Genomic DNA, 43,418 nt, shown 5'->3' on the forward strand with positions numbered 1-43,418 from the left:
AAAAGACTTTTTAGCGAATGTTTCTCATGAATTAAAGACACCGATTACTTCTATTAAAGGTTTTTCAGAAACACTCTTAGACGGAGCGATGGATAATAAAAAATTCTGCGAACATTTCTTGCACATTATTTTAAAAGAAAGTGAGCGCATGCAAGGATTAATTGAAGATTTATTAGATTTGTCAAAGATCGAACAACAAGGATTTAAATTAAATATGGGAACCGTTGACATGAAGGGGCTGCTTGAAGATATTCATATGGTGCTTGATAATAAAGCAGGAGAAAAAGAAATCTCTTTACAAGTGAATGTATTAAAACGTGCTTCTGTTATTGGAGATCCAAGTCGTTTGAAACAAATCTTTATTAATTTAATGAATAACGCGATCGTATATACACCGGCTGGAGGCGTTGTTTCAGTAGAGCTAGCGGAAGATAAGTATAATGCTTATATAAAAGTATCGGATACTGGAATTGGTATTAGTAAAGAGGAAATTCCGCGTATTTTTGAACGCTTTTACCGAGTGGATAAAGCGAGAAGTAGAAATACTGGTGGTACAGGCCTCGGATTATCAATTGTAAAGCATTTAGTAGAGGCGCATCACGGTACAATTACAGTGGATAGTGAAGTTGGGGAAGGGACAACATTTACAGTTGTTTTACCAAAATCAGCAACTGAAAAATAGGATGAAGGATGTTTACAATATATTAACAATGGCTTAATTAAATATTAATAAAGCTCTGTTAATATAATACATGAAAACCCCTTCATCCAAGGAGTAATTTTGGACGAGAATAGTTAAGCTGTTCTCGTCACTTCCCTTTATGCCAATATAAGTCTGTTTTATATATGAAAGAAAATAACCGTTATTTTTCTTCTCTCTATTAGTCATGTTAATATAGAGAGAGGAAAGGAACGGTTTTTTTCTGTGAAAAAAATCATTTCAAATTTGTATGGGGAGGTTTCAATTTTGGAAAAAAAGGTCGTATTAGTAGATGGTAATAATATCGCGTATCGTGCTTTCTTTGCACTACCGCTTTTAAATAACGACAAAGGTATACATACGAACGCAATTTACGGTTTTACAATGATGTTAATGAGAATATTAGAGGAAGAAAAGCCAACTCATATGTTAGTGGCGTTTGATGCAGGCAAAACAACCTTCCGTCATAAAACGTATAGTGAGTATAAAGGAGGACGTCAAAAGACTCCACCTGAATTATCAGAGCAGTTCCCGTTTATTCGTGAGATGCTGGATGCATTCAACGTACCGCGTTATGAATTAGAAAATTATGAAGCGGATGATATTATGGGAACGCTAGCAAAAGAAGCGAGTGAACAAGGAGCAAGTGTAAAAGTTATTTCAGGAGATAAAGATTTACTTCAACTTGTTTCTGATAACACGCTTGTATGTATTCCGCGAAAAGGGATTACGGAAGTAGATGAATATACGAAAGAAGCTTTATTTGAAAAATATAGCTTATCACCAAAGCAAATTATCGATATGAAAGGTTTAATGGGAGACCAATCAGATAATATTCCGGGTGTACCAGGAGTTGGTGAAAAAACGGCGATTAAATTGTTAACACAGTTTGGAACGGTTGAAGAAGTGTATGAAAATCTAGATCAAGTAAGCGGGAAGAAATTAAAAGAAAAACTAGAAGAAAATAAAGAACAAGCTCTTATGAGTAAAGATCTTGCGACTATTATTACAGATGCACCGATTACAGTTCATGTGGATGATATGGCGTATAAAGGATATGAAGCAAGTGATGTGATTCCAATGTTCGAGAGTTTAGGATTTACATCTCTTTTAAATAAATTAGGCGTTACGCCAGAAGAAACAGCTCCAGCTGAATTAGATGATATTACATTTGATATTGTGGAAGAAGTTACAGAAGAAATGCTTCAGCAAGATAGTGCGCTTATCGTAGAAGTGCAAGAAGATAATTATCATAAGGCGGACATTCAAGGCTTTGGTATTCAAAATGAAAATGGTTGCTACTTTATTCAGAAGGATATTGCTCTTGCATCGGATGCATTTAAAGCATGGCTTGCAAATGGAGAAATGAGAAAGCATACATTTGATGCGAAGCGAGCAATCGTTGCACTGAAATGGAATGGGATAGATATGCAAGGGATTGACTTTGATCTATTAATCGCTGCTTATTTACTTGACCCGGCTGATACAGATAAAGATTTCCGTACTGTAGCGAAAATGAAAGAAACGCATGCTGTGAAATCAGATGAAGAAGTTTACGGAAAAGGTGCGAAGCGTGCTGTTCCAGAGTTAGAAGTAGTAGCGGAGCATGTGGCTCGTAAAGTGCATGTATTATATGATGTAAAGCAAACATTCGTTGAAGAGTTAAAGAAGAATGAGCAATATGAACTGTTTACAGAGTTAGAATTGCCACTTGCGCGTGTATTAGCTGATATGGAAGTAAAAGGTGTAAAAGTTGATACGGAGCGTCTTCGTAATATGGGAGAAGAACTCGCAGGTAGATTAAAGGAAATGGAACAGGAAATTTATAAGCTTGCGGGAACAGAATTTAATATTAATTCACCGAAGCAGCTTGGTGTAATTCTGTTTGAGAACTTAAACTTACCGATTATTAAAAAGACGAAAACAGGTTATTCTACGTCAGCTGATGTATTAGACAAGCTTATGGATCGCCATGAAATTATTCCAAACATTTTACATTATCGTCAATTAGGGAAGCTAAATTCAACTTATATTGAAGGTTTACTGAAAGTTGTACATGAAGATTCATCTAAAATTCATACTCGCTTTAATCAAGTGTTAACGCAAACAGGTCGATTAAGTTCAACGGATCCGAACTTGCAAAATATCCCGATTCGATTAGAAGAAGGAAGAAAGATTCGTCAGGCATTTGTTCCATCAGAAGAAGGTTGGATTATGTATGCGGCTGACTATTCACAAATCGAACTGCGTGTATTAGCTCATATTGCAAATGATAAAGGGCTAGTTGAAGCATTCCAGCATGACATGGATATTCACACGAAAACAGCTATGGATGTATTTGGCGTTGAAAAAGATGAAGTCACTTCAAATATGAGACGACAAGCGAAAGCTGTTAACTTCGGAATTGTGTATGGTATTAGTGATTATGGTCTTTCACAAAACTTAGGGATTACAAGAAAAGCAGCAGCGGAATTTATTGAAAAGTATTTAGAAAGTTTCCCTGGTGTACAAGAATATATGGAGGACATCGTAAAAGATGCGAAACAAAAAGGATATGTGGCTACATTATTAAATCGTCGCCGTTATATTCCAGAAATTACGAGTCGTAATTTCAATTTACGTAGCTTTGCTGAGCGTACAGCGATGAATACACCAATTCAAGGTACTGCAGCAGATATTATTAAAAAAGCGATGATTATTATGGCAGATCGTTTAGAAGAAGAAGGATTACAAGCGCGTCTTCTTCTGCAAGTACACGATGAATTAATATTTGAAGCACCAAAAGAAGAAATTGAAAAATTAGAGCAGCTTGTACCTGAAGTAATGGAGCATGCGATTGAACTCGCAGTTCCGCTGAAAGTTGATTATTCTTACGGTCCAACTTGGTACGACGCAAAATAAGGAAGTGATGAAATGCCTGAATTACCAGAGGTTGAAAACGTCAGACGGACACTTGAAAATCTTGTAACAGGAAAAACGATTGAAGATGTTATTGTTACTTATCCAAAAATAGTGAAACGACCGGATGATGCAGAAATCTTTAAAGAAATGCTAAAAGGCGAGAAGATTGAAAATATAAAGCGAAGAGGAAAGTTTTTGCTTCTATATGTAACAAATTATGTTATTGTTTCACATTTGCGTATGGAAGGTAAGTTTTTACTACATCAAGAGGATGAGCCGATTGATAAACATACGCACGTCCGTTTCTTATTTACAGATGGAACTGAATTACATTATAAAGATGTGAGAAAGTTTGGTACGATGCATCTCTTTAAGAAAGGTGAAGAGATGAACCAAATGCCTCTTGCTGACTTAGGGCCGGAGCCGTTTGATGCTGAATTGACACCACAGTATTTACAAGAAAGATTGCAAAAGACAAATCGTAAAATAAAAGTTGTGCTATTGGATCAGCGTCTTTTAGTAGGGCTTGGAAATATATATGTGGATGAAGTTTTATTCCGTTCTCAAATTCATCCGGAACGAGAAGCGTCGTCTTTGACAAAAGAAGAAATTGAGCGAATTTATGAGGCTACGGTTACAACGCTAGGAGAAGCAGTGAAGCGTGGCGGAAGTACAATTCGAACGTATATCAACTCACAAGGGCAAATTGGTTCGTTCCAAGAACTCCTAAATGTATACGGAAAAAAAGGAGAACCGTGTGTAACTTGCGGTACGATATTAGAAAAAACAGTTGTTGGCGGGCGAGGAACGCATTACTGCCCAATTTGTCAGCCAAGAATATAGAAAAGAGATAACATCGGATAGGCATTTGTCATATACATACAGCAGAGCTATGTATAAGGGAGGAGCTTACCGATGTACCTTTATTTATCTCTTATTTTATTAGCTTTTACATTAAGCTTAGATAGCTGTAGTGTAGGGCTAACATATGGTTTAAGAAGCGTAAGAATTCCACTAAGATCAATTATAATTATCGGAATGTGTTCAGCGGCTGTTATGCTTGTTTCAATGGGAATTGGACATATGATCGCGAAAGTATTTTCACCTGTTATCGCAACGCGTATCGGTGGGCTTGTTCTTATTGGAATAGGGATTTGGGTATTGTATCAATTTTTTCGAAGTGAGAAAAAAGAAGAACCGAAGCAAGAGGAGAAGGTCTGGAAATTAGAGATTGCCTCGCTAGGGCTAGTGATTCAAATTTTACGGAAACCGACTGTAGCAGATTTTGATAAATCAGGCACCATTTCTGCAGGAGAGGCATTGCTTCTTGGTATCGCTCTTTCTGTAGACTCATTTGGTGCCGGAATTGGTGCATCTTTATTAGGGTATGCACCCGCTATGATGGCGATATTAGTTGCAATTATGAGTTCTTTGTTTTTATTTATTGGAATGAAACTTGGAACGGTTTTATCGAATATGAAGTGGTTACAAAAATTTACATTCCTGCCTGGAGTATTACTCATCATTATTGGAATTTGGAAAATGTAAGTATGGGCGTGGAACATTAGTTTCGCGCCTTTTATTATGAGGAGGCTTATTATGACAGTAGTAATTGGATTAACAGGAGGCATTGCAAGTGGAAAAAGTACAGTATCTCAAATGTTTCGTGAACTGAGCATACCGGTTATTGATGCAGATATTATTGCACGAGAAGTTGTAGAGCAAGGAAAACCAGCATATAACAAAATAGTAGAAGTATTTGGAACGGAAGTGTTACAAGAAGATGGAGAACTAGATCGTCCAAAACTGGGAAGTGTCGTTTTCTATAATGAAGAAAAACGATTGCAGTTAAATAAAATTGTTCATCCTGCAGTGCGTGAGGAAATGAATAGGCAAAAGGAAATGTACATAAAAGAAGATATGCAAGCGGTTGTGTTAGATATTCCTCTCTTATTTGAAAGCAAATTAACAAGTCTTGTTGACCGCGTTTTAGTTGTAGCAGTTAGGCCGCATACGCAATTAGAGCGTTTAATGAAACGAAATAACTTTTCAGAAGAAGAAGCAACAGCTCGTATTCAATCTCAAATGCCGTTAGAAGAAAAAGTGAAAAATGCAGATGAAGTGATAAATAATGATGGCACAATTATGGGAACGAAAACACAATTGCAGGTAATTTTAAAGAAGTGGAACATTATTGACTAAAAAATTGTGAAATTAATGAAAATGCTTAGTGACATATCTCCTTTTTGTGTTATACTATTATTGGGATTGGAGATAAATAGTATAACGCATTCAAGGGGGATAACATATTATGACTCGTGTGGCAATTAATGGATTTGGACGTATTGGGAGAATGGTATTTCGTCAAGCAATAAAAGAAAGCGCATTCGAAATTGTAGCAATCAATGCAAGCTATCCATCTGAAACGTTAGCACACTTAATTAAATATGATACAGTTCATGGCAAGTTTGACGGAACAGTAGAAGCATTTGAAGATCACTTATTAGTTGATGGAAAAATGATTCGCCTTTTAAACAACCGCGATCCAAAGGAATTGCCTTGGACAGATTTAGGTGTTGAAGTTGTAATTGAAGCAACTGGTAAATTTAATTCAAAAGAAAAAGCAATTCTTCACGTTGAAGCTGGAGCGAAAAAAGTTATTTTAACAGCGCCTGGTAAAAATGAAGATGTAACAATTGTAGTTGGTGTGAACGAAGACCAATTAGATATTACAAAACATACTGTTATTTCAAATGCATCTTGTACAACAAACTGTTTAGCGCCTGTTGTGAAGGTGTTAGATGAGCAGTTTGGAATTGAAAACGGTTTAATGACGACAGTTCACGCTTATACAAATGACCAAAAAAATATTGATAACCCACATAAAGATTTAAGAAGAGCACGTGCTTGCGGACAATCAATCATTCCGACAACGACAGGTGCTGCGAAAGCGCTAGCAAAAGTTCTTCCGCACTTAAACGGAAAACTTCATGGTATGGCACTTCGTGTACCAACACCAAACGTGTCTCTTGTTGACTTAGTAGTAGATGTAAAACGCGATGTGACAGTTGAAGCTATTAACGATGCATTCAAAACTGTTGCAAACGGTGCTTTAAAAGGTATTGTAGAATTCAGCGAAGAGCCTTTAGTATCTATCGACTTTAATACAAATACACATTCAGCTATTATCGATGGTTTATCTACAATGGTAATGGGTGATCGTAAAGTGAAAGTACTTGCTTGGTATGATAACGAGTGGGGCTACTCTCGTCGTGTTGTAGATCTTGTAACGTTAGTTGTTGAAGAGTTAGCGAAACAAGAAAATGTGCAACACATTTAAGTGAATAAGGGAGGAGAGGGCAAGGCAATATTTGCCCTCTTTTTTTATTTTTTTCTGAAAAGGAAAAAAATTATATAAGTATATTTTAAAAAGTGGACATACCACGAAACGTTGTGATTACTGCATTTGTGAATCGTTTATTTTTTTTAGGGAAAAGTAAAGAGGAAAATATGACAGAAAATCGAAAAAACTGTTGTTGCAAAATGAAAATAAACAAAGTATACTAACACTCGTAAACTTAAGAGCTGAGGTACGTAGTCACTACTTAAAGGGTTAGGACCTCTCTGGACTAACTTTCCCCCGTGGTAGTGGAGCAAGCCAAATTGCAAATTAGTTTTCAATTCGAACAGTTAGAATAAATTTACAAGGGGGAACTGTAGAATGGATACTATGGATACGATGGGTCGTCACGTGATCGCTGAACTTTGGGATTGCGATTTCGACAAGCTTAATGACATGCCGTATATTGAACAATTATTTGTGGATGCAGCACTAAGAGCTGGTGCTGAAGTGCGTGAGGTTGCTTTCCATAAATTTGCACCACAAGGTGTAAGTGGAGTAGTAATTATCTCAGAATCACATTTAACAATTCATAGCTTTCCGGAGCACGGTTACGCAAGTATTGATGTTTATACTTGTGGGGATCGTATTGATCCAAATGTTGCTGCAGAATATATTGCAGAAGGTTTAAACGCGAAAACGCGTGAGAGCATCGAGCTTCCTCGAGGCACTGGTAGCTTCGAAATTAAGCAGAGAGAAACAAAAGCTCTTTAAAAAAGAACATAATTGATTTAAAATGTAAAGAGGTGTATAATGCACCTCTTTTTTAGTTTATAAAAAAGGAAAAATATAACGTACTCGTTAGTTGAATACATTGGACTCTTGCAAATGAGGTAGTGCCCTATATGCCATCTTATTTTTAAGTATGAGATGATAAAGTGATGCGCTGAAACTTAAAGTGGTAAGAGAGTTAGAATGAGTTATATAATATTGTATATATATTTTAGGTGAATTGAGTAGAGAAAAATAAAGAGTATAGTGTAAAGGAGTGAATGAATTGCGTTGTCCATCCTGTTCTCATAATGGTACAAGAGTGTTAGATTCGCGTCCGGTAGACGAGGGGCGCTCTATTCGAAGAAGAAGAGAGTGTGAAAGTTGTTTAAGTCGCTTTACGACCTTTGAAAGGGTAGAAGAGTCACCTCTTATCGTTGTTAAAAAAGAAGGCACACGAGAAGAGTTTAATAAAGAAAAGATTTTACGCGGTTTAATTAAAGCGTGTGAAAAAAGACCAGTATCTTTAAGACAATTAGAAGAAGTAACACAAAGCGTGGAACGTGAACTGCGTAATTTAGGTATATCAGAAGTGAAAAGTGATATGATTGGTGAAATTGTTATGGAAGAACTTCGCGATATTGATGATGTTGCTTATGTACGTTTTGCTTCTGTATATCGTCAATTTAAAGATTTAAATGTATTTATTGAAGAATTAAAAGATATACTGCAAAAAGAAAGAGAGTAGAAGTTGTATTTTATTCTCTTTACATACCGTAAGTAATAGGATAAGAGAGCTAGAAGCGAAAGCTAATAGCTCTTTTTCACTAAGAATTTATATAATGAAGATAGAAGGAATGAAGTAGAGGATAGATTGGATGAGAGAAAGGAAAAGCAAGAATGGAAAAACAGTCATGGATGGAGCTATTGCCGATTGATCGTTATAAAGTAAGTGCGAAAGGGCTACTGCATAATTACGACCGAAAAGTATTGACGATGTTGTATCAGCCGTTAATAGGTAGTAGAGCTTTTAGCTTATACATGACACTATGGGGGGAGCTAGAGCAAGATCGTGTATTTGGAAAAGAGAATACACATCATTCCCTTATGGTGACTATGCAAATGCAACTTCCTGAAATATATGAGGAACGAGTAAAGTTAGAGGCAATTGGGCTTTTGAAGGTATATATTAAGAAAGAAAAAGATATTCGAATGTTCATATATGAGTTGCAACCACCTTTATCTCCGAAGCAGTTTTTTGATGATATTGTTTTAAGTATCTTTTTATACAATCGATTGAGTCGGACAAAATATAATCAAGTAAAGCAATATTTCTTAGAAGAAGAATTTGATTTTGCTTCTTATGAAAATGTTACGCGCTCTTTCAATGATGTGTTTGGTTCGTTTAATCCAGGACAGCTTGAGCATGCGCAAGAAGACCTTCGTATTCCAAAAACGACAACTATGCCAAGTAACGAGAAGGGAGACGCTCCGAAAGTTTGGAATGATTTCTTTGATTTCTCTTTATTTGTAGATGGATTGTCCGCTCTTGTTCCTAAAAAGGCGATTACAGATCAAGTAAGAGACTGCGTTATAACACTTGCTTACGTGTATGGTGTAGATGTGTTATCGATGCAAAATATCGTTCTTGGTGCGGTGACGGAGATGCAAACAATTGATATGGAAAGGCTTAGAAAAGGAGCGCGCGATTGGTATCAATTTGAAAATGGTCAAGCATTACCGGTACTAAGTGAAAGAGTACAGCCTCATGCTGCACGTACGATGAAAGAGAAAGAGCCTTCATCACAAGAGGAGATGTTAATAAAGCAGCTAGAGGAAATCTCGCCAAAACAACTATTGAAAGAGATTTCTGGTGGTGCAGAGGCAACGAAAGCGGACTTGCAAATCGTTGAAGATGTCATGATTAATCAAAAATTGACACCAGGAGTTGTGAATGTACTTATTTATTACGTTATGCTACGCTCAGATATGAAACTTGCGAAAACGTATGTCGAGAAGATTGCTGGGCATTGGGCACGTAAAAAGGTCGGTACAGTAGCGGACGCGATGGCGTTAGCGAAAGAAGAGAACCGTCAATATCAAGAGTGGGCTGAGACGAAGAAAAAAGGCCGTACGGCGAAGAAAACGGTACGAAAAGAAATGGTGCCAGATTGGCTTAAGGAAGAAGAGCCGAAAGAACAAGAGAAAGAAACGGCGAAGAAAGATGTAAGTGTAGAAAAAGATGCATGTACGCTAGAAGATGAACGAAAACGATTAGAAGAAGTGTTAAAAAAATATAAGCGTGATTAATAGAAGAGAATGAACGCTCTTTGAGGTGAGAAAATGGAGCATATTCAAAATTCATTTACAAAATTAATGGAAAATGAAAACTTTAAAAATAGATATGAAGTATTAAAGGCAGAAGTAATGGCGCACCCGCGTGTGAAAGAATTTATAGACGAACATAAAGGTGAAGTAACGACTTCTATGATTGAGCGCAGTCTGGTGAAGTTATATGAATATATTGGACAAAGTGTAGGTTGCGTGGATTGTCCGGATTTAGGTGCATGTAAAAATATGCTGCAAGGATACGAGCCAAAGCTTGTTATTCAAGGGAAGATGATTGATATTCAATACGATCGTTGCGTTAGAAAAGTAGCATATGACGAGAGAAAGAAATATGAAAAACTCGTTCAAAGTGTATATATGCCAACGGATATTTTACAGGCAACTATGGAAAACTTAGACCCTTCTGACTTAAATGCACGTATCGATGCAATTGGCGCAGCGAATGAATTTTTAAGTACATATGAACCAGGTAAAAAAGCACAAGGTTTATATTTGTACGGTAAATTTGGTGTAGGAAAAACGTACCTTTTAGGAGCAATTGCGAACGAGCTTGCTCGAAAGAAAATAAGTTCGATGCTCGTATACTTCCCGGAATTTTTACGTGAAATTAAAAGTTCGATTCAAGATAATTCGATTGGCGAAAAGATTGATGCGGTTAAACGCGTGCAAGTTTTAATGTTAGATGATATCGGGGCAGAAGCGATGTCGAGCTTTGTGCGTGACGATGTGCTTGGTGCAATCTTGCAATTCCGTATGTTAGAAAACTTACCGACGTTCTTTACGTCTAATTTTGATTTTAAACAATTGGAACATCATTTAACGTATACACAACGTGGTGAGGCTGAAGAAATGAAGGCAGCACGTATTATGGAACGAATTAAATATTTAGCGAAACCAATTCCAATTGGTGGGAAAAACCGTCGTCATAAGTAAAAGAGCAAGCTGAGAAGCTTGCTCTTTTGTATTATAGTGATATTTTCTTTTCAAATATGAGATCGAAATATTCAGGTTGTCCAGAACTGCCAATCGTAGGGGCAACAATCTGTACGAACCTCCAGTCATCTTTAGCATGTTCTTGAATAATTTCTTGGTAGTCTTCAGCTAGTTTTGAGCGAGTGAGCCCCCAATGAAATTCGACTTTTACGAATTTATATTCAAACATTCATATACCTCACTTTAGTAATGAATAAAGTATACAATAAAAAAATTCATAGTAGCTTGTATCATTTTTTTCTCCCTCCCTTAATATATATAAAATTAGCAAGCCATATTGAGTGGATTTTCTAACGATAGGAAATGTAATTCTACTAAGAGTGAACTTCACGCGGGACGGACTCTTATAGGATTTGTAACGTATAGATACAGTCCTTTAGAGCAGGGATAAAAGGGGGGACAAAAGTGATTGAAATTTGCTTCGAAGAAAAAAATGATGCTATGCACGTATATAGACAATTGCTGAAAAGAGCGGAAGTATTATATAAGGAAACGAGTGTGTATTTACAGGAACAAAAAGTGGTGATTCACATACCAGTACGTGAATCAAATTATATTGAAAAGATCTTATTGCCGGTAATGGTGTATTTTATTGTGAATGTGAAACAAAATGAGTGGATTTATACGATCTTAAAAGAAAAGTTTTTTTATGAAGAACAAGAAGAGTGTCATCAAATATTGCACATGGCACATGAGATTTTAAAGGGAAGAAGAAAAGGTGTAGCTCAGGATTTAACGCGTAACGCATTTGAGTCATATATTAAGTCTTCTTTAAATAATTGGCTTTGTGATCCGCTCTCATTCTCGTTTTCATCATATATCCGTTTTCGTCTTCGTACATATAGGGAAATGGTGGCTAAACTTGCGGAAGTGGCAATTGATGAATATAAGATGGAGCAAGAATACCAAATGTTCATTGAGACGCTTCGGCAACAAGTAAGTAGCCGTAAATCACGCTTGTCCTGCGTGCATCTTATTTTTGATGAAAGCTTTATCTTTTATGATGATAAAGGTAGACGTTTAAAACAGGAGAAGTTGGTCCAATATATAGATGAGGAATTGTTAAAGCAAAATGATGTATATATTGATACGAAAGTAATTGCGCCGCTTCTTTCTATTTCGCCCAAAAAGATTTATTTATATACGAAAGAACAAGACCATAATATGATTATTACTTTGCGAAATGTGTTTCAAGAACGGGTCCAATTACATGGATTACATGATTTTGAGCGCAATGTGAAAAATTTAAAAAATAAAGGTAACGCCCTTGATTTTCTAAGTTTTTGAGCATATAATTACCTACATAAATGAAATATATCGAAATGTTATGATGAGGACATGAGTAGTTTTCTACGATTTTCAGAGAGGGAAGCCTTAGGGTGTGAGCTTCCTAGTACGGGATTATTACTTACCACCTCTAAACTTTAGCAGTGAACGGTTTTTCTAGTAATTGCTAACGGACAACACCGTTATGTTGAACTTGAGCAATTAACAATTATGTTAATTGGAACAAGGGTGGAACCACGAATTCAACACTCGTCCCTTTTTACGGGATGAGTGTTTTTTATTTTGAGAAAAAGAGGAGTGACCAGTGATGGCAGATGTAGTTAAAATTACTTTCCCTGATGGAGCTGTGAAGGAGTTTCCAAAAGGCGTAACAACTGAAGAAATCGCAGCTTCTATTAGCCCAGGCTTAAAGAAAAAAGCTGTAGCTGGAAAATTAAACGATGAGATGATCGATCTTGTTACACCAATCGAAGAAGATGGTGCAGTTTCTATTATTACATTAGATTCTGAAGATGGCTTATATATTTTACGCCATTCAACAGCCCACCTTTTAGCACAAGCGTTAAAACGTTTATATAAAGATGTTAAGCTTGAGCTTGGCATTGGTCCAGTAATTGAAAATGGCTTCTATTACGATATCGATATGGAAGAAGCAATTACAGTTGAAGACTTCAAGAAAATCGAAAAAGAAATGCAAAAAATCGTGAACGAAAACTTAGAAATCGTTCGTCATGAAGTACCACGTGCAGAAGCACTTCGTCGCTTTGAAGAAATTGGTGATGAGTTAAAATTAGATTTAATTAACGATCTTCCAGAGGATGCAGTTATTTCAATCTATGAGCAAGGCGAATTCTTCGACCTTTGCCGTGGTGTTCACCTTCCATCTACAGGGAAAATTAAAGTGTTTAAATTATTAAGCGTTGCAGGTGCTTACTGGCGCGGCGATAGCAATAATAAAATGTTACAACGTATTTACGGTACTGCATTCGTTAAGAAAGCAGAATTAGATGAGCACTTACGTATGCTTGAAGAAGCGAAAGAGCGCGATCACCGTAAATTAGGTAAAGAATTAAAACTATTTACTAATAGCCAAAAAGTAGGACAAGGTTTACCACTTTGGTTACCAAAGGGTGCAACAATTCGTCGTATTATCGAGCGTTACATCGTTGATAAAGAAGCAAGCTTAGGCTATGATCACGTATACACTCCAGTATTAGGAAGTAGAGAGTTATATGAAACTTCTGGTCACTGGAATCACTACCGTGATGGCATGTTCCCATCAATGGAAATGGATAATGAAGAATTAGTTCTTCGTCCAATGAACTGTCCTCACCATATGATGGTTTATAAAAATGATATTCACAGCTACCGTGAATTACCAATCCGTATTGCGGAACTTGGAACAATGCACCGTTATGAAATGTCAGGTGCGTTATCTGGGTTACAACGTGTACGCGGAATGACTTTAAACGATGCGCACATTTTCGTTCGTCCAGATCAAATTAAAGAAGAGTTAAAACGTGTTGTAAACTTAACTCTAGAAGTGTACAAAGATTTCGGTTTAGAGAACTACTCATTCCGTCTATCTTATCGTGATCCAGCAGATACTAAAAAGTATTATGCGGATGATGAGATGTGGGAAAAAGCACAAGGTATGTTAAAAGAAGCTATGGATGAAATGGGTCTTGATTACTATGAAGCTGAAGGTGAAGCAGCATTCTACGGTCCAAAACTTGATGTTCAAGTTCGTACTGCTCTTGGAAAAGACGAAACACTTTCAACTGTACAATTAGACTTCTTACTTCCAGAACGCTTTGAATTAACTTATGTTGGCGAAGACGGTAAGCAACATCGTCCAGTTGTAATTCACCGTGGTGTTGTATCAACTATGGAACGCTTCGTAGCCTTCTTAATTGAAGAATACAAAGGTGCATTCCCAACTTGGTTAGCTCCAGTTCAAGTACAAGTAATTCCAGTTTCTCCGCAAGTACATTTAGACTATGCGAAGAAAGTACAAGACGAATTGCGTCGTGCTGGTATCCGTGTTGAATTAGACACTCGTGAAGAGAAGATCGGTTACAAAATCCGTGAAGCACAAATGCAAAAAATTCCGTACATGCTTGTAGTAGGTGACAATGAAGTAACTGAAAACGGCGTAAACGTACGTAAATATGGTGAACAAAAATCAGAAACAATCGCATTAGATGCTTTTGTTGATATGATTAAAGTAGAAGGAAAACGATAAGAAAAAGCCGCGGTATACCGCGGCTTTTCTTTGTAATATAAAAGAGAAAAACTAGAAAAAATAACCATGTAACACTTATCATAAAAAAGTATTGCAAGTATGTTAGTTGTTTGTTACAATATTTCTTGTTGTTAGTAAAACACATCGCGTCTTCTTGACAGACGTCATGTCCTATGATAAACTCATCAAGGATAATAGAATATTGTTTTGTGGAACAAGTAGAAGCACCCGCTTCTCACCTGATGGACGCATTCGCAGTTAGCAGGTAAATGTATTTCTTACTTAAGATTTTACAAGTGTGGGTGTCGTATGCCCGCACTTTTTTTGTCGGGTTCTATGACTACAAAATATGTTCTGAGAAAACCTTGGAGGTGGCTTACTATTAGCAAGGATATGATGATTAACGAGCAAATTCGTGCACGTGAAGTACGTTTAGTTGGCGCAAATGGCGATCAACTTGGAATCAAGTCTCGTAATGACGCTTTAGACTTAGCTGCAAATCTTAATCTTGATTTAGTATTAGTTGCTCCAAATGCGAAACCGCCAGTATGCCGCATTATGGACTACGGTAAATTCCGCTTTGAGCAACAGAAGAAAGAAAAAGAGCAGCGCAAAAATCAAAAAGTAATTAGCATGAAAGAAGTTCGTTTAAGTCCAACAATTGATGAACACGACTTTAACACAAAACTTCGTAATGCTATCAAGTTTTTAGAGAAAGGCGACAAGGTTAAAGCGTCAATTCGCTTTAAAGGACGTGCCATTACTCATAAAGAAATCGGTCAACGTGTTTTAGATCGCTTCTCAGAAGCTTGTGCTGAAGTTAGTACAGTTGAATCTAAGCCTAAAATGGAAGGACGCAGTATGTTCTTAGTTTTAGCACCGAAAAACGATAAGTAATAGATAGAGGAGGAAATACCTATGCCTAAACAAAAAACTCATCGCGGCGCTGCAAAGCGTTTCAAAAAGACTGGATCAGGTAAACTGAAACGTTCTCACGCTTACACAAGCCATTTATTCGCTAACAAATCTACAAAAGCTAAACGTAAACTACGTAAAGCTGGTGTAGTAAGCGCTGGTGACTTCAAACGCATTCGTCAAATGCTTGACAACTTAAAATAAGTTCGGCTGATATATAGAACAATTAGGAGGTAATATTATGCCAAGAGTAAAAGGTGGTACAGTTACTCGTCAACGTCGTAAAAAAGTAATTAAATTAGCAAAAGGTTACTACGGTTCAAAAAATACATTATTCAAGGTTGCTAACCAACAGGTTATGAAATCTCTAATGTATGCATTCCGTGACCGCCGTCAAAAGAAACGTGACTTCCGTAAATTATGGATTACACGTATCAACGCAGCAGCTCGTATGAATGGTCTTTCTTACAGCCGCTTAATGCACGGTCTTAAAAATGCTGGCATCGAAGTTAACCGCAAGATGCTTGCTGACTTAGCTGTTCATGACGAAAAAGCTTTCGCTGAATTAGCAACAGTTGCAAAAAACAACATTAACTAATTAATTAGTTGAAACCTTAGAAGAATTTTCTTCTAAGGTTTTTTTGTTTGTGTTCAGAGAGAAGTTTGAAGTTCTAAAGATTAACGGATGTGTTGTTATCGATATGACAAAATCAACATAAAAACTATAGTGATATAGAAGAATATATATATGAAGTCAGGAGAATCCTCCTGGCTTTTTTTAATTATGCACGTTTGGAAAGAAGAGTATCTTTCCTAGCCGAAACGACACTGCTATAATGGAAAGATGATATGGAACTTTCATCAGATGAACAATTTAAGAGTGATGACTGAAACGTATTTGCAAATTAAGGACAAGCTATTTTATAAAGAGGTAGATAGCTGACTTATTCATAAGAACTGAAACATAATAATGAACTTTGAGATGAAACAACATTGTTGCGTAAAATGCGATGTTGGAGGAGGACAATAGAATGGACTTACTACAACTATTTAAATTACAAAAAGAATTAGATGACCGTATTGCAAAAGAACATGACTTACAACCGAAAAAATTGTTAAAAGAAAAAATGTTAGCTCTTCTTGTAGAAATTGGTGAACTTGCAAATGAAACACGTTGTTTTAAATATTGGAGCAACAAACCAGCTTCGGAACGTGAAGTAATATTAGAAGAATACGTAGATGGTTTGCATTTTATTTTATCAATCGGAATTGATTTAGGTATTGATAAAAACTTCTTATTCTATAAATGTGCACAAACGAATAAAACACAAGTGGAAATTTTCTTAGACACATATGCGAAAGTAATTCGTTTTACAGATCAACCATCTATTACAAACTATATTGAATTATTTACAAGCTATCTTCGACTTGGACAAGCACTTGAATTTGAGCAAGAAGAGATTGAAAAAGCATATTTAGATAAAAATGAGGTAAATCATCAGCGTCAAACACAAGGATACTAATTTAATTTTTGAATATTTCAATTTAATTATTGTATAATGAATTGACTGAAGAAAAAGGAGGGTGTTGGCAATGACAAAATTAGACGCGACATTGACAATGCTAAAAGAATTAACGGATGCACGTGGTATTGCTGGTAACGAACGTGAACCACGTGAAGTAATGAAGAAATATATCGAGCCGTTTGCGGACGAACTTTCTACTGATAATTTAGGGAGTTTAGTTGCGAAAAAAGTAGGGGAAGAAAACGGTCCGAAAATTATGGTTGCAGGTCATTTAGATGAAGTTGGATTTATGATTACACAAATCGATGACAAAGGTTTCCTTCGCTTCCAAACGGTTGGTGGCTGGTGGTCACAAGTTATGCTTGCACAGCGCGTGACGATTGTAACGCGTAAAGGAGATGTAACAGGTGTAATTGGTTCAAAACCACCGCACATTTTACCTCCAGAAGCTCGTAAAAAGCCAGTTGAAATTAAAGACATGTTCATCGATATCGGTGCTTCTAGCCAAGAAGAAGCGATGGAGTGGGGCGTACGACCAGGAGATCAAGTTGTACCGTACTTTGAATTCCAAGTGATGAAGAATGAAAAAATGTTACTTGCAAAAGCGTGGGATAACCGAATCGGTTGTGCAATTGCAATTGACGTATTAAAACAACTAAAAGATGAAAAGCATCCAAACGTTGTATACGGCGTTGGAACTGTACAAGAAGAAGTTGGTCTTCGTGGTGCAAAAACATCTGCGAATTATATTAAACCAGATATCGCGTTCGCAGTAGATGTTGGTATCGCTGGAGATACACCGGGTGTAACGTCAAAAGAAGCGCAAAGTAAAATGGGCGATGGACCACAAATCATTTTATATGATGCTTCTGTTATTGGACATACAGGTTTACGTGATTTCGTAGTTGATGTTGCTGATGAATTACAAATCCCGTATCAATATGATTCAGTAGCGGGCGGAGGAACGGATGCGGGTGCGATTCACATTGCTGTAAATGGTATTCCTTCTATGGCAATTACAATTGCAACGCGCTATATCCATTCTCATGCGGCAATGTTACATCGTGATGATTATGAAAATGCAGTGAAGTTAATTGTAGAAGTTATTAAACGTCTTGATAAAGAGGCTGTACATAACATTACATTTAATTAATAGAAAAAGCGAAGGAGATTCTCCTTCGCTTTTTTATGTTTTAAAAAGGCCGTTCTAATCCCGCTGCAGTATGAGCGCCTAAAATAATTAAACGAGTTAATTGCATCGCCATAAAATGCGGGGTATATATCATTCCTCTTTTAAGCCATGACATAATCATCCCTAGATGGGCACCAGTAACATAACTAATGAGAATATCGCGTGGAACCATTAGTTTTTCATCGTTAGGTTGTGAAATAGAGAGGCTTAATGTTAAATGCGTTTGAATTGCTTTCATCATCTTATACGTATAGTTTCCGGCAGCTTTATCACCAAGCATGACGTTATAGAAGTTAGTGTTTTCTGCAATATGTTCGAACAAGGCCAAAAAACTTGGATGTGGCGAATCAAATGTTAGTTGGAAATCTTCTTTATTTCTATTTCTCGGTTTAATTACTTCAGTTAGCTTTTCTAACATTTCTTCAATGCTTTTGTCTAGTAAGTCATATTTATCGTGGTAATGGCTATAAAATGTAGCGCGGTTTACAGGAGCGCGTTCTGCAATATGTTGAACAGTAACATTTTCAAAACCTTTTTCGCCTACTAAAGCGACAAAAGCATCCTGTATGAGTTGTCTCGTCCGTTTTACACGTGGATCATTTGTATTTTTAATAGACATTTTTATTTCCCCTCGTTTAATTTTCTGTACTTAAACAACATATTGGTATTATATTGTTGTTTAAACGACATTTCATACGTAAATTGTCGGTTGTAGATTCAAAATAATTATTTATAATTATAAACGATAGTCCTTCAGAAATCAGCACCGCTCGCAGGTAGATAAATTTCGATTTACGCTGCAGATGGTGTGATTTTTTTGTTAAAAGGTTAATATAATTAACAATTAAACAATCTAAACAATAAGGACATAAATAGTTTAGAAAAAAATTATATGCGATATAAGGAGAGGAATGCAATGAATCAGTTTCGAAGAATGGTAATTATCAACATTATCACATTAATTGTACTAGTTGGCGGCGGTATTGGCGGTTATTACTATTACAATCAAACGGAAAATTACTTAAAAACAGACAATGCAAAGATTGATGGAAAGGTAATTCCGGTTGCTTCACCAGTAGCAGGTAAACTAACTGACTGGAAAGCTGAAGTAGGAAAAAATTATAATGAGAACGATAAATTAGGTACTGTTACTGTAGCGGCAGCTAATGGAGAACAAACAGTAGATGTAACAATTCCACAAAATGCAACAGTTGTACAATCAAACGCAACAACAAATGCTTTCGTTGGAGCAGGTAGCCCGATTGCTTATGCATTTGATATGAACAATTTATGGGTAACAGCAAACATTGAAGAAACAGATGTTGATGATGTTCAAAAAGGTCAAGATGTAGATGTGTATGTAGATGCATACCCAGATACAACGTTAACAGGAAAAGTAGAACAAGTTGGCTTAACAACAGCGAATACATTCTCTATGTTGCCATCAAGCAACGCAACAGCGAACTATACGAAAGTAACACAAGTAGTACCAGTTAAAATTTCTTTAGATCATAGCAAATCAGTAAATATTGTTCCTGGCATGAATGTGACAGTTCGTATTCATAAGTAAGGGGGAGATGAGATGTCCTCAATTGTAATTGCAGGATATGCACTATTTTGTATAATCGTCTTCTTCCTTGTAAATCGTCTTTTACGAAAGAAAAAAACGAAAATGGGAGAAGAACAAGTCCCAGCCGTAAGTAAAATAGAAGTAAGTAAAGTTGAAACAGAAGAGAAAGAAATTGAACGAAAGCAAGAATCGGAAATTTCTAATGTAGTTGAGTTAGAAACAGGAAAGCAAGAAGAAGTAAAACAAGAAAAAGAAGTGCCGAAAAAACAAATGTCTATGCCTGTAGAGAATGTGAACGTAAAAGCAGTTGTAGCTGTATTAATTCTCGGCATGTTCGTTTCTATTTTAAACCAAACAATCATTAACGTTGCATTACCTCCGTTAATGAATGAATTTAATGTATCAACTTCAACAGCACAATGGTTAATTACAGGCTTCATGCTTGTAAATGGTATTTTAGTACCGATTAGTGCCTTTTTAGTTTCACGATTTACGTATCGTAAATTATTCGTAGCAGCAATGTTATTCTTCACGGTAGGATCTATCATTTGTGCTACTTCAGGAAACTTTACAATGATGATGACAGGTCGCGTAATTCAAGCAGTTGGTGCGGGTATTTTAATGCCGGTTGGTATGAATATCTTTATGACGTTATTCCCGCCTCATAAACGCGGAGCGGCGATGGGATTACTAGGTGTAGCGATGATTTTAGCGCCAGCTATCGGACCAACTGTAACAGGTTGGGTGATTGAAAACTATAGCTGGAACTTAATGTTCTATGCGATGTTTATTATTGGTTTAATTATTACGTTCCTATCTTTAAAATTCTTTACACTAGCTCAGCCAGTGTCTAAAACGAAATTAGATATATTCGGTGTGGTTAGTTCAAGTATTGGACTAGGAAGCTTATTGTACGGATTTAGTGAAGCTGGAAATAATAGTTGGACTAGTGCAGAAGTCATTATTTCACTTGTTATCGGTGTAATTGGTTTAGCGTTATTTATTTGGAGAGAGTTAACAACGGACAATAAAATGCTTGATTTACAAGTATTTAAATATCCAGTATTTACTTTTACTTTAGTAATTAACGCAATCGTTACGATGGCATTATTCGGAGGTATGTTATTGCTTCCAGTATATCTGCAAAACATTCGTGGCTTTACGCCAATTGAATCTGGTTTACTACTTCTTCCAGGATCATTAATTATGGGGATCATGGGACCAGTAGCGGGTAAATTATTCGATAAATATGGCATTCGTCCATTAGCGATAATTGGATTGGCAATTACGACGTATGCGACATATGAATTTACAAAATTATCGATGGATACACCGTATAGCGTTATTATGACGGATTATATTATACGTTCAATTGGTATGTCATTCATTATGATGCCAATTATGACAGCTGGTATGAACGCGCTACCGATGAAATTAATTTCTCACGGTACAGCAACGCAAAATACGTCAAGACAAGTAGCTGGTTCAATCGGAACAGCGATTTTAATCACACTTATGACGCAACAAACGACTGCTCACGTAGCAGATTACGGCAACATGTTAACAACATCAAACCCAATTTTAGTTGATAAAATACACGGCATGGGGCAAAGTTTAGCGGCCTTAGCTGGATCAGCTCAAGCAGGAGACGCGATGAGCACACAACTATTATATGGACAAATTTCAAAGCTATCTGCAATTAACGGTATTAACGATGCCTTCTTAATTGCAACGATACTCGCAGGGATTGCTTGGGTGTTATCGTTCTTCTTACCATCAGGCAATAAACCAAATAAAAAAGCAGGGAATTAAATTCCCTGCTTTTTTGTGTTCTTTATGCAGTTAAATATAAAAGCTGGTAACCAGCTACGGAGCACAGCCCTGTTATAAACAAAATTGTTCCCATAGCACGAATACTTGATATTTGTCTGCCGCTTATAATAGCTAATAGTCCAGCTAAAGAGAAGAGACCCCAATATAAAGTTCCTGAAATTGGAATCATCCCCTCTAAATCTATTCCAGAACCTATACAAACGATAGGAACAACGATAAGCGATATGCTAATGAAACCAGCTATAATGGTAAGTGATTTACGACATTTAATACCAAAAATAATTAAAAAAATGCCAACGATGAATTCGCATACCATTAAAGTAAGAGTTAAAATCATCCAAGTTAATATTCCGAACACTTCTGTGTTACCTCCGATTTGTGAGTTTCAAAAAATATTATATATAGTATGAATCACCCACAGTCATGAGTAACCAGAAGATAACTCCTAATATACCAGCGATAAAAATAATGAATCCCATATTACGGATACTTTTAATCTTTGCTTGTAATCCACTTAATCCAGCTAATAATCCAGTTAAAGAAAATAGGGTCCAGTAAAGAGCAGTTGGAATGGGGAAGATTGTATCCATATTAATTCCTATACTTAAAAAAACAAAAGGTAGTGTGACAAAGGATAGGCTAAGTAGCCCCATTAAACCAACGAGTAATTTCCGATATTTAATTCCTGTTACTATTAAAAAAATACCACCAGCAATCCCGCATAGTAAGAGAAGTGGCGTGAAAAGCATCCAAATAATACTGAACATATGTAAACTCCTTTATGTGAATTAAGTTATATTTTACTACATGAGGTTTATTTTGGATATTATTAATGAGTATATATAAATTGAAGGAAATGGGTAATAACGATACGGATTATCAAAAACGCTAACCGCAGAAGAGTTTGAAGTTATGATAAAAGAGTAAAGAGAGGTATCGCGATGATACCTCTTTTTAACTCAAGAATGCCAACATGTTATTCATAATATGAAATAACATAGCTGGAATAATGGACTTTGTTTTTTTACATAAAATGGCCATTAATAATCCCATAAAGAAAGTAATTACCATTACCCCAAGTGAGTATGTATGAGCGATACCGAAGAAGAAACTTGTTACGATGGCTGCAATCCAAAATGGAAAGCGTTCTGAGAAGAAGCGAAGTATAAAACCACGGAAAATAAGTTCTTCAAAAATGGGTGTGAGTATTGCAAAGCTGAGAAGTAATAATATTTGATATTGCTTAAAGACGTCTAAGCTTAGTGCGGAAGATTGCTGCTTTGTTGCGTCTTGGAACACATAATTTAACAAGATGTAATTGAGTATGATGTTGATAACGAAGAAAAGAAGTAAGTATACGTATGTGCGCCATTCTTTCAGTGTTTTAAAGTTAAAAGATTTTAGTAGTAATTTTTTTGCGGGTTCGAATTTAAAAATGAAGAATAACAATACAGCTAGTTGTAATACGGTACTTGCAGTATTTGCAATAGATTCATACAGGGCAACTTGTTTTTTATCTGTAAGACCTGCTGTATAAATTGTTAATGGCATTGCGAGGAACACAGTAATAAGTCCAGTTCCAAAAAAGGCGAATAAAACAGAGCTAATAAATTGTCCCCATGACATCGAGTGTTTTTGTTCATTAGAAAGCTGTGTAGCGGGTTGCATTTGTAAAATCACCTCTTTTATATTTGTATATTTAATTATAAAGTAAAATGTTTTTGAATGTAACATTTAAATATTACATATAAAGTGAAACTTTAATCATTGGGGAGGTTCATCCCCCACTGATTATCAGCCCTCACCAATCGGGCTTTTACGGGCAGTTGATTCCCCACCTAACTTCCTCGTCTTTGCTGAATTTCGAGGTGGGGGTCTTACTGCCCGTTAATGCGGGATAAAGGTTTATTTTCCATAAAATAACAAAAGAGGTATCACCCTGTAGTGATGCCTCTTTCTCATTGATAACTATGTTCTGCCTTGTTATTCAATTTTGCTTGCTCTATTTGCAATTCACGCTCTACCAATCGATCTAATTGCTGAATAGCTTTAAGTGCTTTTTCATAAGAAATCGTTCTATAATGATGAGCTCCGCCTGGTTCTTCATCTGCTTCGTCTGCCCATTTAATAATGTTTTGAAGAGATGTTCTTTCAATTTCTTGTTCTACTAAGAAAGAATCTGTATGAAGAAGAATTGCGATAGAAATTTCTTTTGCTAGTTTTGGATGTTCTCCCAATCTAATAAGCAATTTATGTGCTCTTTCAGCACCTTTAATTGCATGGATATCATTCTTTTTATATAAGTCATAGTCCCATTCGCCGCCTGTGTACCACGTATGATGTCCGATATCATGAAGGAAACCGGCTTTTGTCGCAGCATCGACTGAGGCGTGATGCTTTTTGGCTAGGTGAAACGCATGGTAAGCGACAGCGATCGCGTGGACCATTCCAGAACGGTTTACGTATTTTTGTGTAATGTGATGTTTAAAAACTTGTTCAAGCGTAATACGGTGCATAAAACATTCACTCCTTTTATCTAATGATGTATACGAAGAAAAATCGATCGGTTTAAATGTATTTTGAACATTGTACTCCATCATAGTTCGTTAGTAAAGTAGAAATGTTTAGGAGAAGAAAAATTTTTTTCGTAAAAAAATCACCTTAGCTTATGCGAAGGTGATTTTCAAATTGCTTATTTTTTTAATCCTTGCTCTAGTGTTTCTAACATTTCGTGCTTTTCATTTTCATCAGCGTTTTTCCAAATGACTTCAAATAAAACGCCAAGACCTGGAAGCATTTTTTCTTCACCGCTTTGAATTGCATCGACAATTGTTTCTTGTAATTGATCTTGTGAATTACCAGATACATTCGCTAATACGGCACCGCGTAAATTAAAACTCATTGCTTTCACCTCTTCTTCAGAATTGAAACTGACGTTAGTTTTTGTTCTTTTTTATGTAAATATGTATGAAAAATAGGCTATAATGATAAGACAAGAAGAGAGGGAAATACATATTATGAAAAACATTGATTCAGTACAAAATCCGCGTGTAAAGCAGTGGAAAAAGCTGCAAACGAAAAAAGAACGCGATAAAAAAGGTTTATTTTTTGTAGAAGGATTTCACTTAGTCGAGGAAGCTCTGAAGGCAGGAATTGTAACAGAACTTATCGTTTCAGATCAGACAGACCTTCCGAAAGATTGGACAGTTAATGATGTGGAAATGTATATCGTGCCTGAGGCGATTGTAAAAATACTTCGTGAAACAGAAACGACGCAAGGTGTATTTGCTGTTTGTGAGAAGCATGAGAAAGAAGTAGCTCTTACTGATGGGAAATTCCTTTTATTAGATGGCCTGCAAGACCCAGGTAATTTAGGAACAATTATTCGTACAGCTGATGCAGCTGGTATTCACGCCGTTGTGCTTGGAGAAGGTTGTGTTGATGTTTACAATAGTAAAGTACTCCGCTCTACACAAGGCTCTATTTTCCACTTACCAGTTGTAAAAGGGAACTTAGAAGAATGGGTAGATAAGTTAAAAGAAAATAACGTTCTTGTATATGGAACAGCTCTTGAAAATGGAGTTCCGTATGGTGAAGTAACGCCGGCCGGAAGTTTTGCATTAATTGTTGGAAATGAAGGAAATGGCGTACGCCAAGAAATTCTTGCAAAAACGGATCAAAACTTGTATATTCCGATTTACGGCGGGGCAGAATCATTAAATGTTGCGGTTGCAGCAGGGATTTTAACGTATTATTTGCAAAGCCCGGTTGCGAACAAATAAAAAACTTCTTATAATAAGTTGAAGTACATTATATTAAAAGTTAAATAACGAAAAACGTTGATAGAGAAGAGTAGCTTACAAAATCGCCGTATAGGGAGAGAATGCCGTAGACTGAAAGCATTCTTATGGTAGACGGAAGTGAATTCACCTCTGGAGTTGACGCCAGGACCATGTATATGTAAAGGCGTTCCGGTCAGAATTGATCGTTATAACTAATGAGTGGGCAGACTTGTTCTGTCAATTTAGGGTGGTACCGCGAATTTACCTCGTCCCTTTTTGGGAGCGAGGTTTTTTTATTTTTAAAATTAGGAGGGTTCCAAAATGGAAGCACGTTTAAAAGAGCTAAAGCAAAAAGCGTTAGAGCTTATTGAAGAAGCGAAAGAGCTAAAGGGCTTAAACGACGTACGCGTAGCGTATTTAGGAAAAAAAGGTCCAATTACAGAAGTATTACGCGGCATGGGAAAATTATCAGCAGAAGAGCGTCCACGTATGGGAGCATTAGTAAATGAAGTACGTGAAGCGATTCAAACGCGTCTAGAAGACAAAATTGGTAACTTAGAAAAAGCAGTAATTGAAGCGAAATTAGCTACGGAAACAATTGATGTTACATTACCAGGTCGTCCTGTTGAAACAGGTTGTCACCATCCGTTAACAGCTGTTGTTGAACAAATTGAAGATGTATTCATCGGTATGGGTTATGAAGTAGCTGAAGGAACAGAAGTAGAAAAAGACTACTACAACTTCGAAGCACTAAACTTACCGAAAGATCACCCAGCACGTGACATGCAAGATACATTCTACATTACAGAAGAAACGTTACTACGTACACATACATCTTCTGTGCAAGCACGTACGATGGAAAATAATAAAGAAAAAGGCCCAATCAAAATTATCTGTCCTGGTAAAGTGTATCGCCGCGATGATGATGATGCGACGCATTCACATCAGTTCATGCAAATTGAAGGTCTTGTAATTGATAAAAACATTCGTATGAGTGACTTAAAAGGTACACTGCAAGTATTCGTGAAAAAGATGTTCGGTGAAGATCGTGAAATCCGTCTTCGTCCAAGTTTCTTCCCATTCACAGAGCCATCTGTAGAGATGGATATTTCTTGTATGATGTGTCATGGCAAAGGTTGCGGCACTTGTAAAGGAACTGGCTGGATTGAAATTTTAGGCGCAGGTATGGTTCACCCGAACGTACTTGAAATGGCTGGTTATGATTCAAAAGAATATCAAGGTTTCGCATTCGGTATGGGCGCAGAGCGTATCGCAATGTTGAAATACGGCGTAGATGACATTCGTCATTTCTATACAAATGATGTACGTTTCTTACAACAATTCAAACGAGCGTAAGGGAAGGAGAGGATAAATATGTTCGTATCATATCGTTGGTTACAAGAGTATGTAGATATTAAAGATGTAACAGCACAAGAACTAGCAGACAAAATCACGAAAAGTGGTATTGAAGTAGAAGGCGTTGAAGTATTAAATAAAGGTGTAAAAGGTGTTGTAGTTGGTCACGTATTAGAATGTGAAAAACACCCAGAAGCTGATAAATTAAGCAAATGCTTAATCGATATCGGTGAAGAAGAGCCAGTTCAAATTATTTGTGGAGCTGCTAATATTGCAAAAGGTTTAAAAGTACCAGTTGCAAAAGTTGGTGCTGTACTTCCTGGTAACTTCAAAATTAAAAAAGCAAAACTACGTGGTGAAGCTTCTCACGGTATGGTTTGTGCTCTTCAAGAGCTTGGCATTGATGGAAAGTTAGTTTCAAAAGAATATGCAGATGGTATCTTCATCTTCCCAAGTGACGCTGAAGTTGGTGCAGATGCACTTGAAATTTTAAACTTACACGATGAAGTACTTGAGCTTGGTTTAACACCAAACCGTGCAGATTGCTTAAACATGTTAGGTGTTGCATATGAAGTGGCTGCTATTTACGGCCGAGAAGTAAAACTTCCAGCTATCGAATTACAAGAAATAGCAGAAAAAACTTCTGATTATATTTCTGTAAATGTAGAAGCGAAAGAAGAAAACCCATTATACATTGCAAAAATGGTTAAAAACGTAAAGATTGGTCCATCACCAATGTGGATGCAAACTCGCCTTATGGCAGCTGGCATTCGTCCAATTAGCAACGTAGTTGATATTACAAACTACATTTTAATGGAATACGGTCAACCGTTACATGCATTCGATTACGATAAATTAGGTTCAAAAGAAATCGTTGTTCGTCTTGCAAAAGAAGGCGAAAAAATTGAAACGTTAGATGATCAAGAGCGTACATTACAAAGCCACCACCTTGTAATTACAAACGGAACAAAAGCTTTAGCTGTTGCTGGTGTAATGGGCGGAGCGGATTCTGAAGTTACAAATGAGACAGTAAACGTTCTAATTGAGTCTGCATACTTTGCAGGTCAAACAGTGCGTCGTACATCAAAAGACTTAGGTCTTCGTAGTGAATCAAGTGCACGTTTCGAAAAAGGAATCGACCCAACACGTACATTTGAAGCAATTCAACACGCAGCTGCTTTAATGGCGAAATATGCTGGCGGTGAAGCGCTTGAAGGGGTAGTAGAAGCTGACAACTTACAAGTACAAGAGCGTACAGTATCTGTTACTGCTGAAAAAGTAAACCGTGTATTAGGTACAAATATTTCTGCGAGTGAGATGGGTACAATGTTCACAAACTTGAAATTCCCATTCACAGAAGTAGAAGGAACATTCCATGTAAATGTACCAGCACGTCGTCCTGATATTACAATTTCCGAAGACTTAGTAGAAGAAGTGGGCCGTCTATACGGTTATGACCACATTCCAGTTACATTACCTTCTGGAACGATGACTCGTGGTAAATTAACATCAGCACAAACGAAACGTCGTAAAGTACGTCGCTTCTTAGAGGGTGCTGGTTTATATGAAGCAATTACGTATTCATTAACAAGCGCTGACAAAGCGAAACAATACATGGTTGAGCCAAACGAAAAAGCACCTGTAAACCTTGCGCTTCCAATGAGCGAAGAGCGTAGCCAACTTCGTTTAAGCTTAGTGCCGCAATTGCTAGAAGCAGTTTCATACAATGTTGCTCGTAAAAACGACAGCGTTGCTTTATACGAAGTAGGTTCTATCTTCTTACCAACAGAAGCAGGAGAACTTCCGAAAGAAGAACAACACCTTGCAGGTGTTATGACAGGTCTTGCTCTTCACCATGCATGGCAAGGTGAGAAGAAAGTAGTAGACTTCTTCGTTATGAAAGGTGTACTAGAAGGACTATTCGACGTACTTGGCGTTTCAAACCAAATCACATATGCACCAGCAAAACGTGAAGGTATGCATCCAGGCCGTACAGCTGATATCGTATTAGATGGCGAAGTAATTGGTTTCATCGGTCAATTGCACCCAGAAGCAGAAAAACAATTAGATGTGAAAAATACATTCGTATTTGAACTATCTCTTGTAAAAGTATTCGGTGCAGACGCTGAAGAAACTTACTACTCATCAATTCCACGTTTCCCATCTATGACACGTGACATGGCTGTTGTGGTAACAAAAGAAACAAAAGCTGGTGAAATGAAGCAAGTCATTGCTGAAGCTGGCGGAGAACTTCTGAAAGACGTAACACTATTCGACTTATACGAAGGTGAAAAAATGGAAGAAGGCAAGAAATCACTTGCATTCTCTATGACTTACTTCGATGCAGAACGTACGTTAACAGATGAAGAAGTAACAGAAGCGCATAACCGTGTATTAACAACGGTAGAAGAGAAATTTGGTGCGGAGTTACGTAAGTAATTAGAAAATTGCCGGATTCATTCCGGCAATTTTTTTTATTGCACAATCGTCGAAAGATGTCGGTAAGTCGATATATTACAAAAATCGCTTATATATTTTCTGGCATCTTGCATCTTTCTCTCGAATGTAGTACATTAATTTTAGTTTAACAAAATGAAAGACGATGATAAGGAAAAGTAGTATATACTATAATCCAAAGCGAGTCAGGGGCGGTGAGAGCCTGATGAGGCGGTATATGTGAAGAACACCTTGGAGTTGCTAACCGAAATTGAATTTTGTATTCAAGAGTAGACTTAGACGGGAATCCGGCCTGTTACAAACCGGGAAGTATGTATTACATACGAGTTAAAGTTGGTCTTTATGACAAATTGGGTGGTACCGCGAAGTTTAACCTTTCGTCCCTTTATGGATGAAAGGTTTTTTTGTATTTAAATATATCAGCAAAGGAGAATTTCACTATGGAAAACACATTAGTAAAAAGTCTGTATAGAGATACAGAAAAGTATGCAGGTCAAACAGTACAAGTATCAGGGTGGATTCGTAACTTACGTGATTCAAAAGCATTTGGTTTCATCGAATTAAACGACGGTAGCTTCTTCAAAAGCGTTCAAATCGTTTTCGATACAGAATTAGAGAACTTTAAAGAAATTGCAAAGCTTCCACTTAGCTCTTCAGTGAAAGTAGAAGGTAAAGTAATTGCAACGCCTGGGGCGAAGCAACCATTTGAAATTAAAGCAGAAAAAATTGATATCGAGGGCTTATCAGATTCTGATTACCCACTTCAAAAGAAGCGTCATACGTTTGAATACTTACGTACAATCGCTCACTTACGTCCAAGAACAAATGCATTCTCTGCAACGTTCCGCGTACGTTCTATCGCAGCATTTGCGATTCACCAGTTCTTCCAAGAGCGTGGATTTGTACATGTTCACACACCAATCATCACTGGTAGTGATACAGAAGGTGCTGGCGAAATGTTCCGCGTAACAACACAAGATTTAAACAACGTACCAAAAGGTGAAGACGGACAAGTTGATGAATCAAAAGACTTCTTCGGTAAAGAAACAAACTTAACAGTAAGTGGACAGCTGAACGCTGAAGCGTATGCATTAGCATTCCGTGATGTATATACATTCGGACCTACATTCCGTGCGGAAAACTCAAACACAACTCGCCACGCTGCTGAGTTCTGGATGGTTGAGCCTGAGATTGCATTCGCTGAGTTAGGCGATGTAATGGATCTTACAGAAGATATGCTGAAATATGCAATGAAATATGTATTAGAGCATGCACCAGAAGAAATGGACTTCTTCAACAGTTTCGTTGATAAAACAGTTCTAGAGCGTATGAACAACGTGATTAACTCTGACTTCGGTCGCATCACATATACAGAAGCAATTAAAGTACTTCAAGAATCAGGTGCTGACTTCAAATACCCAGTAGAATGGGGTATTGACTTACAAACAGAGCATGAAAGATACTTATCAGAAGAGATCTTCAAACGCCCTGTATTCGTAACTGACTACCCGAAAGACATTAAAGCGTTCTACATGCGTATGAATGAAGATGGAAAAACAGTAGCTGCTACTGACCTTCTAGTTCCTGGCATCGGCGAATTAATCGGCGGAAGTCAACGTGAAGAAAGAATGGACGTTTTAGTAGACAGAATTAAAGAATTAGGTATGAACGAAGAGGACTACTGGTGGTACTTAGAACTTAGAAAATACGGCGGTACAAAACACGCTGGATTCGGTCTAGGTTTCGAGCGCTTCCTAATGTACATCACTGGTATGGCTAACATCCGTGACGTAATTCCATTCCCAAGAACTCCAGGTTCTTCTGAGTTCTAAAATATGAAAAAGCGAGAGGATTTCCTCTCGCTTTTTTGTTTGCATAGTTTATGACCCTGTAGCAAAAAGTAACGCGAAGGGGTGAATATAAATGAGTAAAAAAGTGAAAAAAGATCATTCAAGGTCAAGCCTTGGTTCTCCAGAAGTAGAAGGACAAGGAACGACGACGCATGAAACAGGTTCACATAAAGTACCTTCATCAAATAAGAAGCAGAAACGAAGCTAACATAAAAAAGGAGAGTCTTGGCGACTCTCCTTTTTTCATGTATTACATCTTCTTATCGTTAATTTCTTTTGTAATGTTATCGACATCTTTGTCTAATCGATTGAAATAGAAAAACCACAGTAAACTTATGAACACGTAATAGATGGCCATCACGCCAAGATTATCAGATATATTTTCAAATGTAGATTTAGTAGTGAAAAAAGCTCCCCAAACAGTAGAAATAATGAAGTAAGAAAGTGGACCTACGAGGTGTATGAAAACATATAATAATTTTTTAACTTTCACAGCGTCCATATGAATTCCCTCCTTATGTAAACAATCCTTTTCTTCTAATCATGAATTCAAATTCCTCACAGAAGTGTTGTAGCTTGTTGTGCATCGTGTTTCACGATAAATTTTCGAATCCGAAAATTTAATAGGAATGATCTACCATATCTTTCGATTAAATTTTGGAACTCCTGTTGCTCACTTAATAGTTGGATATTCTCCCTAATTTTGAATTGTCTTTCATGGGATTACCTAGTAAGATGTTTAGAATCATTTATAGAAATAGTAATAGGAATTATCTTCTTTAATTTTAATAATATGTATATTTATGTTGTGACATAATTACAAGGACAATAGTAGGGTGAAACAAAAAACAGGAGTTTGTAGGCTCCTGTTTTTGTCGATACTATTTTAATAAGCGAAACGCCTTCTCTGTATTAGCAAAATGCAGTTTCACAAACTCAGGTAATCGTTCTTTACCAAGCTTTTGAATTAATTTAGCAGCGGCGATATCAACTTGTTTACCAGCACCTTTTGGAAGTGGCATACCAGCTTTTTTACTTAGTTCGTCAAACTGTTTTACGAATGAGTAGCGAGCTAAAATAGAAGCAGCGGCTACTGCTAAATGGACGCTTTCACCTTTCGTAGCGAAATAAACATTTTCACGCTGTACCTGTTTTTGTTTTGCTAAATATTTATAGTATGTATCAGGTTGTGTGAATTGATCGATTAAGACGCCTTCAGGTTTTGTAGGTGCCATTTTAGCTAATAAGTTTGTAATAGCTTTATTGTGTAGTAAAGCTTTTAACTTACCTTGATTGTTTCCTTTATCAAATAGCTCGTTATATTTTTCATTATGAAGGACAAGAGAGCTGTAAGGAACAACGTGTAGAAGTTGTTTCGCAATGGCAGTAATTTGATCGTCATTTAAGTTTTTAGAGTCTTTTACACCAAGTTCTTTTAGCAGTGGGATTTGCTTTGCATCCACATATACAGCAACGACTGTCATCGGTCCAAAGAAATCTCCCGTACCAACTTCATCAGACCCTACAATAGACATTGTACCGATGGAAGCGGGCGGCGCATAACGATGGGAATCGACAGATTTTTTTACAGCTGTTTTCGGTGTTTGAGAGACAGTTTGCCAACGAGAAGCTTCTGCTTCAGCGCGGCCTCCTTGGAACATTACTTTTCCAGATTTATACGCTGTAATTGTGCAAGATGGTACCTTTGCCATGAAGATTCCGCCTTGTGGAATTTTTGGGCTAAGCGAATGTTTATATTGTTGTTTCATGTCTTCAATTACTGTAGAATTTGTTTGAATTACGATAGAATTTGACATAATGGTCGCCCCTTTTTTTATATTGTTATTTTTATCATATCGGATTGTTCTTTCTGTTTCCATATTATGAAGGTTCATGGTATGATAAACTTTAGGATTCTGTACGTGATTGGAGGCCGGTGAGTTGTCACAACAAAAGGGAAAGAAAAGTCGAATTAATGTAGAAATCTATGGTCAGCAATATTCAGTTGTTGGCGATGAAAGTACAAGTCATATCCGCATGGTAGCAGCGATTGTGGATGATAAAATGCGCGAACTCAATGCCAAGAATCCTTCGCTTGACACGAGTAGACTAGCGGTATTGACGGCGGTAAACGTCATACACGATTACATAAAATTAAAAGAAGAACATGAGAAATTGAAAGAAAGTATGACAAAAAAAGGAATGGAATAACATGATTGATATTATTATCATTTTACTGCTTGTTATGGGATTTTTCCTCGGCTTACGCAGAGGGTTTATTCTGCAACTTGTAAAGTTAACAAGCTTTATTATCGCATACCTTGTTGCATACTGGTACTGTAAAGATTTAGCGCCAGCACTTGCGAAATTTATTCCGTATCCATTTGATAAAAACGTATCTGTTCCAGAATGGATTGATGCAAATAATATTGAGACAGTATTTTATCAAGCGCTTGCGTTTATCATATTGTTTATTATCACTAAAATTGCACTTTCATTACTTGGTAATTTGTTAAATATGTTTGCAGAAATACCGGTTTTAAAGCAAGTAAATGCGTTTGCGGGGGCAATCCTTGGATTTTTAGAAGTATATATTATTTTGTTTGTCTTAATTATCATTGGAAATATTCTTCCGATTGAACAAGTACAAACACCATTACAAAAATCATCAATTAGCAAAATAATTGTAGACGATACACCGATTCTATCTGAAAAGGTGAAGGAACTATGGCAGACAGGTAGCAGAGTATAACTTCTCTTTTTTCGGAAAGAGAAGTTTTTTTCTATGAAAGAAAGGCGGGGCAATGATGAAAGTAAATAAAAAACAAGTTATCAAATTATTAGAGACAATCGGGCTTTTTATGGAACTAAAGGGTGCGAATCCATTTAAAATATCTGCATTTCGTAAAGCGGCAGCAGCATTAGAAAGTGACGATCGTAGTCTTTCTGAAATTGAAGATTTCACAAAGATTCCAGGAATCGGAAAAGGAACAGCAGCCGTTATTCAAGAATATATAGAATCGGGAACATCTGAAGTATTGCAAGAACTTGAGAAAGAAGTACCAAGTAGCTTATTGCCGTTATTAAAACTACCAGGACTTGGTGGTAAAAAGGTGGCTAAGTTATATAAAGAACTTGGTGTTGTTGATATGGAATCGCTAAAAGCTGTTTGTGAGGAAAATAAAGTACAGGCTTTAGCAGGTTTCGGTAAGAAGACAGAAGAGAAAATATTAGAAGCAATCGATCAAGTAGGCTCTCGTCCAGAGCGTTTACCAATTGCGATGGTATTGCCTATTGCCGGGGAAATAGAGGAGAAATTGTCGAATATTGCTGAAGTAATTCGTTTCTCTCGCGCTGGTAGCTTACGCCGTGTTCGTGAGACAGTGAAAGATTTAGATTTTATCATTGCAACGACAGAACCAGCAGCGGTACGTGAGCATTTACTACAATTCGATAACATGATTGAAGTAATCGCGAGTGGAGATACGAAAGTTTCTGTCCGTCTTCAATATGAATATGATATTTCAATTGATTTTCGTTTAGTAAAACCAGAAGAGTTTATTACAACTCTTCACCATTTCACAGGATCAAAGGACCATAACGTAAAAATGCGTCAAATCGCAAAAGATAAAGGCGAGAAAATTAGTGAATACGGTGTAGAGAACTTGGAAACAGGTGAAGTGAAAACATTTGAGACTGAAGAAGACTTCTTCGCTCATTTCGGTCTGCCATTTATTCCGCCAGAAGTGCGTGAAGATGGAAAAGAAATTGAATTAATTAAAGAGTATCCGAACTTAATTCAGTTTTCCGATATACAAGGTGATTTACATATGCATACAACTTGGAGTGACGGTGCTTTTTCTATTGAAGAAATGGTACAAGCGTGCCGTGCTCGTGGATACAAGTTTATGGCGATTACTGATCACTCGCAATATTTGAAAGTAGCGAATGGTTTAACGAAAGAGCGTCTTCGTGAGCAAGCGAAAGAAATTGAACGTATGAATGAAAAGTATCCAGACATTACAATTTTACGCGGAATTGAAATGGACATTTTACCAGATGCCTCTCTTGATTTTGATGATGAAGTATTAGAAGAATTAGACTATGTCATTGGAGCGATTCACTCTAGCTTCTCACAAGACCGTGAAACGATTATGAAGCGTCTGCGTACTGCACTTGAGAATAAACATGTCACAATGATTGCCCATCCGACAGGACGTCTTCTCGGGCGCCGTGAGGGTTATGATGTAGATACAGATTTATTAATTGAACTCGCAAAAGAGACAAATACAGTTTTAGAATTAAATGCGAATCCGAACCGTCTAGATTTAAGCGCGAAATTATTAAAACAAGCACAAGATGCTGGTGTAAAAGTAGCGATTAATACGGATGCTCATACACTTGAAATGTTAGAGGATATGGAAACAGGTGTAGCTGCAGCACGTAAAGGTTGGATTCAAAAAGATAACGTGATTAACACATGGGATATTGAACGTTTATTAGACTATATTAAACGTAATAAGTAACACAAGGGGGACCTGCAACATGTTAGAAAGAACGTTGCGTGTATTAGAATACAATAAAGTAAAAGAACAATTACTTGAACATACAGCCTCTTCACTTGGCCGTGATAAAGTGAAGAATTTAGTGCCGAGCACTGATTTTGAAGAAATTGTAGAAATGCAAGATACAACGGATGAAGCAGCGAAAGTCATTCGTTTAAAAGGTAGTGCACCATTAGGTGGCATTACGGATATTCGCTCGAATGTGAAGCGTGCAAAGATTGGAAGTATGTTAAGCCCGAATGAACTACTTGATATTGCGAATACGATGTATGGTAGTCGTAATATGAAACGTTTCATTGAAGATATGGCTGATAACGGTGTCGAGCTTCCGATTTTAGAAACTCATGTCGCTCAAATTGTATCTTTATATGAGTTAGAAAAGAAAATTACAAATTGCATCGGTGATGGCGGTGAAGTAGTCGATAGTGCGAGTGATAAACTGCGTGGTATTCGTACTCAAATTCGTACTGCGGAAAGCCGTATTCGTGAAAAGTTAGAAAATATGACGCGTTCTTCAAACGCGCAAAAGATGCTGTCTGACTCGATTGTAACAATTCGTAATGAACGTTACGTAATCCCAGTAAAACAAGAATACCGCGGCGTATATGGCGGTATTGTTCACGACCAATCTGCTTCTGGACAAACATTATTTATTGAACCACAAGTAATTGTAGAATTAAATAATGCACTACAAGAAGCACGAGTGAAAGAAAAACAAGAAATTGAACGCATCTTATTAATGTTAACAGAAGAAGTGGCAGTAGAAGCCGATATCGTTTTATCAAACGTAGAAGTAGTTGCAAATCTTGATTTCATCTTTGCGAAAGCTTTTTATGCGAAACGAATTAAAGCAACGAAACCAATAGTAAATAACGAGCGTTATATGGATTTAAGACAAGCTCGTCATCCACTAATCGATCCAGAAATTATTGTGCCAAATAACATTATGCTAGGTAAAGATTTCACAACAATTGTTATTACAGGACCGAATACAGGTGGTAAAACAGTTACGCTGAAAACAGTTGGTATTTGTGTATTAATGGCGCAATCTGGCCTTCACATTCCAGTAATGGATGAGTCAGAGATTTGTGTATTTAAAAATATCTTTGCTGATATCGGTGATGAGCAGTCGATTGAACAAAGCTTAAGTACGTTCTCCTCACATATGGTGAACATTGTAGATATTTTAGAAAAAGCTGATTTTGAAAGCTTAGTTTTATTTGATGAATTAGGTGCTGGAACAGACCCGCAAGAAGGTGCTGCACTAGCAATTTCGATTTTAGATGAAGTATGTAACCGCGGTGCTCGCGTTGTTGCTACGACGCATTACCCAGAATTAAAAGCGTACGGATATAACCGTGAGCAAGTTATTAATGCGAGTGTTGAGTTCGATGTGAACACATTAAGCCCAACGTATAAATTATTAATCGGTGTACCAGGTCGTAGTAACGCCTTTGAAATTTCGAAGCGCCTTGGATTATCTGATCGCGTTATTGACCAAGCACGTAACCACATTAGTACAGATACAAACAAAATTGAGAATATGATTGCGAAGTTAGAAGAAAGTCAAAAGAATGCAGAGCGTGACTGGAACGAAGCAGAGGCACTTCGCAAACAATCTGAGAAACTTCATCGTGAGTTGCAACGTCAAATTATTGAGTTTAACGATGAGCGTGATGAAAAACTATTAAAAGCGCAAAAAGAAGGGGAAGAAAAAGTCGAAGCTGCGAAGAAAGAAGCAGAAGGTATTATTCAAGAACTTCGTCAATTGCGTAAAGCACAGCTTGTAAATGTGAAAGACCATGAGCTTATTGAAGCGAAGAGCCGTCTAGAAGGAACAGCGCCAGAGCTTGTGAAGAAACAAAAAGTAAACGTGAAAAACACTGCGCCGAAACAACAGTTACGCGCAGGTGATGAAGTAAAAGTATTAACGTTCGGTCAAAAGGGTCAATTACTTGAAAAAGTAAGTGATACAGAGTGGAGCGTACAAATCGGTATTCTGAAGATGAAAGTAAAAGAATCTAACATGGAATACATTAACACACCGAAGCAAACAGAGAAAAAAGCAGTCGCAAGTGTGAAGGGTAGAGATTACCACGTTTCATTGGAACTTGATCTTCGCGGTGAACGTTATGAAGATGCAATGATGCGCGTTGAAAAATATTTAGACGATGCCCAGCTTGCAAGTTATCCTCGTGTATCAATCATTCACGGTAAAGGAACAGGAGCGCTTCGCCAAGGTGTACAAGATTACTTGAAGAAGCATCGCGGCGTGAAGAATTACCGTTACGGTGACATGGGCGAGGGAGGCCTAGGCGTAACAGTTGTCGAATTAAAATAGCAAACAACGAAACAAAGGGGAAACCATTATATGTTTATGGACAAACTTGCAAAAGTATTGTTAGCTTGTTGTGGAATATTTTTGGTGATTGGGGTTATTTATTTAGTTGTTTTTGCGAAGTGAAAAAGCGTCAATCGTGGCATAATGATATTGCCATAGATTGACGTTTTTATTATATATGAAAAGGAATAAAACATGAAAATCAACCAATACATAAGCGAAGCAAAATCATGCTCAAGACGTGAAACAGACCGCCTTATTAAAGCTGGACGCGTGGCTATTAATGGCGAAATATGTACGCACGGTGCACTTGTGAGCGATGGTGATGTTGTAACGATTGATGGACAGGTTATTGCGAAAGAAGAGAAAGAAAAGGTGTATATCGCATTCCATAAACCAGTCGGAATTACTTGTACAGCAGCTGATCATATTGAAGATAATATTATTGATTATATCAATTACCCAGAGCGAATCTTTCCAGTTGGGCGATTAGATAAAGCATCGGAAGGACTTATTTTATTAACGAATGATGGCGCGATTGCCAATCAAATTTTACACGGTGATCACGAACGCGAGAAAGAATATGTTGTCACAGTCGATAAACCTTTTACGGACTGGTTTATTGATGAGATGTCTAGCGGTGTAAAGATTAAAGATGGTATGACGAAGCCGTGCAAAGTGACGAGAGTCGATCAATCAACATTTCGTATCGTTTTAACGCAAGGAATGAACAGGCAAATTCGTAGAATGAGTCGTGCTTTCGGATTTACTGTAATAAAGCTAAAGCGAGTGCGCATTATGAATATAGAGCTAAATGAGCTTGGAGTAGGAAAATGGCGGAACATTGCAACTGAGGAATTAGAGATATTAAAAGGGCAGTTATAGGGAGGAAAAATTTTCTCCCTATATTTTTTTGTCAGAAAAAATAAAACTATTGATTTTTTAAAAAATAGCCCATATAATAAAAAACAACAAGTTTCGACAAGATATTTTATAAAAGTAATGATGAGGACATGAGTTGTATTTTACGATTCTCAGAGAGGGGAGCCTTAGGCTGTGAGCTTCCTAATACGAAAAGACAAGCTTACCACCTCTAAACTTCAAGAGTGAACTGCATGCATGATGCATTGTAATTCTTGACGGATAAAACCGTTATCAATTTACACGAGCTATAAAATGAGCTTATTTTGCTATAAATTCATTTTATTAGAATAAGGGTGGAACCACGATTTCAACACTCGTCCCTTTGTTAGGGACGGGTGTTTTTTGCGTTCTTTTTACGGGGAAGTATGCTTGAAAGAGGATATGTGACGGATTTCGATTCAGAATATTTTGTCAATTGATTATTTTAGGAGGTTAGTAGAAATGAAATCATCTTTAAAGTTTTCAGAGATGTTTGCAATAAGTTTAATGTTATTTGCACTGTTTTTTGGTGCAGGCAATATGATTTTTCCACCAGCGTTAGGGCAAGGTGCTGGAACGGACGTATGGATCGCGCTGTTTGGTTTTATCGTAACAGGGGTTGGACTACCTTTATTAGGAGTAATTGTTATAGCTTTAAAGGGAGATATTAATGAGCTAGCAGGACGTGTACATCCTATATTCGCACTTGTTTTTATCACTGCAATTTATTTATGTTTAGGCGTATTCGTAAGTGTGCCGCGTACAGGAACAGTAGCTTATGAGATGAGTGTTGCACCGTTTTTACCAAGTGAGATAGCTGGTCAGTCATATCCACTTGTTATCTTTACACTTATTTTCTTTGCAGTCACTTTCTATTTAGCTTTAAATCCTTCGAAATTAGTGGGGCGTATTGGTAAAGTACTAACTCCAATATTATTAGCAGTTATTGCAATTATCGTAGGTAAAGCACTTATTACACCAATTGGAGAATTTGGTGCACCGACAGAAGCGTATAGTGCTCCTCTCTTCAAAGGATTTATTGATGGATATTTAACTTTAGATGGACTTGCAGCACTTGTTTTCGGAAATGTTGTAATTCATGCGTTAAAAGAAAAAGGCATTACAAATAAAAATAGTATTGCAAAAGTAACAATCTTTGCAGGATTTATTGCAGCACTTGGTTTACTACTTGTATATTTAGCGCTTGCGTATCTTGGAGCTTCTAGTGTATCGCTTGGAATGGGCGCAAACGGAGGAATTATTTTAACAAATGTCGTGAATCATTTATTTGGTAGCTACGGAACTTTATTACTAGGGATCGCAATTACAGCAGCATGTTTAACAACTTCTGTAGGTATTGTTGCAGCTTGTGGTGATTACTTCTCTTCCTTATTACCAAAGCTTTCTTATCAAAAAGTCGTTTTCATTTTCTGTGTATTAGCATTTATGGTAGCAAACCTTGGATTAACTCAGTTAAATGCATTAGCATTACCAATCTTAATCGCCATTTATCCAATTGGAATCGTACTTATCGTATTATCACTTGTTGAAAACTACGTTCGTCTTCCATTAGCGATGTATGTGGGCGGGATTGTAGGAGCATTTGCAATAAGTTTCTTTGATGGGTTACACAATGCAAACCTTCAAATTGCAGCGCTAGCACCTATTTTAGATAAGATTCCATTATATAGTGTAGGAATTGGTTGGTTAGTTCCAGGCATAATCGGTATAGGATTTGGTTATATAGTTTCTAAGTTTCAAAAGCAGGAAATTGCTGTAGAAAAATAGAGAAAAGAGGCTTTCTATAATAGAAAGTCTCTTTTTTTGTAGAAAAAGCCACATATAGAGAAATTCAGATATTAAAAATTTTATACGTAATATAGTTGACAAAAAATTTATGAGTAGGCTAAGATTGACTTAGTTGTGGAAATATTGGAAGGGAAGTGAGGGAAAAGGGGTTTCTATAACTAAAGTGTTGTTAGGGGGAAGAGGTGAAAGAAGAGGTGAAGAGATAGTTTATTTTTTTTGATTTATATTGAGAATGATAATCAATAAATAAGTTTTGTAATTTTTTCTCAGTGTCTATGCCTTCATATAAGGAATAGGGTGAGATATTATTTTTAACATTCAATGAGAATGATAATCAATAATGCTTATGTTACATAAAAGAATGCTAATTAAATAATAGGTAGAAGAGATTATTTTTTTCTTATATATTGAGAATAATTATCATTTTCAAAAAGTGAAGTGAAAGATAACCAAGGAGGAAACAAGAAAAATGAAAAAGGTTTCTGTATTACCCGCTTTTATTATAACGTTCGTATGTATGCTAGCTTTTCTTGTAATGCCATACGGGAATGCTTCAGCAAAACTAGCTGATGGTACTTACGATATTAATTACGTAATTCAAAAAGCGGAAAATGATTCAGCTTCAATGGCAAATGACTATTTTGAAAAGCCAGCAAAATTAATAGTGAAAAACGGTGAGATGAGAGTACAAGTTCCGATGAATCATAGTGCTTGGATTACAGAATTTAAAGCACCAGAGAACGGGAATTTTGTTGATGCGAAAGTTGTTAGTAAAGATGAATCGGCAGATAAAAGAACAGTAGAGTTTAAAGTAGATGATTTATCCAAACCAGCAGCTGTAAAAATTCATGTTGTTGTACCAAATGCAAACTATGACCACCACTACACAATTCGTTTTGCTTTTGATGCAAATGTAAAAGCTGTAGGTGGCGATAACGGCGTAGCTGCTACAACAAAAAATAATGATCAAGCGAAAACAGATACACAAGTAAAAGAAGAGAAAACAAAAGTAGAGAGTAAGGAAACAGCTAAAGAAGCGAACAAAGAAACAAAAAATGAAAATGGAAAAGCTGAAAAAACAGATAACCCAAAAACAGGCGATGAAGCACGTATTGGATTGTTTGCAGCGTTAATTCTTATTTCAGGTGCTTTCTTAATTCGTAAAGTGAAATTGAGTAAATAAATCTTTTGAAGGGTGATGAATATATGTTTAAACAATTTAAAATGATTATTGCCGTATTTGCTGTTTTATTTACATTTATCGCAACACTAGGTTTACAAGATGCAAAGGCTGCTACAAAACTAGCTGATGGAAAATATAATATTGCTTTTACTGTATGGAAAGGCGATAAAGATGAATCGTCTAGAATGAATAGTTATTTTGAAAGCCCAGCAACATTAACAGTTAAAAATGGAAAACAATATGTTTCATTTAAAGTGAAAGATAGTGCTTCTATTAAAAGTTTCCAAGTAGAAAAAGATGGTCAATTTGTAGAAACAACCGTGTTAAGTGAAAACAAAAAAGATAATACTAGAGTTGTAGAATTTGAAGTTGCTGACTTGTCAAAAAAACTAAATGGCAAGGTGAAAATTAATATTCCAATTATTAATTATAATGCTTCGTATGATATTCGCTTTGTATTTGATGGGAACAGTATTAAATAATTTTCAAAAGGGAGAGTCGTTCCATTGAACAGGTATACAAAAATTATTGTTGCTATGTTTTTAATGATATTTACATTCGTATCAACATTACAACCACTTGCAGTTCAAGCAGCTACCAAGTTGGCTGACGGTGAATATTCAATTGGCTTCAAAGTTTTAAAAGATACATCAGATGAAGAATCGATGATGAATCAATATTCAGTAAGCCCGGGAACTTTAAAAGTGAAGGATGGGAAAAAGAAAGTATCCTTTACATTAACGAATAGTTCATGGATTACGAAGTTTGAAACAGAAAAAGCAGGTAAGCTAGTTGCGACAAATGTAATTAGTGAAGATAAAGAAAAAGACACAAGAGTAGTAGAATTTGATGTAGAAGATGTAGAGAAGGTATTAAATGCAAAAGTAAAAGTAGATATTGATTTTTTAAATTATCATCATGAGTACGACGTTCGTATTGCATTTGATCAAAATAGCATTACACCAATTCATGTAGAAAAACCAAATGAAAAAGAGGACCCAGCTAATAAGCCAGATCCAAATGAAACTACCGATCCAGGTCAGAAGCCCGACCAAAAGCCTGACCCAGATCAACAACCAAATTCTAACACAATTACAGATGGTGCGTACAGCATTCCATTTAAAGTATTAAAAGATCAAACAGATGAAGAATCTAAGATGAATACTTACATGGTAAATCCAGGAGTATTAAAAGTAGAAAACGGTAAGAAAAAAGCAATTGTAACACTAAAAAGTAGCTCATTAATTAAAAATTTCCAAACGGAAAAAGATGGCGCATTTGTTGATGCAAAAGTAGTGAGTGAGGATAAGGAAAAAGATACAAGAGTAGTAGAGTTTGAAGTAAACGATTTATCTAAAAAACTAAATACAAAAGTATTTATCGAAATGGCATCAAGAAATTATAAGCAAACGCATGATGTACAACTTTTATTTGAACAAGATAAACTTGAACAAATTAAAAATGAAGAGAAACAACCAGAAGTAGAAAAACCAGAAGTAGAAAAACCAGAAGTAGAAAAACCAGAAGTAGAAAAACCAGAAGTAGAAAAA

42 protein-coding genes, 1 pseudogene and 5 other annotated features (1 of these 48 only partly in view) are annotated in these 43,418 nt (G+C 36.6%); of the genes and pseudogenes, 33 read left to right on the forward strand and 10 right to left on the reverse strand.

The genetic code is table 11. From position 1 onward, the window contains the following. The 10 genes from phoR to dnaI all read left to right on the forward strand — a co-directional run. Nucleotides 1–682, forward strand: partial view of a sensory box histidine kinase PhoR gene (phoR, locus tag MRP26_RS22955; protein ID WP_053563569.1) — the end only. Its footprint begins 1,082 nt before the window's first position; the window shows 682 of its 1,764 coding nt (coding positions 1,083–1,764); the start codon falls outside the window, past its left edge; the stop codon is at nucleotides 680–682. Between the two features lie 285 nt (nucleotides 683–967). Beyond that, nucleotides 968–3,601, forward strand: a complete 2,634-nt coding sequence (gene polA, locus MRP26_RS22960; protein ID WP_197242818.1) for a DNA polymerase I — start codon at nucleotides 968–970, stop codon at nucleotides 3,599–3,601. A gap of 12 nt (nucleotides 3,602–3,613) precedes the next feature. Then, nucleotides 3,614–4,444 (forward strand): DNA-formamidopyrimidine glycosylase, encoded by an 831-nt coding sequence (mutM, locus tag MRP26_RS22965; RefSeq protein WP_071731428.1) that lies wholly within the window; start codon nucleotides 3,614–3,616, stop codon nucleotides 4,442–4,444. 72 nt (nucleotides 4,445–4,516) lie between these two features. Then, nucleotides 4,517–5,149 (forward strand): sporulation membrane protein YtaF, encoded by a 633-nt coding sequence (gene ytaF, locus MRP26_RS22970; RefSeq protein WP_000281743.1) that lies wholly within the window; start codon nucleotides 4,517–4,519, stop codon nucleotides 5,147–5,149. A 51-nt stretch (nucleotides 5,150–5,200) separates the two neighbouring features. After that, nucleotides 5,201–5,803 carry a dephospho-CoA kinase gene (coaE, locus tag MRP26_RS22975; protein ID WP_197242816.1) on the forward strand — a complete coding sequence of 201 codons (603 nt, stop codon included), beginning with the start codon at nucleotides 5,201–5,203 and terminating at the stop codon, nucleotides 5,801–5,803. Between the two features lie 109 nt (nucleotides 5,804–5,912). Beyond that, nucleotides 5,913–6,941: a glyceraldehyde-3-phosphate dehydrogenase gene (locus MRP26_RS22980; RefSeq protein ID WP_000198974.1), complete on the forward strand. Its 1,029-nt coding sequence runs from the start codon at nucleotides 5,913–5,915 to the stop codon at nucleotides 6,939–6,941. A 390-nt stretch (nucleotides 6,942–7,331) separates the two neighbouring features. Then, nucleotides 7,332–7,715, forward strand: coding sequence for an adenosylmethionine decarboxylase (gene speD, locus MRP26_RS22985; protein ID WP_002003660.1), 384 nt, complete (start codon nucleotides 7,332–7,334; stop codon nucleotides 7,713–7,715). A gap of 283 nt (nucleotides 7,716–7,998) precedes the next feature. Further along, nucleotides 7,999–8,460 (forward strand): transcriptional regulator NrdR, encoded by a 462-nt coding sequence (gene nrdR / locus MRP26_RS22990; protein ID WP_001203687.1) that lies wholly within the window; start codon nucleotides 7,999–8,001, stop codon nucleotides 8,458–8,460. A 152-nt stretch (nucleotides 8,461–8,612) separates the two neighbouring features. Continuing rightward, a complete protein-coding gene (locus MRP26_RS22995) occupies nucleotides 8,613–10,022 on the forward strand; it encodes a replication initiation and membrane attachment family protein (protein WP_197242815.1) in 1,410 nt (469 codons plus the stop codon). Between the two features lie 33 nt (nucleotides 10,023–10,055). Beyond that, on the forward strand, nucleotides 10,056–10,994 hold the full coding sequence (dnaI, locus tag MRP26_RS23000) for a primosomal protein DnaI (RefSeq protein ID WP_000400120.1): 939 nt from the start codon (nucleotides 10,056–10,058) through the stop codon (nucleotides 10,992–10,994). Between the two features lie 31 nt (nucleotides 10,995–11,025). Here the strand turns inward: dnaI and MRP26_RS23005 are convergent, their stop codons facing one another. After that, nucleotides 11,026–11,223 (reverse strand): DUF4177 domain-containing protein, encoded by a 198-nt coding sequence (locus MRP26_RS23005; protein ID WP_197242814.1) that lies wholly within the window; start codon nucleotides 11,221–11,223, stop codon nucleotides 11,026–11,028. Nucleotides 11,224–11,459: 236 nt separating this feature from the next. Here MRP26_RS23005 and ytxC point away from each other — a divergent pair, with 236 nt between their 5' ends. From ytxC to MRP26_RS23040, 7 genes are all read left to right on the forward strand, one after another. Next, nucleotides 11,460–12,341, forward strand: a complete 882-nt coding sequence (gene ytxC, locus MRP26_RS23010) for a putative sporulation protein YtxC (protein WP_000569629.1) — start codon at nucleotides 11,460–11,462, stop codon at nucleotides 12,339–12,341. Between the two features lie 31 nt (nucleotides 12,342–12,372). Beyond that, nucleotides 12,373–12,601, forward strand: a binding site (T-box leader). Between the two features lie 47 nt (nucleotides 12,602–12,648). After that, nucleotides 12,649–14,586 carry a threonine--tRNA ligase gene (gene thrS / locus MRP26_RS23015; RefSeq protein ID WP_000786077.1) on the forward strand — a complete coding sequence of 646 codons (1,938 nt, stop codon included), beginning with the start codon at nucleotides 12,649–12,651 and terminating at the stop codon, nucleotides 14,584–14,586. Nucleotides 14,587–14,796: 210 nt separating this feature from the next. After that, nucleotides 14,797–14,917 (forward strand) — a sequence feature (ribosomal protein L20 leader region). A gap of 62 nt (nucleotides 14,918–14,979) precedes the next feature. Then, nucleotides 14,980–15,483 (forward strand): translation initiation factor IF-3, encoded by a 504-nt coding sequence (gene infC / locus MRP26_RS23020; protein WP_000973215.1) that lies wholly within the window; start codon nucleotides 14,980–14,982, stop codon nucleotides 15,481–15,483. Between the two features lie 21 nt (nucleotides 15,484–15,504). Beyond that, entirely contained in the window at nucleotides 15,505–15,705 is a 201-nt protein-coding gene (gene rpmI / locus MRP26_RS23025) for a 50S ribosomal protein L35 (RefSeq protein WP_001125945.1), read from the forward strand. 37 nt (nucleotides 15,706–15,742) lie between these two features. Beyond that, nucleotides 15,743–16,099: a 50S ribosomal protein L20 gene (rplT, locus tag MRP26_RS23030; protein ID WP_001138362.1), complete on the forward strand. Its 357-nt coding sequence runs from the start codon at nucleotides 15,743–15,745 to the stop codon at nucleotides 16,097–16,099. Nucleotides 16,100–16,532: 433 nt separating this feature from the next. Further along, nucleotides 16,533–17,024 (forward strand): dUTP diphosphatase, encoded by a 492-nt coding sequence (locus tag MRP26_RS23035; RefSeq protein WP_000365050.1) that lies wholly within the window; start codon nucleotides 16,533–16,535, stop codon nucleotides 17,022–17,024. A 70-nt stretch (nucleotides 17,025–17,094) separates the two neighbouring features. Next, entirely contained in the window at nucleotides 17,095–18,180 is a 1,086-nt protein-coding gene (locus MRP26_RS23040) for a M42 family metallopeptidase (protein WP_000163555.1), read from the forward strand. Between the two features lie 40 nt (nucleotides 18,181–18,220). On the opposite strand, the gene MRP26_RS23045 is transcribed toward MRP26_RS23040, so the two are convergent. Further along, nucleotides 18,221–18,838, reverse strand: coding sequence for a TetR/AcrR family transcriptional regulator (locus tag MRP26_RS23045; protein ID WP_000023672.1), 618 nt, complete (start codon nucleotides 18,836–18,838; stop codon nucleotides 18,221–18,223). A gap of 297 nt (nucleotides 18,839–19,135) precedes the next feature. Between MRP26_RS23045 and MRP26_RS23050 the strand changes: the two genes are divergently transcribed. Continuing rightward, nucleotides 19,136–19,789, forward strand: a complete 654-nt coding sequence (locus tag MRP26_RS23050) for an HlyD family secretion protein (protein ID WP_001071419.1) — start codon at nucleotides 19,136–19,138, stop codon at nucleotides 19,787–19,789. Nucleotides 19,790–19,801: 12 nt separating this feature from the next. Further along, entirely contained in the window at nucleotides 19,802–21,601 is a 1,800-nt protein-coding gene (locus MRP26_RS23055; protein ID WP_071731431.1) for a DHA2 family efflux MFS transporter permease subunit, read from the forward strand. Nucleotides 21,602–21,623: 22 nt separating this feature from the next. Here MRP26_RS23055 and MRP26_RS23060 read toward each other — a convergent pair whose 3' ends face one another. The 5 genes from MRP26_RS23060 to sspI all read right to left on the reverse strand — a co-directional run bounded on the left by MRP26_RS23060 (nucleotide 21,624) and on the right by sspI (nucleotide 24,524). After that, a complete protein-coding gene (locus MRP26_RS23060) occupies nucleotides 21,624–21,980 on the reverse strand; it encodes an ammonia permease (protein WP_098678607.1) in 357 nt (118 codons plus the stop codon). A 37-nt stretch (nucleotides 21,981–22,017) separates the two neighbouring features. Continuing rightward, the gene (locus tag MRP26_RS23065; RefSeq protein WP_182811961.1) at nucleotides 22,018–22,389 is read right to left on the reverse strand and encodes a DNA-binding protein; all 372 of its coding nucleotides are present in this window, start codon (nucleotides 22,387–22,389) and stop codon (nucleotides 22,018–22,020) included. Nucleotides 22,390–22,576: 187 nt separating this feature from the next. Beyond that, nucleotides 22,577–23,290 carry a CPBP family intramembrane glutamic endopeptidase gene (locus tag MRP26_RS23070; protein ID WP_001182112.1) on the reverse strand — a complete coding sequence of 238 codons (714 nt, stop codon included), beginning with the start codon at nucleotides 23,288–23,290 and terminating at the stop codon, nucleotides 22,577–22,579. Nucleotides 23,291–23,580: 290 nt separating this feature from the next. Continuing rightward, nucleotides 23,581–24,138, reverse strand: a complete 558-nt coding sequence (locus MRP26_RS23075) for an HD domain-containing protein (protein WP_000554803.1) — start codon at nucleotides 24,136–24,138, stop codon at nucleotides 23,581–23,583. Nucleotides 24,139–24,314: 176 nt separating this feature from the next. Further along, nucleotides 24,315–24,524 (reverse strand): small acid-soluble spore protein SspI, encoded by a 210-nt coding sequence (sspI, locus tag MRP26_RS23080; RefSeq protein WP_000009509.1) that lies wholly within the window; start codon nucleotides 24,522–24,524, stop codon nucleotides 24,315–24,317. A gap of 82 nt (nucleotides 24,525–24,606) precedes the next feature. Between sspI and MRP26_RS23085 the strand changes: the two genes are divergently transcribed. The 5 genes from MRP26_RS23085 (at nucleotide 24,607) to MRP26_RS23105 (ending at nucleotide 31,275) form a co-directional block, all read left to right on the forward strand. After that, complete coding sequence (locus tag MRP26_RS23085; protein WP_242806983.1) at nucleotides 24,607–25,404, forward strand: TrmH family RNA methyltransferase; 798 nt, start codon at nucleotides 24,607–24,609, stop codon at nucleotides 25,402–25,404. A 48-nt stretch (nucleotides 25,405–25,452) separates the two neighbouring features. Continuing rightward, nucleotides 25,453–25,681, forward strand: a binding site (T-box leader). Nucleotides 25,682–25,725: 44 nt separating this feature from the next. Continuing rightward, the gene (gene pheS / locus MRP26_RS23090) at nucleotides 25,726–26,760 is read left to right on the forward strand and encodes a phenylalanine--tRNA ligase subunit alpha (protein WP_000388220.1); all 1,035 of its coding nucleotides are present in this window, start codon (nucleotides 25,726–25,728) and stop codon (nucleotides 26,758–26,760) included. A gap of 18 nt (nucleotides 26,761–26,778) precedes the next feature. Further along, nucleotides 26,779–29,199: a phenylalanine--tRNA ligase subunit beta gene (pheT, locus tag MRP26_RS23095; RefSeq protein ID WP_078400925.1), complete on the forward strand. Its 2,421-nt coding sequence runs from the start codon at nucleotides 26,779–26,781 to the stop codon at nucleotides 29,197–29,199. A gap of 154 nt (nucleotides 29,200–29,353) precedes the next feature. Beyond that, nucleotides 29,354–29,605 (forward strand) — a binding site (T-box leader). A gap of 52 nt (nucleotides 29,606–29,657) precedes the next feature. Beyond that, nucleotides 29,658–31,049, forward strand: a complete 1,392-nt coding sequence (gene asnS, locus MRP26_RS23100; protein ID WP_000432189.1) for an asparagine--tRNA ligase — start codon at nucleotides 29,658–29,660, stop codon at nucleotides 31,047–31,049. Nucleotides 31,050–31,140: 91 nt separating this feature from the next. Continuing rightward, nucleotides 31,141–31,275, forward strand: coding sequence for a YuzL family protein (locus MRP26_RS23105; protein ID WP_000039592.1), 135 nt, complete (start codon nucleotides 31,141–31,143; stop codon nucleotides 31,273–31,275). A 42-nt stretch (nucleotides 31,276–31,317) separates the two neighbouring features. Here the strand turns inward: MRP26_RS23105 and MRP26_RS23110 are convergent, their stop codons facing one another. The 3 genes and pseudogenes from MRP26_RS23110 to rnhC form a co-directional block, all read right to left on the reverse strand. After that, nucleotides 31,318–31,569, reverse strand: coding sequence for a hypothetical protein (locus tag MRP26_RS23110; protein ID WP_078400926.1), 252 nt, complete (start codon nucleotides 31,567–31,569; stop codon nucleotides 31,318–31,320). Nucleotides 31,570–31,582: 13 nt separating this feature from the next. Then, nucleotides 31,583–31,816, reverse strand: a pseudogene (locus MRP26_RS23115) (hypothetical protein). Nucleotides 31,817–31,948: 132 nt separating this feature from the next. Continuing rightward, complete coding sequence (gene rnhC, locus MRP26_RS23120) at nucleotides 31,949–32,884, reverse strand: ribonuclease HIII (RefSeq protein ID WP_053563578.1); 936 nt, start codon at nucleotides 32,882–32,884, stop codon at nucleotides 31,949–31,951. Between the two features lie 124 nt (nucleotides 32,885–33,008). Between rnhC and zapA the strand changes: the two genes are divergently transcribed. The 9 genes from zapA to MRP26_RS23165 all read left to right on the forward strand — a co-directional run. Then, the gene (gene zapA / locus MRP26_RS23125) at nucleotides 33,009–33,278 is read left to right on the forward strand and encodes a cell division protein ZapA (protein WP_000082701.1); all 270 of its coding nucleotides are present in this window, start codon (nucleotides 33,009–33,011) and stop codon (nucleotides 33,276–33,278) included. Nucleotide 33,279: 1 nt separating this feature from the next. Then, nucleotides 33,280–33,819, forward strand: coding sequence for a CvpA family protein (locus MRP26_RS23130; RefSeq protein WP_000565409.1), 540 nt, complete (start codon nucleotides 33,280–33,282; stop codon nucleotides 33,817–33,819). Between the two features lie 55 nt (nucleotides 33,820–33,874). After that, a complete protein-coding gene (gene polX, locus MRP26_RS23135) occupies nucleotides 33,875–35,593 on the forward strand; it encodes a DNA polymerase/3'-5' exonuclease PolX (RefSeq protein ID WP_000867533.1) in 1,719 nt (572 codons plus the stop codon). 19 nt (nucleotides 35,594–35,612) lie between these two features. Continuing rightward, on the forward strand, nucleotides 35,613–37,973 hold the full coding sequence (locus MRP26_RS23140) for an endonuclease MutS2 (RefSeq protein WP_000893743.1): 2,361 nt from the start codon (nucleotides 35,613–35,615) through the stop codon (nucleotides 37,971–37,973). A 195-nt stretch (nucleotides 37,974–38,168) separates the two neighbouring features. Then, entirely contained in the window at nucleotides 38,169–38,858 is a 690-nt protein-coding gene (locus MRP26_RS23145) for a 23S rRNA pseudouridine(2604) synthase RluF (RefSeq protein WP_197242809.1), read from the forward strand. A gap of 108 nt (nucleotides 38,859–38,966) precedes the next feature. Then, nucleotides 38,967–39,222 (forward strand) — a binding site (T-box leader). Nucleotides 39,223–39,338: 116 nt separating this feature from the next. Further along, a complete protein-coding gene (gene brnQ6 / locus MRP26_RS23150; protein ID WP_000842650.1) occupies nucleotides 39,339–40,664 on the forward strand; it encodes a branched-chain amino acid transport system II carrier protein BrnQ6 in 1,326 nt (441 codons plus the stop codon). Nucleotides 40,665–41,154: 490 nt separating this feature from the next. After that, on the forward strand, nucleotides 41,155–41,868 hold the full coding sequence (isdC, locus tag MRP26_RS23155; protein WP_023523143.1) for a heme uptake protein IsdC: 714 nt from the start codon (nucleotides 41,155–41,157) through the stop codon (nucleotides 41,866–41,868). Nucleotides 41,869–41,891: 23 nt separating this feature from the next. Continuing rightward, complete coding sequence (locus tag MRP26_RS23160) at nucleotides 41,892–42,350, forward strand: NEAT domain-containing protein (RefSeq protein ID WP_000476164.1); 459 nt, start codon at nucleotides 41,892–41,894, stop codon at nucleotides 42,348–42,350. 24 nt (nucleotides 42,351–42,374) lie between these two features. Further along, the coding region (locus MRP26_RS23165; protein ID WP_242806984.1) for an NEAT domain-containing protein at nucleotides 42,375–43,418 on the forward strand (1,044 nt) is incomplete at its 3' end.

The sequence above is a fragment of the Bacillus sp. CCB-MMP212 genome (genome assembly GCF_022748145.1).
Taxonomy (GTDB): domain Bacteria; phylum Bacillota; class Bacilli; order Bacillales; family Bacillaceae_G; genus Bacillus_A; species Bacillus_A cereus.

Bases quoted from the DNA above. Each gene is read 5' to 3' on its own strand.
- thrS (WP_000786077.1), top strand. From the start codon at position 12,649: ATGGCAGATGTAGTTAAAATTACTTTCCCTGATGGAGCTGTGAAGGAG.
- MRP26_RS23140 (WP_000893743.1), top strand. From the start codon at position 35,613: ATGTTAGAAAGAACGTTGCGTGTATTAGAATACAATAAAGTAAAAGAA.
- MRP26_RS23105 (WP_000039592.1), top strand. From the start codon at position 31,141: ATGAGTAAAAAAGTGAAAAAAGATCATTCAAGGTCAAGCCTTGGTTCT.
- polX (WP_000867533.1), top strand. From the start codon at position 33,875: ATGAAAGTAAATAAAAAACAAGTTATCAAATTATTAGAGACAATCGGG.
- sspI (WP_000009509.1), bottom strand. From the start codon at position 24,524: ATGAGTTTTAATTTACGCGGTGCCGTATTAGCGAATGTATCTGGTAAT.
- dnaI (WP_000400120.1), top strand. From the start codon at position 10,056: ATGGAGCATATTCAAAATTCATTTACAAAATTAATGGAAAATGAAAAC.
- MRP26_RS23065 (WP_182811961.1), bottom strand. From the start codon at position 22,389: ATGTTCAGTATTATTTGGATGCTTTTCACGCCACTTCTCTTACTATGC.
- pheS (WP_000388220.1), top strand. From the start codon at position 25,726: ATGGAAGCACGTTTAAAAGAGCTAAAGCAAAAAGCGTTAGAGCTTATT.
- MRP26_RS23145 (WP_197242809.1), top strand. From the start codon at position 38,169: ATGAAAATCAACCAATACATAAGCGAAGCAAAATCATGCTCAAGACGT.
- rpmI (WP_001125945.1), top strand. From the start codon at position 15,505: ATGCCTAAACAAAAAACTCATCGCGGCGCTGCAAAGCGTTTCAAAAAG.
- MRP26_RS22995 (WP_197242815.1), top strand. From the start codon at position 8,613: ATGGAAAAACAGTCATGGATGGAGCTATTGCCGATTGATCGTTATAAA.
- speD (WP_002003660.1), top strand. From the start codon at position 7,332: ATGGATACGATGGGTCGTCACGTGATCGCTGAACTTTGGGATTGCGAT.
- MRP26_RS23070 (WP_001182112.1), bottom strand. From the start codon at position 23,290: ATGCAACCCGCTACACAGCTTTCTAATGAACAAAAACACTCGATGTCA.
- rplT (WP_001138362.1), top strand. From the start codon at position 15,743: ATGCCAAGAGTAAAAGGTGGTACAGTTACTCGTCAACGTCGTAAAAAA.
- MRP26_RS23045 (WP_000023672.1), bottom strand. From the start codon at position 18,838: ATGTCTATTAAAAATACAAATGATCCACGTGTAAAACGGACGAGACAA.
- brnQ6 (WP_000842650.1), top strand. From the start codon at position 39,339: ATGAAATCATCTTTAAAGTTTTCAGAGATGTTTGCAATAAGTTTAATG.
- rnhC (WP_053563578.1), bottom strand. From the start codon at position 32,884: ATGTCAAATTCTATCGTAATTCAAACAAATTCTACAGTAATTGAAGAC.
- MRP26_RS23050 (WP_001071419.1), top strand. From the start codon at position 19,136: ATGAATCAGTTTCGAAGAATGGTAATTATCAACATTATCACATTAATT.
- pheT (WP_078400925.1), top strand. From the start codon at position 26,779: ATGTTCGTATCATATCGTTGGTTACAAGAGTATGTAGATATTAAAGAT.
- asnS (WP_000432189.1), top strand. From the start codon at position 29,658: ATGGAAAACACATTAGTAAAAAGTCTGTATAGAGATACAGAAAAGTAT.
- MRP26_RS23110 (WP_078400926.1), bottom strand. From the start codon at position 31,569: ATGGACGCTGTGAAAGTTAAAAAATTATTATATGTTTTCATACACCTC.
- MRP26_RS23075 (WP_000554803.1), bottom strand. From the start codon at position 24,138: ATGCACCGTATTACGCTTGAACAAGTTTTTAAACATCACATTACACAA.
- MRP26_RS23035 (WP_000365050.1), top strand. From the start codon at position 16,533: ATGGACTTACTACAACTATTTAAATTACAAAAAGAATTAGATGACCGT.
- MRP26_RS23085 (WP_242806983.1), top strand. From the start codon at position 24,607: ATGATAAGACAAGAAGAGAGGGAAATACATATTATGAAAAACATTGAT.
- ytaF (WP_000281743.1), top strand. From the start codon at position 4,517: ATGTACCTTTATTTATCTCTTATTTTATTAGCTTTTACATTAAGCTTA.
- MRP26_RS23005 (WP_197242814.1), bottom strand. From the start codon at position 11,223: ATGTTTGAATATAAATTCGTAAAAGTCGAATTTCATTGGGGGCTCACT.
- MRP26_RS22980 (WP_000198974.1), top strand. From the start codon at position 5,913: ATGACTCGTGTGGCAATTAATGGATTTGGACGTATTGGGAGAATGGTA.
- MRP26_RS23055 (WP_071731431.1), top strand. From the start codon at position 19,802: ATGTCCTCAATTGTAATTGCAGGATATGCACTATTTTGTATAATCGTC.
- mutM (WP_071731428.1), top strand. From the start codon at position 3,614: ATGCCTGAATTACCAGAGGTTGAAAACGTCAGACGGACACTTGAAAAT.
- isdC (WP_023523143.1), top strand. From the start codon at position 41,155: ATGAAAAAGGTTTCTGTATTACCCGCTTTTATTATAACGTTCGTATGT.
- MRP26_RS23130 (WP_000565409.1), top strand. From the start codon at position 33,280: ATGATTGATATTATTATCATTTTACTGCTTGTTATGGGATTTTTCCTC.
- coaE (WP_197242816.1), top strand. From the start codon at position 5,201: ATGACAGTAGTAATTGGATTAACAGGAGGCATTGCAAGTGGAAAAAGT.
- MRP26_RS23040 (WP_000163555.1), top strand. From the start codon at position 17,095: ATGACAAAATTAGACGCGACATTGACAATGCTAAAAGAATTAACGGAT.
- infC (WP_000973215.1), top strand. From the start codon at position 14,980: ATGATGATTAACGAGCAAATTCGTGCACGTGAAGTACGTTTAGTTGGC.
- MRP26_RS23160 (WP_000476164.1), top strand. From the start codon at position 41,892: ATGTTTAAACAATTTAAAATGATTATTGCCGTATTTGCTGTTTTATTT.